Below are 54,328 nucleotides of genomic sequence, written 5' to 3'. Positions count from 1 at the left end.
GGCGGGTTGGTCGCCTCAGGCCCCACGATCCTCGGCCTCAGGCCGTACATCGTCGACGTGTCCGGCAGCTATGCCGACGCGCCGGATGTCTTTCCGTCGGCCGCCGCGCTCAGCGGCCCGGGATGGCAGGCCGGGTTGTCGTTCTACACGCCGCTCGGCAATGTGGTCAACGTGTCCTTCGGGCCCGGCACCTCGGTCGTCTCGCCCGTCCCCGAGCCGGCGACGATGCTGCTGCTGGGCGCCGGGCTTGCCGTGGTGGCGGGCGGCGTGCGTTGGCGAAGAGACGGCCGTCAGCCGCGCAGCCCCGAAGCGACTGGAACGCCGAGGCGCGCCAGGTCATCGAAGTGAGAGCGCAAGAGGCCGGCAAAGCGGCCTGCTCATGAGCGCACGACACCGGCAGGCAGGCCGGTCGGACGGGCTGACCCGACCGACCCCTCGCCGAGGACGGGCCGCCTCGCTCGCGAGGCAGCCCCTCGGCTCAGCCGGCGTACGGGCCGGTCGGAGCCCGGATCAACGGCGGCGGCGACGCGCCCCGAAGGCAGCAAGCCCCGCGCCCATCAGGGCCAGGGACCAGGTCGCGGGTTCCGGCACCGGCGCCGCAATGGGGCCGTCGGTGATGGTCGCCCATGCGTACGTCATCAGCGTGCCATGCTGCCCGTCGACCACGTCGATGATGAGGGAGAGCGTGCCACCCCGGCTGCCGTCGGCGAAGGTCGGCCCCAGGCGAAGTTCATCCAGTGCGTACTGGACGTCCTGGCCGTTCACGCTCAGGGTCGCTTGCGCGCTTCCCGATGTCGTACCGAACCCGGAACCGCCCACCCGGTAGTCGACTTCGAACGTGTGTCGCCCCGCGCCGGAGAAGATGAGGTGCTGCTGCATGAAGGCCTCTGCGCCAGTGCCGCCGGTGCCGTCCGGCCGGATGCCCGTGGCCTCGGCGAAGAGCCGGTCGGGGCCCGCCGTCGCGAACTGGTGTTCATCCCCGACGTCCCTCGTTGCCGTCACGGTCGCCGCCGGATCGAGCGTGTACTGCCTGCATCCGTCGACGTACGGCTCGGAGCAGACGTCCGCGCTGCGGTTCCACCACGTCGTGCTCCACCCGGCCACGATGCCGTCGGCGGGATCGGTGTCGAGCACGGTGTGTCGGAAGCTCGCGCGGTCGATCTCGGCAAACAGCGTCGGCGCGGCCCATGCTGGCGCGACGAAGGCCGCAGCGAGGGTCGCGGCGGCAATGGCTTTCTTGTAGATCATGTTTCTCCCTTGGTTGCATCGAGCGCGTAGATTCGCGCCCGCGGGAGTCTTGCACCCGGGCGATGAAACAGTGAGGGAAAACCGGAAGGGGCTCACGCGAACCCCATGAACGCGGGGGCCTCGGCCAGCGTTCCGGGCCGTTCTCAAGGGCAATGAGCCAGATTACGCCACTCGATTCGGTCGGTGGAGAGCCCTTCCGCTCGCCACGCCGTCGGTGAGCTCACGGCCCGAGGTGCGCTGGGAACCGTCGCGTGACGCCGGCTCGCTGTCGAGCCGAGCGCCGCAGGTCAGAGAAACCGCCCAAGCCAGATCGATGCGATGAACGCGCCCCCGAGCGTGAGCAGCCAGGCCTGCACGGGCGGCCGCTCGGTGCGCGGGCGGCTCTCCACGTGGCGGTGGCTCATGAAGAGGGCGATGGAAGCACCGCCGCAGAGCACGAAGACGAGCGACAGCACCATGCCGGCGATGGAGCCGTCGTGGTGGGCGGAAATGCCCATCACCATCTGTCCCATGAGCAGGCCGGCAGCGGAGCAGGACAGCGTGTCGTTGGACACCAGGGGCAGGATGGACTTGGCAGGCGACTTGTTCATGGGGGTCTCGCGTTGAAGCCATCAATTTAGCCCGGTGCGCCGCCGCGCAGTGCCCGGAAAACGTGCAGTTCCTGGCGTCATTTCCGGGTTTCGGCCCCGCTCGCCGGAATCGGCGGGCGCCTGCGGCGGCGAAAGCCCTGCCTGCCTGCGGGCACGCCGCGCTGGCTATCCTTGCCCGTGATGACGACGACGGACGATCTGGTGGTCGCGCGCCCCGAGGGCCTGTACTGCCCGCCGGGGGATTTCTACATCGACCCCTGGCGGCCCGTCTCCCACGCGCTGATCACGCACGCCCACGGGGACCACGCCCGCTCCGGCCATGAGCACTACCTGGCCGCGGCCGCCGGAGAACACGTGCTGCGCGCCCGCGTGGGCGACGTGCACCTCGACACCCTGCCCTACGGCGAGCGCCTCAGTCACCGTGGCGTGACGGTGTCATTCCACCCCGCCGGCCATGTGCTGGGCTCGGCGCAGATCCGGTTGGAACACGACGGCCGGGTGTGGGTCGTCTCCGGCGACTACAAGACCGGGCCGGACCTGACATGCCCGCCCTTCGAGCCGGTGCACTGCGACACCTTCATCACCGAGTCGACCTTCGGGCTGCCGGTGTTCCGCTGGGCACCCCAAACCGAGGTGTTCGCCGGCATCAACGACTGGTGGCGAGCCAATGCGGCGGCCGGCCGCGCCTCGGTGCTGTACGCCTATGCGTTCGGCAAGGCCCAGCGGATCCTGGCCGGGATCGACCCCGCCATCGGCCCCATCGTGACCCATGGTGCGATGACCTCGCTGAACGCGGCCTACCGCGCCAGCGGCGTCGCGCTGCCGCCCACGCAGCTGGTCTCGGAGACGGACCCGGCGGACCTGAAGCGCGCCCTCGTCATCGCCCCACCGTCCGCCCAGGGCAGCCCCTGGCTCAAGCGCTTCGGCGAGTTCAGCGACGCCTTCGCCTCCGGCTGGATGCAGCTGCGCGGCACCCGCCGGCGGCGCGGGCTCGACCGCGGGTTCGTGCTGTCCGATCACGCGGACTGGCCCGGCCTGCTGGAAGCGATTGCCTCCACCGGCGCGCCGCGCGTGATCGTGACGCATGGCTATGTGGACCCCCTCGTGCGCTACCTCGCCGAGCAAGGCTACGAGGCGGGCGCCTTCAAGACGGAGTACGGCGACGAGGCGGACGAGGCCCCCGGCAGCACGGAGGCCTCCGACGCACCGCCTGCGCCGGCGATGCCGGCCGTGCCGGAGGGCGACGCATGAAGGCCTTCGCGCGGCTCTTCGCTGAACTCGACGCCACCACGTCCACGCGCGCCAAGACCGAGGCACTGGTCGGCTACTTCAAGAGCGCGCCGGCGGCCGACGCGGCCTGGGCGCTGTACATGCTCGCGGGCGGCAAGCCCCGCCAGACCGTGCCCACGGCGCTGCTCCGTTCAACGGCCCGCGAGATGGCCGGCATTCCGGAGTGGCTGTTCGACGAGAGCTACAACATCGTGGGCGACCTGGCCGAAACCGTGGCCCTCGTGCTGCCGCCGCCCGGTGGGGCGGTGGAGGTGCCGCTGCACGTGTGGATGCAGGAGCGCCTGATCGCCCTGCGCGGCCAGACGCCCGAGGCCACCGCCCACGCCTTGCGCACGTACTGGAACGAGCTCGACACGGCCGGCCGCTTCATCCTGACCAAGCTCATCGGCGGCGGCTTCCGGGTCGGCGTGGCGCGCAACCTGGTGGTGCGGGCGCTCGCGCAGTCCGCGGGGCTCGACGCCAAGGTCCTGGCCCAGCGCATGATGGGCTACACCGACAAGCAGCACACCCCAAGCGCCGCCGCCTTCACCGCGCTGCTCGACCCTGACCATGTGGCCACGGCCAGCGGCCAGCCCTACCCCTTCTTCCTGGCGCATCCCCTCCAGGCGCCGGTCGAGTCGCTCGGAAACCGGGCCGACTGGCTGGTCGAGTGGAAGTGGGACGGCATCCGTGCGCAACTGATTCGCCGCGGCGGTGAGTCGTGGCTCTGGTCGCGCGGGGAGGACCTGTTGAACGGCCGGTTCCCCGAGTTGGATGCGGCCCACGGTCAGCTGCCCGACCACACCGTCATCGATGGCGAGATCGTCGTCTGGCGCGAAGGCCGGGTGATGCCCTTCGCCCAGTTGCAGCAGCGCATCGGGCGCAAGAACGTCACGAAGAAGATCCTCGGCGAGGCGCCCGTGGCCCTGCTCGCCTACGACCTGCTCGAGCACGAAGGCCAAGACCTGCGCGCGCGGCCGATGCACGAGCGGCGCGCCCTGCTGGAGCAGGTGATCGGGCGACGTGAAGGCTCGCCGCTGCGGGTGTCGCCGCTGGTCGACGCGCCCGACTGGGCGTCTCTTGCCGCGCTGCGCGACGAGTCACGCGCGCGCGGCGTGGAGGGCTTCATGCTCAAGCAGCGGGACGGCCACTACGGCACCGGCCGCACCAAGGACGTGGGCCTGTGGTGGAAGTGGAAGATCGACCCGTACACCATCGATGCGGTGCTGATCTACGCGCAAGGCGGCCACGGCCGCCGCGCCAATCTCTACACCGACTACACCTTCGCCGTATGGGACGGCGTGGCGGGCGACGCCGAGAACCCGCGCCGCCTCGTGCCCTTCGCCAAGGCCTACTCCGGCCTCACGGACGAAGAGATGCGCCAGGTGGACCAGCGCATCCGCCAGACCACCACCGAGAAGTTCGGCCCGGTGCGCAGCGTGACGCCGACCTTGGTGGTCGAACTCGGCTTCGAGGGCATCCAGGCGTCGCCCCGCCACAAATCGGGCATTGCGGTGCGCTTCCCCCGCATGCTGCGCCTGCGCTGGGACAAGCCGGTGGACGAGGCCGATACGCTGGAGACCCTGCGCGCGCTGATCGCGCCGGCGCCCGCCCCATGACGCCCCTGCAGGCGGTGCAGGCCTGGCTGGCCGAGCGCGGCTGGGAACCCTTCGCCTTTCAGCGCCGTGTCTGGCAACACCTGAAGGCCGGGCGCAGCGGCCTGCTGCATGCCACCACCGGGGCCGGCAAGACCTATGCGGTGTGGCTCGGGGCCCTGGCCGCGCTCGGCGGCCGGGCACCTGCCCGGGGCGCCCCGCCGCTCACCGTGCTGTGGCTCACGCCCATGCGCGCCCTGGCCTCGGACACGCTCGCCTCCTTGCAGGCCGCGGCCACCGACCTCGCGCCCCACTGGACGCTCGACATGCGCACGGGCGACACCGGCAGTGCCGCGCGGGCCCGGCAGGCGCGGCGCCTGCCCACCGCGCTCGTCACCACACCCGAAAGCCTGAGCCTGCTGCTGACCCAGGAGGACGCGCGCCAGCAGTTGGCAAGCGTCGCCCTGGTCGTGGTGGACGAATGGCATGAGCTGATCGGCAACAAGCGCGGCGTGCAGGTGCAGCTGGCGCTCGCCCGACTGAAGCGGTGGAACCCGGCGCTGCGGGTGTGGGGGCTGTCGGCCACGCTCGGCAACCTGGCCGAAGCGCGTGACGTGCTGACCGGCGAGGACGGCGTCATCGTGCAGGGCCAGGTGCCCAAGCCCCTGCTGATCGACACCCTGGTCCCCGCCGAGGTGCAGCGCTTTCCCTGGGCCGGCCACCTGGGCCTCAGCATGCTGCCGGCCGTCATTGCCGAGATCGAGTCCAGCCGCAGCCTGCTCGCCTTCACCAACACCCGCTCGCAGGCGGAACTCTGGTACCAGGCCATCATCGAGGCGCGTCCCGATTGGGCGGGCATCGTGGCGCTGCACCACGGCTCTCTCGACCGTGCGGTGCGCGAATGGGTCGAGGCCGGCCTCAAGGGCGGCACCTTGAAGGCCGTGGTGGCCACCTCCAGCCTCGACCTGGGCGTGGACTTCTCGCCGGTCGAGCGGGTGTTGCAGATTGGCTCGGCCAAAGGCGTGGCGCGGCTGATGCAGCGCGCCGGCCGCTCGGGCCACTCGCCGGGGCGGGCCTCGCGGGTGACGCTCGTACCGACGCACAGCATCGAGCTGCTGGAAGCGGCCGCGGCCCGCCGCGCCGTGCACGCAGGCCAGGTGGAGCCGCGCCACAGCCCCGACAAGCCGTTCGACGTGCTGGTGCAGCACGTGGTGACCGTCGCACTCGGCGGAGGCTTCGAGGCCGATGCGCTGTACGAGGAGGTGCGCAGCACCGCGGCGTACCGCACGCTCGGGGCCGAGGAATGGCAATGGGTGCTGGACTTCGCCGGCCGGGGCGGCCCCTCGCTCGCCGCCTACCCCGACTACCGGCGCATCGTGGCCGCGGACGACGGCCTGCACCGGGTGAGCGACCCCCAGCTGGCGCGGCGCCACCGGATGTCGATCGGCACCATCGTCAGCGACGCCAACCTGCGCGTGTCGTTCCTGCGCGGCCCGGTGCTGGGGACGATCGAGGAGGGCTTCATCGCGCGGCTGAAGGCGGGCGAGTGCTTTCTCTTCGGCGGCCGGCTGCTGGAACTGGTGCGGGTGCATGACATGACGGCCTGGGTGAAGGCCGCGCGGGGCCGCCGACCGGCGGTGCCACGCTGGAACGGCGGCAAGATGCCGATGTCGTCCGAACTGGCCGCCGCCATGCTGGCCGAGATGGCCGACGCCCGCCCCCTGCTGGAGCCCGGGCGCCGCCGCAGCGCCTCGCCGGAGATCACCGCGCTGTTGCCGCTGCTCTCGGTGCAGCAACGCGGGTCGGCATTGCCCCAGCCCGACACCGTGCTGGTCGAGCATTTGCGCTCGCGCGAAGGCCATCACCTCTACATCTATCCCTTCGCCGGACGGCAGGTGCACTTGGCGCTCGCCACCCTGTGGGCCTACCGATTCGCCCGCATCGCGCCACGCCAGTTCTCGGTGTCCTTCAACGACTACGGCATGGAGCTGCTGAGCGACGAACCGGTCGATGCCCACCTGCTGCCTTCGCTGCTCGGCACCGAGAACCTGTTGCCGGACGTGCTGGCGAGCATCAACGCCGCGGAGCTCTCGCTGCGCCGCTTCCGCGAGATCGCCCGCGTGTCGGGCCTGGTGTTTCCCGGCTTCCCCGGCGCGGGCAAGAGCGCGCGGCAGATCCAGGCCTCCAGCAGCCTCTTCTACGAGGTGTTCCGCAAATACGACCCCGAGAACCTGCTGCTCGGCCAGGCCGAGCGCGAGGTGCTGCGCCAGGAGTACGAGATCGACCGCCTTGCAACGACGCTCGAAGCGCTGCAGCAGCGCCGCTGGGACATCCACGAGGTCGAGCGCTTCAGCCCCTTTGCCGTGCCCCTGCTGGTGGAGCGCTTCCGCGAGCGCCTCGGCAGCCGTGAACTGCAGGAGCGGCTGCAACGCCTGCTCACCGAACTCAATGCCGCTGCCGAACGACCCTGATCACCGGCTGGCCCTGCCGCCGCTGCAGCTCGTGCTGATGCCCGAGCGGGCGGTGTTCGAGCCGGTGAGCCGCACCCTCTACGTGGCCGACCTGCACCTCGGCAAGGCCGCCGTGTTCCGCGCGCGCGGCCTGCCCGTGCCGCAGGGCACGAGTGCCGGCACGCTGCTGAGGTTGTCCCGCGCCATCGACCGCAGCGGCGCGCAACGCCTGGTGGTGCTGGGAGATTTCCTGCACGCCCGGGAAAGCCAGTCACAAGGCACCCTGGAGGCGCTCGGCGCCTGGCGGGCCGCCCATCCGGACCTGCCGTGCTTCGTCGTCGAAGGCAACCACGACCGCCATGCGGGACGGGTCGCGGCCCACTGGGGCTTCGAGCAACTCAACGGTGACTACGTCGACGGCGCCCTGCGCGGCGTGCATGACCCGGCCGGTGCATCCGTCGCGACCCACTGGACCCTCGCCGGCCACGTGCACCCGGTGGTGCGCCTCGGCAGCCGGCACGACACCCTGCGTTTGCCCTGCTTCTGGCTTCACAAGCGGGTGCTCACCCTGCCCTCGTTCGGCGAGTTCACTGGCGGCTACCTGATCCGGCCGGCGCCGGGGGACGCGCTTTTTGCGGTTGGCGAGCAGGTGTTGCCCTTGCCGGTGCGCTGAGCCCGAGGGGCCAGCCTCGTCGAGCGTCGGTGCGCCACCCCATGCAGGCCTGCCGATCCGCCCACCTGAGCCGCCCCCTCAGTCAGGGGGCGGGCCGGCAATTCCCGGGCACCGCTTGATCTATGTCGCGTGCGGGTCGTCGCAACGTCCGTACCCTCAACGGGTTTCTTTCTCCGTCCGACGCCATGCACACCCTGCGGGCCACAGTCGTGGTCTTTCTCTCCCTGATCTCTGCGAGCTGCTCCCGAGCCCCAGACGCGACCGCACCGAAGGGCGCCACGGCTCAACACGGGCCTGCACAGGTCTCGACGGACGCGCTTGCGCAGTTCGGGGCGCTCGAAGCGCAGGCCCTCGCCGGCGACGAGGCCGCGCAGCGCAAGGTAGCTCACTGGTTGAGCGGCGGCAACAGCGGTCGGCCTCCGACCAATGCGGTGGTGGGGTGCGCCTGGCGACTCGTCATCATCGACCGCGCGACCCCGGCGCCGACGCCCGAAGACCTCGCGCACAAGGAGCGCTACTGCGACCAACGCCTGGCCCCCGCCCAGCTCGAGGCAGCCGCTGCCCAGGCGAGGGCCCTGAGGCGAGGCATGCAGGGTGGTGAGACGGTCGCCCGACGGTAGCCGACCGATCGCGCTGAAGCACGCGTGAGACGTGCCCCGGTCGCGACTTGAAATGCACTACCGCGCCAGCGGCGAGCTTGCGGGCCAAGGCGCCGAGTCGGCCAGCCTGAGGACGAGGTCCCGCGTACCGGTTTGTCGGTATGCTCTCGGCCACAAGTCGAACACTCACAACCATCAGGGAGGGAATTCATGTCGCTCGTCCGCTTCGTTGCCGCACTCGGCATCGCATGGGCCGGTCTGCCGGCCGTCGCCGCCACACCTCAAGCCCGCGCATTCGTCGACCTCGCATCGTTCTCATACACCGTCGAGGACACGTCGCTCGACGACGGGTTCGACGCCGCTTTCTCGTTGGGCGAGCCCTACTTCTTCGCGACCGCCTGCATCGGCCCGGGCGAAGCGGCCATCTGCCAGCAGCCGGGTACGCCCGCCGTGGGCGAGTACGGCATCGTCGACCCCATCACGTTGACCCACACCGTCCCGGGGGCGGCCGGCACTGCCACCATCGCGCCCTCCGGTCTCTGGTCCGAGCTGTCGGCGACCGGCGGCACGGGACCGAAGGGGGTCAACGCCAGCTACAGCGGCGGCGGCACGGGCACCGGCTCGGGTCGCGTGACGTTCTCGGTGGACTACCGCGTGGAGGCCGGCGGCCTCGATGGCCTCAGCTGGCGCGAGACGCTCGCATGGACCGGCATCATCCTGTTCCCTGGCGTGAGCCAGCAGCAGGTCGAAGCGCTGGCCGTTGGCCCCGCCCTCGGCAGCGAGGTGAAGACAGGACGCCTGAGCATCTCCTACGATTTCACGGACGGCCAGTACCTCGGCGTCTTCATGCAGGCGCACACGCACCAGATCGGCTTGGCCGCCCCCGTGCCGGAGCCGGCCACCTGGGCCATGCTGCTCACCGGCGCCGTCGCCCTCGGCGCGCACACCCGACGCCGACGCGCATGACAGCGTGACAGCGTTCTGCCGCCGGGCGCCCAGTCCGGTGGCAGGGCTGAAGCGCAGTCCGAGTTGCGAGTTGAACGAACGAGCGCTCCCATGTGAGTGGCGATCGTCGAATCGCCATTCACAGGGGATCTGCCTTCGTCGGTACATCAAGGACTGGCGATCCGGCCGCTGCGGCCGCCGAACATCACGTCGCCTTCCCAACTGCGCTTCGAAAGAACGCGGGCCGGCAAACCTGCGACCTGACCCCGCGCCTTCCATTCACTTCGACAGCAGCGCGTCGTAGCGCCTCACCGCGTTCAAACCGGCATCGCTGTCGGTCATCAACTCGAGAATGCCCGTCTGCACCGAGCACTCCGGATCGAGGTTCTGGGCGGTGTCCCGTGCAGGGTCGTATGCAGATTCAGCCGCGAACTGCCGCCGGGCGTGCTCGTAATGGGGGGATCGGCGAAGCCGTGAGATCAACCCCGGATGACGAGCGGTGAACCGTGACAGCGCCCGCTCGTGCGCGGCCGCCGTTTCCGGAAAAGCATGCGGGCACCGGGACCGGGACCCGTCCACCAACGCGTAGAGGCTCGCGACCGCTTCGGCGGCCGTCTGCGCCCCACCGCGGCCATCGGCAGCATGCGCCGACGCCCCTGTCCACAGAAGGATGACGCCGATGACAAACGCCTGAACTGCAGTTCCAGTCGGGAACTTCGCGAACGGTCGCGCGTGGGACAAAATGATGGCAGGGGAGTGCATGGCCGATGGTAGCGCTGGCGGCTACCGCTGTGATGAGCTGCATCTTCCCGCAGGCGCATGCCCAACGCGCGGCCTGCCAGGGCAGGGTAGTTCCCGGTTCGCGGTGAACCTCCAGACGCGGCTACGCGTGATCGAGACAGCGTGCCACTCGAGGGGCACGCCGGTGATGAGGCTGCGCATGGACACGTCCGCTGCCAACGTCGGCTCAGTGATAGTCGGCCTCGTGTTGATGCCTCACTGCCAACACGACCACCAATGCCGGCGTTGCGATTTCGTACTTCACGACATATCCGGAGGTGCCGAAGGGGACGATCAACTCGCGACGCAACCCACTGCGCACGCCAGCAACCTTGCGAAAGAGAAAGGGCGTCGAAGCCAACGACGCCAGCGCCGCGTCAAGGGCCTGCAGCGCACGGTCTGCGACTTCAAGATCCTCGATGTACTCCGCGCGCTGAAGCAAGTGATCGTAGAGCCGCAGAAGATCCGCCTTCGCTTCGGGCTCGACGACGACCGTGAAGGTCATGCCGAAGCGGGTCGCTGCTTGCCGCGCAATTCGTGGCGCCGGGCTTCGAGCCGCGCGCGCATCTCAGCCACCACATCCTGGGCCGGCACGGCAGCGCCCGTCTGCTGGAATCGCGCCCAAGCCGCGTCCGCGCGCGCTTCGAATTCCATTTGCATCCGACGGTGCGCCACGGCCTGACGCACGGTGGCCTCCAGGAAATCGGACAGTGTCTCGCCTTCGCGCAACACGCCTTCGAGATCGGCGCGAAGCTGGGGCTCTACGCGGACTTGCGGAAGGATGGCGGACTTCATCGGGCGATTGTGTTGCAAACGTGTTGCACGGTCAAGCGCGTCGGCACGGCCCGGTCCAGTGACCTGCGAAGCTGGGGTCATGCGAAGCTGGGGTCAGGTCCCTCTTCTTGCATTGCTGAGTTCGAATTTGCAACGTGGCCGACCTCGTATCTTCCTCATGCCGATTCAGTAAGCTCGCAAGGCGAAGTTGAAGCGGAGCATGCGGGGTGGCGAGACGGTTGCTCGACGATAGGGGACCGATCGACCCGAGGCTCGGTGCAATTCGGCCCGATTCAGCTTGCCTGTGCACGGGGCGAACGTCTTCGAGTGGAAAGGACGGGCGCCAATCCCATGGCCTGACCGGCGAACCGTTCCATCAGCCGTCACGATGGAGAGGCAGGTTTCCAGCGTCCACGATCCTGTGCCCCATCAGGCGCCGAAACACTTTGTATCGAGGCGATGCCAACGACGGATGCATGCTCTGGGTCTGGCACCGCGCCGATGGCTGCTTGAAGATTCGAATAGGCATCGAGTGATAAACATGACACGCAAACGTTTGATGATGTTCACGCTGCTCAGTACGACCGTCGCGTCGCTAACGGCCTGCGGGGGCGGTACGGGTTCGTCGGAAGACGCCGGCGTGGCGCCCGCTCCACCCGCAGGGTTGCCGGGTTCGCCTGCGCCGTCACCTTCCACCACCACGGCCTGCGACACCGCGAGCGGCCGCGTGCTCCTGGTCGGGCCGGGCAAGCCGTATGCGGTCCCCAGCGCGGCGGCTGCGGTGGCGCAGTCGGGCGATGTGGTCAAGATCACCGCCGGTGACTATCACGGCGACGTCGCCACCTGGTCAGTGAGCAACCTCACCATCTGCGGCGTCGGCGGAAGGGCGCGCTTGTTTGCCGACGGGCGCAACGCTCAGGGCAAAGGCCTGTGGGTGATCGGAGGCGGCAACGTCACTGTCGACAGCGTCGAGTTCCACGGCACAAAGGTCGCCGACCAGAATGGTGCGGGCATCCGCGCCGAGAACACCGGCAGCCTGCTCATCCGCAACAGCGGGTTCTATGACAATGAAAACGGCATTCTCGGCCCCAACGGAAGCGGCACCCTCACCATCGATCGGTCGGAATTCGCGCGCAACGGATTCGGCACTGGCTACACGCACAACATCTACGTGGGCAACGCCGCCAAGCTGACGGTCACTTCGAGCTACTTTCACGAAGCCAAGGTGGGCCACAGCCTGAAGAGCCGTGCCCGGGAAAGCGTCATCGAGAACAGCTATTTCATGGACGGTCCGACGGGAACCAGCAGCTACCTCGCCGATTTTCCAAACGGCGGCAAGGTCTATCTGCGCGGCAACCTGTTCCACAAAGGGCCGAACGCCCGAAACTCCACTGCCATCTCGTTCGGAGCCGAGGGCCTCACTGCAAGCGTCAACACGCTGGAGATGGTGCACAACACCCTGGTATCCACCCGCTCGGGCGGCAACTTCCTCAGCGCGCCCGCCGGCACCCAATCACTGAAGCTCACGGCCAACATCCTGGCTGGCACGGGCGGCACAGGCCTGATCACGGGCGGCTTCGCCAGCGGCAACATCGCGCAGGCGGGCAACGTGAGCACGTCTGCGACCCACCTGCCCGGTGCGAGCAACATCAGCGCGCCGAACTTCTGGCCCAACGCCACGTTGCAGGCGCAGATCGGGTTGGCCACGGCGCCTGACCCGACGTATGCCAACGACGCGCCTGTGCCGTTTACGCTGCGCGCCATCGCAGGAAGCGGCCGAGTCAGTGGCGCCGTGCAGTCCGCGCCCTGAGGCTCATCCGAACGGGCGTTCGATCAGGCACCTGTCTGCAGTTGCGCGTGACCGGCAGTGCGACCTGGTCTCGCGCAGTTCCACCCGCCAGTCGCCGTCGCTGCTCGCCAACTTGCCGCCTTCGAGGCCGAACGTCAATGTCCTGCGCCGACGAAGTCTGAGACGCCCGCCAGGGTGACGCAGGCCCAGGGTGTCGCTGCGAAAGTCTGAGACTGCGACTCTGGGTACGCGTCCGGTCCGGGCCTTGACCGTCAGCTCCAGGCTGAGGCTGTGTGAAAACCCGCTCACGGCCCAAGCGGCAGGGTACTAGAGTCGAGACCCAGGTCAAGCCTGGGAGGCGACATGCCGCGATTCGTGGAAGGTCTGGATCGACATCAAGTCACGTTGCTGCCTGAATGCCTCGATGACTTTGTGGCCGAGGACAATCCGGTCCGGGTGATCGAGGCCTTCATCGATGAACTGGACTTGGCCGCACTCGGCTTCGACGGAACGCGGGCTGCCGCGACGGGGCGACCCGGCTATCACCCGTCGGTTCTGATGAAGATCTATCTCTACGGCTACATCAACCGCATTCAAAGCAGTCGCCGGTTGGAACGCGAGACCCAGCGGAACATCGAACTGATGTGGCTGACCGGCCGCCTGGCGCCGGACTTCAAGACCCTCGCGGACTTCCGACGCGACAACGGGCCCGGCATCCGCAACACCTGCCGCCGGTTCATCGAACTCTGCCGGCAGCTCAAGCTGTTTACGCAGGCGGTTGTCGCTGTCGACGGCAGCAAGTTCAAGGCGGTCAACTCGCGGGACCAGAACTTCACGGTCACGAAGATCCAAAGGCGGCGGGAGCAGCTTGAACAGCACATCGAGCGTTACCTCAGTGCGTTGGACACCGCCGATCGCGTCCAGGAGCCGGAGCTGGTGGCCAAGACGAAGCGCCTGAACGACAAGATCAAGTACCTGCGCCAGCAGATGCGTGAGCTCGACGCCATGGAGGTGCAAGTGAAGGCCCAGCCGGACGCGCAAATCTCAAAGACGGATCCCGATGCTCGCGCGATGAGCACCCACAGCAAAGTGACTGGCGTTGTCGGCTACAACGTGCAGGCCGCGGTCGATGCCGAGCATCACCTGATCGTCGCGCACGAGGTGACCAACGTTGGCAACGATCGAACGCAACTGCATCCGATGGCCAAAGCGGCCAAGCAGGCGATGGGGCTCGAAGCCGTCGAGGCCCTTGGTGATCGCGGCTACTTCAACAGCGTGCAGATCAAGGCGTGCGACGACGACGGAATCGCCGCCACGGTGCCCAAGCCGATGACGTCCAATGCGAAGGCCGAGGGGCGATTCCACAAGGGGGACTTCATCTACATCGCCAGTGACGACGAATACGTGTGCCCCGCTGGACAGCGTGCAACGTATCGCTTCACGCGGGACGAAGATGGCCTGAACATCCGCCGCTACTGGAGCAGCGCCTGCGCGGGCTGCCCGATCAAGGCGCAGTGCACGCCCAGCCCATACCGACGAATCAGTCGATGGGAACACGAACACGTGGTTGAAGCGGCGCAGCGCCGAATTGACCGGAACCCAATGGCGATGCGGGTGCGAAGGCAGACGGTCGAGCACGTCTTCGGCACGCTCAAGCACTGGATGGGCTCCACGCACTTCCTGACGCGCACGCTGCGCAACGTCGGCACCGAGATGAACCTGCACGTGCTGGCCTACAACTTCAAGCGAGTGCTCAGCATCCTCGGAATCTCGAAGCTGATGCAGGGGCTGCGCGAAGCCTCTGCATGAGGTTTTTAGAGGCTCTCTGCGCCTCCACCAGAGCTCACTGGTCCTCAGCGTTCACACGAGACCTTCAATCCGCGGGAGCGACATCACCGGCCATCGAAACGGCGCTCCGACAGTCCGCAAGCCATTGCCGAGGGGATCCGCGGAGTTTTCACACGGCCTCGGCTGAAACCAGACATTGCTTGCCGCGAAAGCCTCGACGTCAGACGGCTGGTCCACCCGGGGAGCGCCGTCGCGTATGCTCAAATACCGCGTCGATCGATATCAGCGCCTCGCGGCGTCCTTGCAGCAATGTTCTCGTACTTTAAGCGCAAGCTGAGGTCTGATGAATTGCCGAATCTGCTGTTCATGTTCAACATGCACGTAGGGCGCGGAACGAACACGGACATGCCAGCGAACCTAGCGGGGGCGTATGTTTGCGTCTACGCCGCAGGGCCGAACTATGAGGCGGCCTTGTCAGAGGCGGTCGCCCGGGCGGCCGCGCTCGGATACAGGTTCATCGACCTCACGGACGGAAAGGCTCATCAGCTTGATCCACACAGATGGACCTCATATTTGCAGGACGCCTGGCCAGAGTTCGAAGCACATTTTCCAACTCAGGATGAGCTACTTCAGGACCTGCCTTCGAGGCGCGTCTTCTTCGGCCCTTTTGTCGGCTACGAGGCTAACGGCGCATAGGTCCCGATAGGCGCCTGGTTGTGGCCCGCTTCAGGCTGAGGCTGTGTGAAAACCCGCTCACGGCCCAAGCGGCAGGGTACTAGAGTCGAGACCCAGGTCAAGCCTGGGAGGCGACATGCCGCGATTCGTGGAAGGTCTGGATCGACATCAAGTCACGTTGCTGCCTGAATGCCTCGATGACTTTGTGGCCGAGGACAATCCGGTCCGGGTGATCGAGGCCTTCATCGATGAACTGGACTTGGCCGCACTCGGCTTCGACGGAACGCGGGCTGCCGCGACGGGGCGACCCGGCTATCACCCGTCGGTTCTGCTGAAGATCTACCTCTACGGCTACATCAACCGCATTCAGAGCAGTCGCCGGTTGGAACGCGAGGCCCAGCGGAACATCGAACTGATGTGGCTGACCGGCCGCCTGGCGCCGGACTTCAAGACCATCGCGGACTTCCGACGCGACAACGGGCCCGGCATCCGCAACACCTGCCGCCGGTTCATCGAACTCTGCCGGCAGCTCAAGCTGTTTACGCAGGCGGTTGTCGCTGTCGACGGCAGCAAGTTCAAGGCGGTCAACTCGCGGGACCAGAACTTCACGGTCACGAAGATCCAAAGGCGGCGGGAGCAGCTTGAACAGCACATCGAGCGTTACCTCAGTGCGTTGGACACCGCCGATCGCGTCCAGGAGCCGGAGCTGGTGGCCAAGACGAAGCGCCTGAACGACAAGATCAAGTACCTGCGCCAGCAGATGCGTGAGCTCGACGCCATGGAGGTGCAAGTGAAGGCCCAGCCGGACGCGCAAATCTCAAAGACGGATCCCGATGCTCGCGCGATGAGCACCCACAGCAAAGTGACTGGCGTTGTCGGCTACAACGTGCAGGCCGCGGTCGATGCCGAGCATCACCTGATCGTCGCGCACGAGGTGACCAACGTTGGCAACGATCGAACGCAACTGCATCCGATGGCCAAAGCGGCCAAGCAGGCGATGGGGCTCGAAGCCGTCGAGGCCCTTGGTGATCGCGGCTACTTCAACAGCGTGCAGATCAAGGCGTGCGACGACGACGGAATCGCCGCCACGGTGCCCAAGCCGATGACGTCCAATGCGAAGGCCGAGGGGCGATTCCACAAGGGGGACTTCATCTACATCGCCAGTGACGACGAATACGTGTGCCCCGCTGGACAGCGTGCAACGTATCGCTTCACGCGGGACGAAGATGGCCTGAACATCCGCCGCTACTGGAGCAGCGCCTGCGCGGGCTGCCCGATCAAGGCGCAGTGCACGCCCAGCCCATACCGACGAATCAGTCGATGGGAACACGAACACGTGGTTGAAGCGGCGCAGCGCCGAATTGACCGGAACCCAATGGCGATGCGGGTGCGAAGGCAGACGGTCGAGCACGTCTTCGGCACGCTCAAGCACTGGATGGGCTCCACGCACTTCCTGACGCGCACGCTGCGCAACGTCGGCACCGAGATGAACCTGCACGTGCTGGCCTACAACTTCAAGCGAGTGCTCAGCATCCTCGGAATCTCGAAGCTGATGCAGGGGCTGCGCGAAGCCTCTGCATGAGGTTTTTAGAGGCTCTCTGCGCCTCCACCAGAGCTCACTGGTCCTCAGCGTTCACACGAGACCTTCAATCCGCGGGAGCGACATCACCGGCCATCGAAACGGCGCTCCGACAGTCCGCAAGCCATTGCCGAGGGGATCCGCGGAGTTTTCACACGGCCTCGGCTGCGAGCGGTCACGACGTTGGACGCATCGATAGGTCCTCCAGCGTCCTTCGCGTGTGCGCAATCAAGTCCGCCAGCTCAGCCGGGTTCACAGGCATCGACCTTACGCAGGGTTCGCCGTGCAGCTTCCACGTCAGATGCAGCTTTCCCGATGATGGTACGAGAAAGCACAGCACATCATCGGTTGTCGGTCCCCAATTCAGCCAGCGAAGCGCTTCTTGCAACTCGGGCGCCCCATCGCTGGCAAGGAGAGCAAACGCGCCCGGGATTGAATGCTCAGACAGTTCTCCTTCGTGCCGAAGGAATGTCGAGGGACGTCGAAGTTGCGTCTCGCTCGCCCGGAGCCCCGGGAGGAAGGCGGGCAGGTATGGGAGGGCGTCAACCGGGGTGAGACACTGACCGCCCGCCCATATCTCGACCGCAATCCACCCTTCAGGGTGGTGTTCGTCGATCACGAAGCCGACAGCCTCTTTCGAGCCCACGATCCTCATCGGTCCCCCTGTCTGTCGACATGCATGTTGAGCGGTCAAGTCCAATTCAGGCTGAGAGCGGTCGGCCGCAGAGCCCGGGCCGACTTACCGGAGGTCTGAGAAATCGGCTGCGGCGATCTCCAACGCACCGGACTCATGCCGCCATAAGAACACCTCCTGTCGAAAGGCTTCGCCTTCCCGGATGAGAACCAGCTGATCTCCTGCGCCGTTCCCGGCAATGGCCAAGGCGTCGACCGGAAACCGCGGCCAGGTGCGGAGCCGCGCCGTCTCTAGCAGCACATGGTTGGCGGTCCGCGCCAGCCGCTTGCGGTCCGATGTGTCCGCTATCGGGTACTGCTCCCAGTCGTCCCCACAGGCTTCCACTTCGCCGCCATTTTTACGAAGCATGGCGCCCCGATAGGACTCGGGGAGACGAGCTTCGATGGCAAGCTCAGCGGCCAGAAGAAAGCTCTCGTCAAGGTTGAAAGGCATGAGGTGAGCGTAGCGGATCTTCCACTATCGCTGCATCGCGACCGGCCGCTTCAGGCTGAAAGCGGGCGTTCCCCAAGCCGGTCAGCGCAGCCGACAAGATGATTTCTAATGCGCGGTGCAACACGTTCGGGATGGGAATTGCAGAACGTGTGATTGCCGTCCGGAACGACATGCAAAGCTGCGCGGGGCAGAACTTCGGTCAACCACTCCCCAACTGGTACCGGACTTATCTCATCGCAGCCGCCCCATAGCAGCAGCACAGGCATCGTCATCGAGCTCAACAACGGCGTCAGGTCCTCGTCGTACGCTGCGAACAAGTGCAGGGGGTCAGTCGGGTCGAGGCTGCTACGGTGCGGCCGCCAATCGCGTGCGCCATGCCGCTTCATATCCACACCCCCGGACAACGCCGCCAGCACCAAGTGGGTGACAAGGTGTCGCCTCCTCATTGCGGCAAGTATCGCTACGACGGCGCCCATCGACTGAGCAACCAACGCTGTAGGTTCTACGATCCGACCGCTGACTGCCGCAGCAAGTTCTGGCAACGACGAGACATCCGGATCAAATGGCGTCGGCCCGAACCCAGGCCAACCCACATGGGCCGTTCGCGTCCCCGCAATATTCAGCTGCGCTGCTACGGGCTTCCAAAACGCGGTGTTTCCCGAGGCACCAGGCAAGAATAGGATTTGCTGAAATGTTGCCATGTAGTAACCGTCCGCCAGACGCGCCTTAGGAGACCCCCGTTGTGCAGGGCGGTCGCTTCAGGCTGAAAGCGGCGGACTCTGAATGAAAATACCCCAGACATTGGCCGATAGCTCGCCGCATGCGAACAGCACTGCAGGGGCGCCCTCCAGGTGATAGACCCGCATGGTGTGACGCTGGCTGGGGTGGGCAGGATGAGCCAGAACAACTGGCAAGGCCTCGGTCGGGACCCACGTCGCCCCCCAGACATTGCGTCCGCCCACGTCCACGCGCGTGCCTTCCGCGACCACTGCCAGCACCTGCCAACCGGGAGTGATCTCATCCATCCAGTTCTTTCGAGAGGAGTTTCCTGCGAGCAAGTCTACTGTCCGCTTCCGCTGCACAACGGCGGCAGCTCAAGGCTGAAAGCGGAAGTTCAGTGTTCTGCGGAATGGCGTTTGGTGACGCCCGGCTCTGTTTCACTTAGGACGGACAGGCACCAGGCTTCGGTTCGAACGAACCACTCCCGAACTTGCGGATAGAACCCGGCACGCATGATGGGCGAATGACTATTCACATCATCGGCCCAGCCGCCCGAGAACACTTCAAACACGATTGATTGCGGCACCTTGGCTGCCGCCGCCGTGAGATGCGGGAGATCTCTCTCGTCCAGGACTCGGTACCCAACGACGTTCGTGAACTCGACTCTGAAGGACATCTTTGGATCGGCCAGACCAACTTCGACTGTCAACGCGGCTCCAGCAAAGGTGAGCGTGTGCACGTGTGCCCAGCGGCTCGCCGATGCTGGTCCCCAGGGAAGTAAGTCGATCATTCGTTGAGGCAAGTCGGTGGCGCGGATTCGGCAGGCTCAATCTGGTTGAGGCACGCAGCGGACACCAAGCCCTACGCGCGCCAGCGGCCAGTCGTCTCGTCCAAGATGTAGTGACGAAAGACGCCGACATGCAATCGATCCGGCGTTTGCTCATGAATGAACGCCTCGCCAATGACCATCTCGGCGCCACCGTCGAGGTAGACCATTACTGGAATCTTCTCGCCACCACGCAGCGCCTTGCTGATGTCAATGCCGACTTCGCCAAGGAAGTCAGGGTTTGAGGCGACCACCTTGTATGCGCTGATCATGACGTCGGACGCGGAGCAGAACTCCGGACCGTCTACGAGTCGCATGCGAGCAGGCACATCACGCATTGGCAATATCCCCTTTGTCTGCGACGAAGTCTCGCACATCGACTTTTCCGCTAGGCACTCCATGGATGGCCCCTTTCGCCGTGCACAGCGGACGCCGCTTCACGCTGACAGCGGGCGTTCGTCAGTTCAATGGGAACTCTGCGATGTGTACTCACGAATGACATCCTGCTGCGCGTCGAAGTGCCCGTAGTCGTACGCGATGGCTTGCTTGTCCAAGCAGGCGGCCAACTGGGTGCACCAATCCTCAACTGTGCCGAGAGGGATGCCGTAGCCGCTTGCGTCTACAGTAAACGGAGAATCCGGCGCAATGTTTCCCACGTATCGAAGATGGAAGTGAGCATACGGTTCAAACAGGGTCAGCTTCCACGGCCCCACAACGACCGGGATGCCTGCCGCGCTCAGAAGTTGAGCCAAGTCTTCCTTGGTGGCGCCGTAGAAGACATTCCCCTGAACGAACGAGTCGGACTCACTCACCTGCGCCCCCAAGTTGACAAGCTTCCGAATCATAGTGGTTCGACGGGCGACCGCTTCCGCTGCATAGCAGCCCCCCCGCCAACGTCCCGTTGCAGCCCCTCACACCCCGATATACCGCTCCCACAGCGCCGGGTCGGCGGCGAGCGTGGCGGAGTCGCCCTGCCACACCACGCGGCCGCGCTCGATGATCGTGTGTCGGTCAGCGAGGCCGACGAGTCGCTGCACGTACTTGTCGATCACGAGGATGGCCTGGCCCTCGGCGCGCAGCTGCGCGAGGCAGCGCCAGATCTCCTCGCGCACCAGCGGCGCCAGGCCCTCGGTGGCCTCGTCCAGCACCAGCAGGTGCGGGTTGGTCATCAGCGCGCGGCCGATGGCGAGCATCTGCTGCTCGCCGCCCGAAAGCTGGTCGCCGCGGTGGCTCGCCCGTTCCCGCAGCCGCGGGAACAGCGCCTGCACGCGTGCGAGGGTCCATGGGTCACGCCGGCCACTGCGGTTGGCCGCGAAGGCGACGAGGTTCTCGTGCACCGACAGATTGGGAAAGACATGCCGCCCTTCGGGGACGAGCGCGAGGCCGAGGCGGGCGATGCGGTCGGGTGCCAGGCCGTCGATGCGCTCGCCGCGGAAGCGGATGGTGCCGGCGCGCGGCGGCGTGAGCCCCATCAGCGAGCGCACCGTCGTCGTCTTGCCCATGCCGTTGCGCCCGAGCAGCGTGGCCACCTCGCCCGCCTGCACGCAGAGGTCGATGCCGAACAGCACCTGGCTCGGCCCGTAAGCGGTCTGCAGGCCGGCGATCTCCAGCAGCGCGCTCATGCCGGCACCTCGTCGCCGAGGTAGGCGCGGCGCACCTCGGGATGGGCGCGGATCTCGTCCGGCGTGCCGCTCGCGACGACCCGGCCGGACACCAGCGTGGAGATGCGATCCGCGAGGCGAAACACCACGTCCATGTCGTGCTCCACCAGCAGGATGGCGACCTCGCCGCGAAGCCCCTGCAGCACGGCCATCATGCGGGCCGTCTCGTCGGGGCCCATGCCGGCCATCGGTTCATCGAGCAACAGCAGGCGCGGCGCGGTGGCGAGCGCGAGGCCGACCTCCAGCTGGCGTTGCTCGCCGTGCGACAGCTCGCCGGCGATGCGATCAAGCTTGTCGGCGAGGCCGACCCGCGCCGCGACGGCGTCCGCCGCGGCGAATCGTTCGCCCTCGTCACGCGCCGCACGCCAGAAGCGCAAGCTGGTGCCGGTCCGCGCCTGCACGGCGAGTGCCAGGTTGTCGCGCACCGGCAAACGGTCGAACACGTTGGTGACCTGGTAGGAGCGGGCCAGGCCCGCACGCACGCGCCGCGGCATCGCCCAGCCGGTGATGTCGTGGCCTGCAAAGGCAATGTGGCCTTCGTCCGGCGCCAGTGCACCAGCGATCTGGTGGATGAGCGTCGTCTTGCCCGCGCCGTTCGGGCCGATCAGGGCGTGCACCTCGCCAGGCTGCACCGACAGGCTGGCGCCGTCGGTGGCGCGCAGGCCACCGAAACGCTTCACGAGGCCCTCGATGCGCAGCAGCGGCGCCGTCATGCCCGGGCCTTTCGCCACAGGCTCATCAGCCCGTTGGGGGCGAGCAGCACCACGCCCAGCAGCACGGCCCCGAGGATGAACTTCCAGTGGGTGGTGTACGGGGACAGCAGCTCTTCGAGCAACAGGAACACCGCGGCACCGACGAATCCGCCGTACAGGTGCCCGACGCCGCCGAGGATGACCATCATCATCAGCAGGCCTGACTGGTGCCACTCGAGCAGCGAGGGACTGACGAAGCCCCCCTGGTTGGCGAGCAGCGCCCCGGCCAGTCCCGCGAGCGCGCCGGCGAGTGTGAAGGCCACGAGCCGATGGCGGTAGACCCTGAACCCGATCGCGGCCATGCGCAGCTCGTTGTCCCGCATGGCCTGCAGCGCGTGGCCGAAGCGGGCATTGAGCAGCCGCTGCACGAGCACGAAGGCGGCGGCGAACAGCACCAGCGTGAGCAGGTAGAACACCGTGCCGTCGCCCAGGTCCACTGCCTCGGCCACCGTGGAGCGCATCATCAGCGACAGGCCGTCCTCGCCGCCATAGGCCTTCAGCGAGGTGACGAGGTAGTACAGCATCTGCGCGAAGGCGAGCGTGATCATGATGAAGTACACGCCGCGGGTGCGCAGGCTCACGGCGCCGACCAGCGCGGCCAGCGCCGCACTCACGGCCACCGCGGCGGGCCAGGCGATCCACGCCGACGACACGCCCTCCTGCATCAGCACCGCCACCGTGTAGGCCCCCGAGCCCACGAACGCGGCATGACCGAAGCTCACCAGGCCCCCGAAGCCGAGGATCAGGTTGAGGCTGGTCGCGGCCAGGCCGAAGATGAGGATGCGGGTGGCGAGGCCGAGGTAGAACTCCTGCCCGCTCGCCTGCAACACCCAGGGCAGTCCGGCGAGCAGCACCAGCAACGCCACCGCGGGGCCTGCGCGCAGCGGGTGGTCGAGCGGTGAGGCCGATGCGGCGGGTGGGCGGGCCGGTGCCTCGGGCGCCGTGGGGGCGATGTCAGCCATGCGCGGGAAACAGCCCTTGAGGCTTCCAGAAGAGCACCGAGGCCATCAGCAGGTAGATGAGGATGGAGGCCAGCGCCGGCGCCACGTCGGACGCCGCGGCCGGACCGGCCAGCTGTTGCAGCAGCGGCGGCAGCAAGGCCCGCGCGGCCGTGTCCACCACGCCGATCAGCAGCGCGCCGATGAAGGCGCCCCGCACCGAACCGATGCCCCCGATCACGATCACCACGAAGGCGAGGATGAGGATGTTCTCGCCCATGCCCACCTGCACGGCCAGCAACGGGCCCAGCATGCCGCCGGCCACGGCGCACAGCGCGGCACCGACGCCGAACACGGCGGTGAAGAGCCGACGCACGTCGACGCCCATGGCGAGCGCCATCTCGCGATCGGACGCACCGGCGCGCACCTGCATGCCCACGCGGGTGCGCGTCACGAGCGCCCACAGGGCCAGCGCCACCGCCAGGCCGACGCCGATCACCAGCAGGCGGAAGGCGGGATACGAAAACCCGGGAAGCAGCTCCACCGGGCCGGCCAATGCGGCAGGCGGATTGAGGGTGAGCGGCTGCGAGCCCCAGATCCAGCGCACCGCCTCGTTGCACATCAGCAGGATGGCGAAGGTGCCCAGTACCTGGGAGAGGTGATCACGCCGGTACAGGCGTCGCAGCACGGTGAGCTCCAGCAGCATGCCGAACACGGCGGTGCCCACGATGCCGGCCAGCAGGCCCAGCCAGAACGAGCCCGAGGCGCCGGTGGCCGCCGCGATCAGGTAGGCCCCGACCATGTACAGCGAGCCGTGCGCGAGATTGATCATGTCCATGATGCCGAAGACGAGCGTGAGCCCCGCGGCCAGCAGGAAGAGCATGAGCCCGAACTGCAGGCCGTTGAGCGATTGCTCCAGGACGAGGATGCCCGTCATCGGCAGCGGCCCCGCTCAGGACGGCATCTTGCAGCTGCCGACGTAGGCGTCGGCATGGGCCTTGAACACCGTCCCCATCGTGCGGTTGGTGATGCGGCCCTGGCTGTCACGGGTGATCACGCGCAGGTAGTAATCCTGCACCGGATGGTGGTTGGTGTTGAAGCGGAAGGGGCCGCGGACCGACTCGAAGCGGGCCGCTTCCAGCGCCCGGCGCAGCGCCTTCTTGTCGTCCAGGCGCCCCCGCGTGTCACGCACTGCGCCGTCGATCAACCGCGCGGCGTCGTAGCCCTGGGCGGCGTACAGGGTGGGCAGGCGGCCGAACTCCTTCTGGAAGTCGGCGACGAAGCGCTTGTTGGCCGCGTTGTCCAGGTCGTGCGCCCACTGCGAGGTGTTGAACATGCCGAGCATCGGCTCGCCGACCGCCCGGATGACGTCCTCGTCGCCCGAGAAGCCGGGACCGAAGAGCGTCATCTCCTTCGACAGGCCGGCGCCCACGAACTGCTTGATGAAGTTGATGCCCAGGCCGCCGGGCAGGAAGATGTAGGCCGCATCCGGCTTGGCCGCGCGGATCTTGGAGATCTCGCTGCCGTAGTCCAGCTGGTTGAGGGGCGTGAACGCCTCGGACACCACCTCGCCCTTGTAGAAGCGCTTGAAGCCGGCGAGCGCGTCCTTGCCGGCGGGGTAGTTCGGGGCCAGCAGCGCCACGCGCTTGAAGCCCTTGTCGGTGACGGTCTTGCCCATCGCCTCGTGCTGGTTGTCGTTCTGGTAGGCGACGTTGAAGTAGTACGGGTGGCACTGGGCGCCGGCGAGCTGCGAAGGCCCGGCGTTCGCGCTCACGTAGAAGGTGTTGGCCTGCAACACCGGCGGCGCCACGGCCAGCAGCAGGTTCGAGAAGACGATGCCGGTCATGAAGTCGACCTTGTCGCGCTTGAGCAGGCGCTCGGCCGACTGGCGCGCGACCTCCGAGTTCTGCTGGTCGTCGACGACGATCACCTCGGCCGGCAGGCCGCCGAGCTTGCCACCGGCATGCTTCACGGCCAGCTGGAAGCCATCGCGGATGTCGATGCCCAGGCCCGACCCGGGGCCGGACAAGGTGCTGAGCAGTCCGATCTTCACGCTGTCCGTGGCCATGGCGTTGAGGGTCGCGGCCGTCAGCAGGGTGCCCAGGACGAGACCCCGAACCAGGGGAGCGAACGACGCGCGCGCGGACAACTTCATGGCGGACCCTTTCAACAGGTGGTGGACAGGCACAACTGCGGCCGGCGCGCCGCGGTGGGCGATTGTCCCTGATGTCGAGAAGCGACCGCTTTTTCACGCAGACAGGCTTTGCGTGAAATTAGTCGCTGCGCCACCCGCATGCACGCCCGTGCGACACGACAAGCGGCACCCCCCGAACAGGGGGGTTTGTGGAAAGATCAGCGTTTACCCTCAGTGGTCCCACGCGCCCATCAGGTGCGGTCGGGACAGGTCCAGGAGACACCCCTTGAAGTACATGCTGTCCGGCCTGCTGGCCGCCCTCGCCATCGCGTCCACTCCGGCCTCGGCCGACATCATCATCGGCCAGACCTCCGGGTTCTCCGGCCCCGTGGCCGCTTCGGTCAAGGAACTGACCGAAGGCGCCCGCCTCTACTTCGATGCGGTGAATGCCCGCGGCGGCGTGAACGGGCAGCGCATCGAGCTCGTCAGCATGGATGACAAGTTCGACCCCAAGCTGGCCGCCGAGAACGCCCGCCAGCTGATCGTGGAAAAGGACGCGCTCGCCCTCTTCCTCAGCCGTGGCACGCCGCACACCGAGGCCATCGCCCCGCTGCTGACGCAGCACAAGCTCGCCCTGGTGGCCCCGAGCACCGGCGCGATGGTGCTGCACAAGCCCGTCAACCCGTACATCTTCAACGTGCGCGCGCCGTACCAGCGAGAAGCCGAGCGCGTCGTGCGCCACCTGAGCCTGATCGGCCAGGAGCGCATTGCCATCCTCCAGGTGGACGACTCCTTCGGCAACGACGTGGCAGCGGGCGCCGAGACCGGCTTCTCCGGCGTGGGCAAGAAGCCCATCGTGCACGCCAAGTTCGACCGCACCAAGCCCGACTTCAGCCAGATCGCCCCGCAGCTGGTGAAGGCCGAAGCGCAGTCGGTGCTCATCATCGGCACCGCCAACGCGGTGTCGGACGCGGCCAAGGCCATTCGTGCCCTGGGCTCGCGCGCCACCATCGTCACGGTGTCGAACAACGCGTCGGTCGGCTTCATCAAGCTGATGGGCCCGCTGGGCCACGGCACCATCGTCACGCAGGTGTTCCCGTACGAGCGCTCGATGGCCGCCCCGATCGTGAAGGAAGCGTCCGACCTGGCTCACGCCAAGGGCCTGGACGGTGTGTCGCCCTCGCACATGGAAGGCTTCGCGGCCGCCAAGGTGCTGGTCGAAGGCCTGAAGCGCGCCGGCCCCAAGCCGACCCGCCAAGCGCTGATCGCCGCCCTGAACGGCCTGCAGAAGATCGACATCGGCGGCATGGAGCTGAGCTACAGCCCGACCGACCACTCGGGCCTGGTCTACACCGACATGTCCATCATCAGCGAAGACGGCAAGTTCCGCCGCTGAGCACCCGGCGCGCGGCATGCCGCGCGCTTCGGGCGTCCTGCCTGGACGCTCGGTGATGTTTCCCGGACGCGGCGCCATGCGGCGCCGCGTGAGCCGCCGGACACTGGCCTGGGGCGCGACCTGCGCTCCGCCAGCAAGGCGCGACCGGCCGGCGCCGCTGGACCGTTCCCACGGCCGCGAGGAAACGCCATGCCAGTGCACTTCGCTCCGCCCCACGCCGCCCCGTCGCCCGGATCGGCCCGTCTTACGCTTCTGGAACCGGCCACTGCGGCCGCGCCGGCCGCCGCGCTGCTGGAGCGCATTGCCCGCGGCAGCGGCCAGGTGCCGAACATGTTCAGGGTCGCGGCGCACTCGCCGGCCGCACTGCAAAGCCTCTGGGGATCGTTTGCCGCATTGGCGGGCGGGGTGCTGCCGGTGGCGCTGCGCGAGCGCATTGCACTCGCCATCTCGGCGCGCAACGCCTGCGACTACTGCCTGGACGTGCACACCCGGCTCGCGCGCCAGGCCGGGCTGCCCGACGACGAGCTGGATGCCGCCCGGCGCGGCGAATCGGCCGACCCGCAGGCGGCCATGGCCGTTCGGTTCGCGCTCGAGCTGCTGACCAAACGCGGCGCCGTGTCCGCGGATGAGGTCGGCGCCATGCGGGCCGCGGGCTTCAGCGATGGCGCCCTGGTGGAGATCGTGGCCCACGTGGCGCTCAACGTGTTCGCCAACCATGTCAACATCGCGTTCGACGTGCCCCTGGACACCCCGCCCTCACGGCCCGACCTGCTGCCATGACCGACCACCCACTCTCGTGCCTGGCAGTGCGCCACCTCGCGTTCGAGGACCTGGGCGGCTTTGCACCGGTTCTCGTCGAGAAGGGCTACGACATCACCTACCGCGAGGCCGGCATCGACCGCCTGGACATCCCGGACTGGCTGGCCCCCGACCTGGTGGTGGTGCTGGGCGGGCCCATCGGCGCCTACGAAACCGACCGCTACCCCTGGCTGGCCCACGAGGTGGCAGGGCTGCAGGCGCGCCTCGCAGCGGGCCTTGCCACGTTGGGCGTCTGCCTGGGCGCGCAGCTCATGGCCTCCGCGCTCGGCGCGAAGGTCTTCCCGGGGCCGGCCAAGGAGATCGGCTGGGCGCCCCTGACGCTCTCGCCCGCCGGCCACGCTTCACCCCTTGGTGCGCTGGAGGATCAAGCCGTGCTGCACTGGCACGGTGACACCTTCGATCTGCCAGCGGACGCGGAGTGCCTGGCGTCCACGCCCTTGACGCCGCATCAGGCCTTCGCCGTCGGATCCACCGCGCTGGGCCTGCAGTTCCATGCCGAGGTCGATTCCGCCCGCATCGAGGCCTGGCTGGTGGGCCACACGGGTGAACTCGCACAGGCGGGTGTTTCGCTACCGGCCTTGCGCGAGGCGAGCGCGCTTCACGGCGCGGCCGCCCTGCGGGCCGGTCAGGCCTTGTTGGCGCGGTGGCTCGACGGGCTGCCGCGTCACCGCGGATGAGCGCGGGCGCCGCGGCACACCGCCCGGCCCTACCGTCCGCGCAGGCATCGGGAGGCCAGCGCGGCGGGCGGCAAGCGGTCGGTTAAGGTGGGTTCCCGATGTGATGGCCCACGGAGGTTGACGTGGCTTTCCGAACCCTGCTGTACCGCTACTTCTTCTTCGGCTGGCTGTTCCACGACGTGAACCGTGGCAACACCTTCGAGCGCTCCGCGGCCTGGCGCCACAACCGCACGCAAGCGCGCTGGCTGCCCACGTACATGCGGCGCTGGACCGTGCTGGGCGGGCTGCTCTACCTCGGCGGCATCGTGCTCGAGCACGCCTTCGCCGCGCCGGTGCTGTCGAGCTTCCTGTACATGCCCTGGGTGTTGACGATCAGCTTCAATGCCACCGCCTTCGTGGCCTGGGCCGGGCTCAAGTCCCTGCCCGGGCCGCTTCAGTAGCCGATCTCGACGCGGTAGCCCCGGAATTCGAGCACCGCCGACTTGAGCTTGATCTGCCGGAGCTTCAGGTCACGTCCGAGGGCATCGCCCTCATGGAAGACCTGGCCGTTGAACACCACCATGCGGTCCGCGGCCCGCTCCGAATACATGGCACCGCTCACCGCGAGCTTGGGAAAGTCGCGCCGCACGCCCTCGGGGAGTTCGTCGAGGCGATAGACGCGCTCGCCGGCGGCAACGGCCGGTGCCGGCGCCGGGTTCACGATCGCGATGCCGGGCGGCAAGGCCGGCTTGGCCGCCGCCGTCGCGGGTGCGGGCGGTGGCGGCGCAGCGGGTTTCACGGGCTCGGGAAGCGGCGGCGGAAAGACCGGCAATGCATCGACGCTGGGGGCCGGCGCCGTCGGCGGAGGAGAAGCAGGTGCGGGCACTTCGGGCACCGCGGGGGCCGGCGCTGTCGTGGCGACCGGAGCGACCGCCACGGCGGGCGTGACCGGGCCTGTGCTGCGCCACCAGGCAAAGGCGCCGGCTCCGACCAGCGCGATGCCGAGCCCGCACAGCACCCAGACCCAGGGGCGAGCGGCCAGCGGCGGCGCATCGTCGGCGTCGCGCTCGGTCTCGAGCAGCACGGCCGGTTCGGCCTGGGCGACCGGTGCGTCCACGCCGCGCCGTTCGGCGTCGGCCTTGCGAAGGGCATCGAGGATGTAGGACATGGCAAGCCTTTCAGGGCGTGGCGGTGTCGACGCCGAGCCGCGGCTCGTCGACACCGACTGCACGGTTGAGCTGCATCAGCGTGGTGGCGCCGACGATGCCGTCGGGCTTGAGGCCCTGCGCCAGCTGGAAGGCCGCGACCCGGGCCTGCATGCGCTTGTCGTAGGTGGCGGGCAGGGCCGGCTTCGGCTCACCGGCCGCGCTCGCCAGGCCCTTGGCGAGCCAGTCCACCATGGGGCCCCGGTCGCCCCGGTCCAGGCGGTTGTCGTGGCCGGGCGGCACGCGCCACAGCGTGGCGAACTCACCGCGCCAGATCTTCGACAGCGAGGTGAGCGAGATGCGCTGCGACACGTCACCCATGCGGAGCACGGCGTGACGTTCGCCCAGACCGGTCAGCAGCGCATAGGCCGGCTGGCCGGTCTCGTCATGCAGGGTGATGACACCCGGTCGGTCGAGCTGGCGGATCTGGGTGAGGTCGAGACTGCGGCGCAGGCACTGCAGGCCGGCGCCCTTGGCTTCGGCGCAGGCATCCCCCGGGCCGAGTTCGGCCTTCCAGGCCAGCGCCAGGGCTCGCCAGGCGTCGTCCTCGACGCGCGTCGGGGAACCGATGCCGGTGCGCACAGGCTCCGGCAAGGCGACGGGCGCCGAAGCTGCCACGTCGGCAGGGGCCACGGCGGAGACGGGCGTGAGGCTCCCGGTGGCGGGCGACGCCTCGGGGGCGACGGCGCCAGAGGCGGCCCGGGCCGCCGCGGCCACGGGCGGCCGAGCCACGCCTTGCGCCACGGCCGACTCCGGCGCACCGGAGCCGCTGAGCAGCCACGTCACCCCGCCGACCACCGCTGCGCCCGCCAGCACGCCGGCACCGATCCACAGTCCACGCCCGTGGGACGGCAGCGGGGGCGGCTCCGCTTCGGACTTGTAGAACACCTCCTTGGCGGCGCGTTCCAGGATGGCCGCGTCGACCTCCTTGCGGCCTTCGGCATAGGCTCCGAGCAGCGCCCGGTCGCACAGCAGGTTGATGCGGCGCGGCACACCGCGGGTGAGCTGGTGGATGCGCCGGCGCGCCTTGCGATCGAAGGGCTTCAGGCCGGCCTGGCCGGCCACGGCCAGGCGGTGGCGGATGTACTTCGAGGTGTCGGCCTCGGACAGGGCCGGCAGGTGAAAGCGCGCCGTGACCCGCTGGGCCAGTTGCTCGAGCTCCGGGCGGGCGAGCATCTCGCGCAGCTCCGGCTGTCCGATGAGGACGATCTGCAGCAGCTTGCGCTCGTTGGTCTCCAGGTTCGTCAGCAGGCGCAGCTGCTCCAGCACCTCGGCGGCGAGCATCTGCGCCTCGTCGATGATGAGGATGTTGCTCAGGCCGATGGCATGGGTGCGCAACAGGAACTCGTTGAGCGGATCGAGGAAGTCCTTGACGGTGGCATGCGCCGGATCGGCGTGCTCGACGGGCACGTGGAACTCGTCGCAGATGGTCTTGAGCAGCTCCATCACGGTGAGCTGCGGGTTGAACACGTAAGCGACGTTGCAGCGCTTGGGCAGGTGCTCCAGAAAGCAGCGGCACACCGTCGTCTTGCCGGCGCCGATCTCGCCCGTCAGGAGCACGAAGCCGCCGCCCGCGGTGGCGCCATAGCGCAAGTGGGCCAATGCTTCGCGGTGCCGCTCGCTCATGAAGAGGTAGCGCGGGTCGGGCGCGATGGAAAACGGCTGCTGCTTGAGGCCGAAGAATTTCGCGTACATGGGGGCACAGGATACTGCCCCGGCCTGCCTGCCGGCATGAAGCGACCCTCCGGACCAGAATGGCGCATGCAAGACTTGAACGACCTGACCCTGTTCGCCCGCGTCGTGGAGGCCGGTGGCTATTCGGCCGCCGAGCGCTTGACGGGCATTCCGAAGTCGCGCCTCAGTCGTCGCGTGCAGGCGCTGGAAGCCGAACTTGGCGTGCGCCTCATCCAGCGCACGGCCAATCGGTTCTTCGTCACCGAGGCCGGCGACCGGGTGCACCGGCATGCGCAGGCCATCGCCCGCGAGGCGGAGGCACTGGTGGCCTCGGTGGCCGAAACGATGGATGAACCGGCGGGCCTGGTGCGCCTGAGCGCGGCGCCGCTGGCGGGAGAGATGTGGCTGGCCGCCTGGCTTGCCGAATTTGCGTGCCGGTACCCGCGGGTGCAGATCGCTCTCTCGTTGTCCAACCGGCATGTGGACCTGCTGGCCGAGCGCTTCGACCTGGCGCTGCGCTTCTCCAGCACGCCGCTGGCCGATGCCGACGTGGTGGCCCGGCGCATCGGCCAGGGCCGCATGGTGCTGGTGGCGAGCCCCGGCGCGCTGGCCCGGCACGGCCCACCCGCCACCGTGGCCGACCTTCGCGAATGGCCGGCCGTGGTGCTGGGCAGCCTGGAACGGCCGCGGCCGTGGAGCTTCCTGGACGAGGCCGGCGAGCCTGTCGTGTCGACCCCGGCCCCTCGGATGGTGGTCAACAACGTCGTGGCGGCCCGTGAGGCGGTGAAGGCCGGAGCGGGTGTGGCGCAGTTGCCGCTGGCCGCGTGCCAGGAGGCGCTGGCCGATGGCTCGCTGTGCGCGCTCCTGCCCGAGCGGGCACCCGTGCCGACGCCGCTCTACGCCATGTACCCCAGCCGGCATGGCATGAGCACGGCGGTGAGGGTGCTCCTCGCCTTCCTGGAAGCGCGCTGCGAGGACCCGGGCTGAGGACGCGCCGCGTTCCAGGCATGGAACGGCGCGTCGCGGCGCAGGGGCTGTCGCTCGGCAACGCGGCTTCCTACGCTCGAGGCCTCTTCCACGCTTCGAGGTCAAGCCATGAAACTCCACTCCCCTGTTGCCGTCGTGACCGGCGGCTCCCGCGGCATCGGTGCCGCCATCGGACGCCGGCTGGCGGCCGACGGCGCACGCGTCGCCCTGCTGGCACGGCACATCGCGCCGGCGCGCGATGTCGCCGAGGCGATCGGACAAGCCGGCGGGCACGCCCAGGCGTTTGCCTGCGACGTCACCGACCCTGATGCCCTGCAGCGCACGATGAGCGAGATCGCCGGCCTGTTCGGCCCGATCGACGTCCTGGTGAACAACGCGGGCGTGGCGGACATGAAGTCGCTCGGCGAACTGTCCCGGGCCCACTACGAATCGCAGTTCCACGGCAACACCTGGAGCGTGATCGCGTCCACGGAGGCGGCCCTGCCTCACTTCAACGCCGAGGGTGGCAGCATCGTGAATGTCTCCAGCACACTGGCCCAACGGCCGGAGGCGGGCCTCTCGATCTACTCCGCCAGCAAGGCCGCCGTCGATGCCCTCACCCATGCCTTCGCCCGCGAACTCGGGCCGCGCCGCATCCGCGTGAATGCGGTGGCGCCGCACATCACCGCCACCGACATGACAGCCGGACTGCCGGCGGAACACCTGGCCGAAGAGACGCGGCAGACGCCACTGGGCCGGCTGGCCCGACCGGAGGACGTGGCGGATGCGGTGGCCTTCCTGGTGTCGGCGGACGCCCGCTGGGTGAACGGCCGGACGCTCGTCACGGACGGTGGCCGCATCTAGCCGAGTGCACGGCAGAGAGAAGGTGGTGCACCTTGCGAAAGCCGGGTCACCGGCTCGTTCGGCTCAGGCCTGCCCGCTGACCGGCCCTGCCGCTACAACGTGGTCGAGGCGGAGCCGGATGCCGGCCCCATGCCCGGCCAGGCCGGCACGGCAGCGGCCAGCGCGTCCAGAAGCAAGCGCGCACGGGCCGGACGGTACCGCTGCTGCGGGTAGAGCAGCCAGGCGGTGTGCGGGGTGGCGTGCCACGCCGGCAGCACCCTCACCAGCTCGCCGGCGTCGAGCAGGTCCTGCACCAGCCAGTCGGGCGCCACGCCGGGACCGGCACCCAGGCGCAGTCCTTCGCGGATCGACAAGGAACTGTTCACCCGGTACCGGCACGGCAGGCTCACCTCGGCGCGCTGCCCCCTCGGCCCGCTGAGCACGAGCGCCTCGGGCGGCGAAGCGCTCGCGAACTGCAGCAGGTGGTGCCCCAGCAGGTCCTCCGGCTGGCGGATGCGAGGCGCCCGCGCCAGGTAGGCCGGTGACGCGACGACACCCCGGCGCGACACGGCCAGGGGACGCGCCACCATGTGCCCGGGCGGCACGCCGCCCAGGCGCAGCGCGACGTCGACGCCCTCCTCTGCCAGGTCGATGAAGCGATCGTCGAGCAGCAACTCCGCCTGCAGGCCCGTGTGCTCCGACAGGAACTGGAGCAGCCAGGCATTGACGCGCAAGTGCCCGAGCGCCAACGGCGCGCTCACGCGCAGCAGCCCGGACGGCGCCTGCGACAGGCCCTGCACCGCTTCGAGCGCCTCGGCATGCTGTTCGAGCAGGCGCTTGGCGTGGGCATGGAAGCGGCGACCCTCCTCGGTGGGCGCCAGGTGCACGGTGCTGCGGTCGAGCAGCCGCACGCCGACCTGGCGTTCGAGCCAGGCCACCGTCTTGCTGATGGTCGGCTGGGTCGTGTGCAGCTCACGGGCCACGGCCGACAGGCTGCCCAGTTCGACGGCGCGGGAAAAGGTGGCCAGGGCCTTGAGGGTGTCCATGGAGTGCTCGGCGCGGGGGTGCGGTGAAAAAAGGGGCTCATGCCGTTCAGGCATGGGGTGCATTCCATCGGTCGCACTTCCATGCCGCTTGCGAAGAGCCTACCGTGGCGGCCCTGACATGCAAAGGAGCTTGGCGATGGTGTGGCGAATTCAGATGGCCAAGGCGACCTCGGTCATCGCCTTGTGGGCCGGTTCGGTCATGCTGGCCGCAACGGGGACGGCCCAGGCCTCGCCGCCGGAAGCGGCGGCGTGGGTGGGCAGTTGGCGTGCAAGCCCCCAGGCGCTGTGGTCGGGTGACTTCGTGCTGCCCACGAACGCGCCGTTCCAGTTCACCGACCAGACGGTGCGCCAGCCGATGCGCGTGAGCTTGGGCGGTGACCGGTGGCGCATCCTGCTGTCGAACGCGCACGGGACGCGCCCGCTGCGCATCGGCGCGGCGTCTTTCGGGCGATCCGCCGGCGGCGCAGCCCTCATGGGCGGCACCCTGCGCCCGGTGTTGTTCGGCGGCGCGCCGTCGGTGGAGATTCCCGCTGGCGGCGAGGTCCTCAGCGACCCTGTCGCGCTGGCCGTGCCAGCCCTGTCCCGGGTGGCGGTATCCCTGCACCTGCCGGGTCCCACGGCGGCCGCCACCTTCCACTGGGACGCACGGGACACCGGCCACGTGGTGGCGGGCAACCGGGTCGAGCAGGCGGAGCTCACGGGCGCCACCCCGTTGTCCGTTCGGGTCTTCGTGGCGGGCCTGCTCGTGCAGGCCGATCGGTCGGCGTCCAGCATCGTGACCCTCGGCGACTCCATCACCGATGGCAATGCGAGCACGGTCGGGGCCGACCGTCGCTGGCCCGACGCCCTGGCCGAGCGCCTGGCCCCCCATGGCGTGGGGGTGCTGAACGCCGGCATCTCGGGCGCACGGCTGCTCAAGGACGGCATGGGCGCCAACGCCTCGGCGCGTCTCGCCACGGAGGTGCTTGCACAGCCGAACGTGCGCGCCGTCATCGTGCTGCTGGGCACCAACGACATCGGCTGGCCCGGCTCGCCGCTTGCGCCTGCCGATGCGCCGGCCACCGCGGCACAGCTGATCGCTGCCTATCAGCAGCTCATCGCCCGCGGTCGCACCCACGGCGTGCGGGTGGTCGGCGCCACGCTGCTGCCCTTCGAGGGCGCAATGGAGGGCACGCCGGTCGAGGGCTACTTCTCGCCGGCCAAGGAGGTGGTGCGCCAGGCCGTGAACGCCTGGATCCGCGACAGCGGCGCCTTCGACGCGGTCGTCGACTTCGATGCCGCCATGCGCGATCCCGCTCGCCCGGGGCGGCTGCTCCCGCGATACGACTCGGGCGACCACCTGCATCCGGGCGATGAGGGTTACCGGGCCATGGCTGAGGCGGTGAAGCTGGACGTGCTGGGCATCGAGCCGGCTCGCCCGGTGCGGGCACGCTGAATGCCGCACCAGGGCTCCACCGTTGCCGGAGCCACCCATGCCTGACACCATCCACCTGCACGTCTACGACGGCTTTGCCGACTGGGAGCCGGCGTTCGCCATCGCCGGCCTGAACAGCCCTCAGTTCCAGCGCGAGCCCGGCCGCTGGCGCGTGCAGACGGTGGGAAAGCGCCGCGGCACCGTGGTGCGCTCGATGGGCGGCCTGGCCATCGTGCCCGACCTGGGGCTGGACGACATCAGCCCCACCGACAGCGTCATGCTCATCGTGCCGGGCGGGCCCGGCTGGGAAGACGAGTCGCAGCACGCCGCCATCACGGAGAAGGTGCTCGACTTCTTCGAGGCGGACGTGCCGGTGGCCGCGATCTGTGGTGCCACCGCCGGCCTGGCCCGCGCGGGACTGCTCGACGACCGCCCCCACACCAGCAACGCCGCGGCCTACCTGAATGGCACTGGCTATGCCGGTCGGGAGCAGTATCGAGACGAGCCGGCCGTTCGCGCCGAGGGCCTGATCACGGCCGGCGGCATGGCCGCGCTCGAGTTCGCGCGCGAGATCTTCCTCGAACTCGGCGTCTACGAAGACGACGTCCTGGAGGCGTGGTACCAGCTCAACAAGACCGGCCATTCGGCCTGGTTCGCCCGGCAGCAACGGGCCGCGGAGGCGCAGGAGACGGCGTGACCGGTCGGCGCAGCGGCGCCGGCCGACCGGCCGTTCCGCCGGGCGGGCCCGCCTCGACGGGATCAGCGAGGCCACCGCCGCCTCGCCTTGAGTCCGGCCACATCCCCGTGGCACGATGGATCCATGCCAGCCGCCAAGCCCGACACCACCCTGCGTGACCTTGCCCGCCTGCGCCGTGTGCGTGACCGCATCGACCGCGACTACGCCAGGCCGCTCGATGTGGAGGCGCTGGCGCAAGGGGTCCACATGTCGGCGGGCCACTTGAGCCGGCAGTTCCGGCTGGCCTATGGCGAGTCGGTCTATTCGTACCTGATGACGCGGCGCATCGAGCGGGCGATGGCCCTGCTGCGCCTGGGCTCGATGAGCGTGACCGAGGTGAGTCTGGAGGTGGGGTGCGCATCGCTGGGCACCTTCAGCACACGGTTCACCGAGCTGGTGGGCGTGCCGCCCAGCGTGTATCGGCGCGATGCCGCGCGCGCCCTCGACGGCATTCCGGCCTGCGTGGCCCGCCAGGTGAGCCGACCGGTCAGGAATCGAGAAGCGCGCTCGAAGGTGCCTGCCTAGACTGACGCCCAGAGGTTCGAACCCGCGTGGCGACGGCCGCGCACTCCTCTTCAATTCAACGGGTCACCCCATGGACATCACCATCCACTCCACCTTTCTGCCGCATGCCGACGCGGAGGTATCGCTGGCCTTCTACCGGGACGCGCTCGATTTCGAGGTCCGCAAGGATGTCGCCTTCGGCGGCCACCGGTGGATCACCATCGGGCCGAAGGGCAAGCCCGACACCTCCATCGTGCTCTTCCCGCCGAACGCCACGCCGGGCCTCACGGACGAAGAGAAGCGCACCATCGCCGAAATGATGGCCAAGGGCACGTACGCCATGCTGCTGCTCGGGGCGAAGGACCTCGACGCGACCTTCCAGCGGTTGCAGGCCCGGGACGCCGAGATCGTCCAGGAGCCCACGGACCAGCCCTACGGGGTGCGCGACTGCGGCGTTCGTGATCCGGCGGGAAACATGATCCGCATCCAGCAGCTGGCCTGACGGCCGCGCTCCGGCCTGTGGCTAGCCGAGCGGCTGGTAGATCTGGATCAGGTTGCCGCAGGTGTCCGCGAAGATGGCCACCTTGACCGGGCCCAGCGTGGTCGGGTCCATGGTGAAGCGCACGTCATGCTGGCGCAGGCGCTTCACCTCGGCGTCCAGGTCGTCGCACTGGAAGGCGGTGGCCGGAATGCCCTGGCTCATGAGCGCCTGCTGGTAGGTGCGGGCCGCGGGATTGGCATTGGGCTCGAGCGACAGCTCCGTGTCGCCGCCTTCGGGCGAGCGCACCGTGAGCCAGCGGTATTCCCCGGCCGGGAAGTCGCGACTCTTCATGAAGCCGAGGACGCCGGTGTAGAAGTCGAGCGCGCGGGCCTGGTCGTCGACGAAGATGCTGGTGAGGTTGATGCGCATGGTTCACTCCGGGAGGGACTCGAGCTCGCATCCTGCCGCGCCGCGACCGCTGCGACTTCGCCGAAATTTCGGTCGCCCGCGTGGGCGAGGTTCATCAACGCGATGCAGCTCGGCGGCGCGGCATCCGGCCGGCCGGCCTGCCGATAGTGGCGCGGGGGCACGCCGAAATGCCGGCTGAAGCGCCGCGAGAAGCTGCCGACGTTCTCGAACCCGAGCGACAGGGCGATCTGCGTGGCCGATTCGCTGCTGCCGACCAGCAGTTCGCGCGCCCGTTCAAGCCGGGCGCGGGTGCGGCACTGCAAGGGAGTCTCGCCGAACAGCGCCCCGAACTGGGTGATGAAGTGAGGGGTCGACAGGCCGGTGTCCCGGGCGATCGACGCCACGCTGGCGGAGGGCTCGAGTTGCACGCGCAGGCGCTCGCGGGCCGCGCACATGCGCTGGAGCAGGTCGGCACTGATCATCGGAAAGATCGCGGCGGCACGGCGAAGCAAGGTGTGACGCCACCGTATCACGGGGAACCCACCGTGCGCGTCATTCCTCCTTCAGGCGACCTGCCATCAGGGCCAGCAGCGCCATCAAGGTCACCAGCACGCCGAAGGACACGGGCAGGCCTGCGTACTCCGCGATCCAGCCGATCACCGGTGGCCCCAGCAGGAAGCCGCCGTAGCCGACGCTGGCCACGGTGGCGATGCCGTGCCCGGGCGACGTGCGACTGCGGCGCCCCGCCGCGGCGAAGACCACGGGCGCCACGATGGCCAGGCTGAGCCCGGTGCAGGCGAAGGCGGCCAAGGTGAGCGGCAGGGAACCCACCACCAGGGCGGCGGCAAGGGCCGCGGCGCTCACCGCATTGCCCCAGCGCAGCAGGGGCACGGCCCCGACCCGCTGGCTGATGCCGTCGCCGGCAAAGCGCATCACCACCATGGCCACGGAGAAGGCGGCGTAGCCCCAGGCCGCCACGGCTTCCGACGTGCCCAGGGCATCACGCAGCAGGACCGCGCTCCAGTCGGCCATGGCGCCTTCCACCAGGAAGGCGCACAGCGCCATCGCACCCAATGCGAGCAACGACGCATCGGGACGTCCGCGGGCCGGAGCGTCGGGGGTCGACCGCGCGGTGACCTCGGGCAAGGCCCGGCGGGCAACGAGCACCACGGTGGCCAGCACGACGGCCACGCCCGCCAGGTGCAGGCCGGGCCGCACGCCGAGGTGGGCGGCGAAACTGCCCACCGCGGCGCCGGCCAGGCCACCGGCGCTCCACATGCCGTGCAGCGAGGACATCACGCTGCGGCCCGCTCGGCGCTCGACTTCCACGCCCAAGGCGTTCATCGACACGTCCATGGCGCCGTTGGCCGTGCCAAAGACGAAGAGGGTGAGCGCCAGGGAAATCTGCGAGCCGACGACTGCGGGTTGCGGCAGCACGAAGAAGTAGAGCGCCGCGGCCAGGAGCAACTGGGTGCGGGTGCCGAGGATGTCGGCCCCCCAGGCCGACAAGCGGAAGGCCAGCAGCGCCCCGGCGGCGAGCGCGAAGAGGGCCGTGCCGAGCTCCCCTTCGCTGAGACCGATGCCGTCGCGCACCGCCGGTATACGGGACACCCAGCTCGCGAAGCCCGCGCCGTTGCAGAAGAACATGGCCGCCACCGCCTTGTGGGCAGCCGACGAGGGATGGGGGCCGGCGTGCGGCAGCGGAACTGAGGTCATGCTCGAATGCTATTGTTTTTGCTCGATTTGAACAAGGTCGAGCAAGGTTTGCTTTTACAATGCCGCCATGTCGACCCCCGCCCCGCCGCGCTTCACCCACGAGCGCCATGCCCGCATCCTGGAGTGGCTGAATGCCCACGGGCGCGTGGAGGTGCTCGAACTTGCGCGCCTGCTGGAAGTCTCGGAACACACCATCCGCCGCGACCTCGAGGCGCTGCAGGCGAACGGCGTCCTGCATCGCACGCATGGCGGCGCGGTCTCGCTGGACACCACCCGGCTCAGCTTCGGCGGACGCTCGGCCGTGCTTGCCGAGGTGAAGGATTCGCTTGGCCGGGCGGCCGCTGAAGTGATCCAGCCCGGGCAATCGGTGGTCCTCGACGCGGGCTCCACCACCCTGGCGCTGGCCCGCGCGCTGACCGTGCGGCCGCTCACCGTGATCACCAATTCGCTTGATGTGGCCGCGGTCTTCGACCGCGACCGCGGCGTGCAGCTGATCGTGCTGGGCGGCGTATGGCAACCGGTGGCCCGGGCGTTCTGGGGCCACGCGACCTGCCAGATGCTCGAACACCATCGGGCCGATTGGGCGGTACCCGGGGCGTGCGCCGTGGACCTGCAGGCCGGCGTGACTGCCGTTGAGGAGGCGGATGCCATGCTCAAGCGTGCCATGGTGCGTGCCGCCCGGCGCACGCTGGTGCTCGCCGACCACTCCAAGGTGGGCGGCGTGGCGCCGTATCACGTGGCCGAGTGGTCGGACGTCGACACGCTGGTGACCGACCAGCCCTGGCCGGCGCTCGCCGAACGCGGGGTGTCGGTTCAGGTCGCCGCGCTGCCGGCGCGCTGAGCGTCCACGCGGTCGGCTGCGCGTCGGGTACGTCGGCTCAGAGGCCGAGCAGCCCCAGCGCCCGCAATTGCTCCGAGGGGGCGGGGAACCGCGCGCTGATCAGTTCGGCCAACGCGGCCTCGCGTTGCGGGCCTGACAGCGCCGCGTTGCCAAGCACGGACTGGACCTCGACCCGCGCCGCTGCGATGCGCTGCCGCCAGGCGGCATCCTCGTCGTCGATGCGCTGCAGCGCCTGGGCGCGGTCCGGGCCGAAGGCCTCGACACGGCGCCGGTGCACGTCGGCCGGGTCGCTGCCGGCCGGTGGGTCCAGCAAAGCCACCATCGGATCGCTCGGCGGCGGGGTACCGGTCCGCGCACGTTCGATCTCGGCGGCGAGCCGGGTTTCCTCCTCGCCGTAGAACGCCTGCGCCCAGTGCACGCCGAGCAGCGTCTGGCGCACCTGACGGTGTTCCTGGAGTGCCGTCGTCATGCTGGGCAGATCGCCAGGCCGGGCCACGTGCTGGAATGGATGGTGCTGCAGGCGCAGGTAGCGCTCCCAGAGGTCGAGCACCTGGGCAGCGAGCGGTTCACCCAGGTCGCGCCGGGCGTGGGCCGCCACCAGCGCATCGAGGACCGGCCGGGACAGCTCGCCGGCGCCGAGCAGGTAGTGATCGAAGCGGTCGCGCAGCATGCGGTTCGGGACGAGGCTCTCGCCGCGGGCCACGCCCCATGCGGGGAAATCGGTGCCGCGCAGCGACCCTTCGCGGTAGACCGCTCGCTCGGCGCCTTGCCAGTCGGCGTCCTGCGCGGGCGCGGAGGTCTCGCGCTCCGGACGGTCGGCATGCGAACCGGCGGCCATCAGGCTGGGCATGTCGCCGCTCCGAGCCGGCGATGTGAGCGCCGGCGCGTCCGCCAGCCAGCCGCCCATGAACGCCACACCCGCCAGCGTCAGCATCGCGGCGGCGGAGGCCCAGGCCCGTGGACTCATGGGGCGCACCGGTAGGACGCGAGCAGTCGTTGGTAGGCCGCGCGCGCCCGCGCCGGGCCCTTGGGGTCTTGCACGCGATGGGCATCGCACAGGTAGCCCGCGAGGATGCCGAAGATCTCGAACACCATCTGCTCAGGCTCGGTGTCCGGCTGGAGGTGACCGCAGGCCACGGCCTGGGCAACGGTCCGCTGGAGCGACTGCCGCCACGCCATGATGCTGTCGATCAGGCGGGCATTCAACCGATGGCCGCTCGCTTCGACTTCCTCGGCCGGCAGGCTGGTGGCCGCGAGGTGCGAGAGCACGATCGCCCGCAGGTCGCCGCCGAAGACGATCCATCGCTCGACGATGGCGTTGAGCCGCGGCAATCCCCGCGGCTCGCGCAGCGCGGGTTCGAACATCGTCTCGTTGACCAGGTGCTGGTGCAGGTCGACGAGGCGGTTGTGCAGTTCCTCGATGGAGCCGACGCGCGCGAAGACGCCCGCCCGCGTGATGCCCACGGTCGTTGCCACCGCATTGAGCGTGACGTGCTGCAGGCCGCGGCGCGTGCCGATGTCCATGGCCGCGGCCACGATGGCCGACATGGTCTGCTCGGCCTTCGGAATTCGGCGGACGTAGGCCATGCGCGTGCGCCGGGGTTCAGAGTCCCGCGTTCTTCAACCGGTTGGCGTGCGTTCGGTAGAAGGCCACGGGATCTTCCGAGAAGAGGCCGCGCAGGCCGCCGACCTGATTGACTTCGTCGAGGTGGTTCCAGCGGTAGTCGTCCTTGAGCACGGTGCCCCAGTGCGATGAGCAGCGCCCCACCAGGCCGTCGTTCTGGGCTCCGAGGAAGAACACGCTCGTGGCGAGCATGAGGGCGTCGGACACGTCGAACACGTTGGTGGTCACCGAGGTACCGCCGACGGAATAGAAGGCGATGCCATTGGCCACGGCGGCACCGGAGCCGCACGACGACGTCGGCCGCCCGAGCGGGAACCGGTTGTTGAACGCCGCGGCACCGCGCGTACTCAGCGCCGTGCCGACGGCCTCGATGTCCTGCGGGCCGGCGCTGTTGCCGGCGAGGAACTGGATCAGCTTGGCCAGGGGCGAGCCCCACTTGTCGATGCCCAGGGCCATCATGGCGTCGGCAACGGGGCTTCCGCCGTGAGGCGTGCCGACGGTGCTGACGGACGCCACGAGCTCGGGCGCCACGCCGGCCACATAGCGCACCGTGGTGCCGCCCTGGCTGTGGCCGACGAGGTTGAACTTCGTGTGGCCGTGGAGCGCCTGGTACTGCCGCAACTGGCGCAACAGCTGTTCACCGCGCACTTCGTTCGAGTTGACCGCAGCCACCTCCGCCACGTAGACCCGCGCCCCGTTGCGCCGCAGGTCGCCCACGATGCCGTTGAAGTAGTCACCGATGATCGCGGCGCTGTCGAAGCCGAAGAGGCCGTGCACCAGCACGATGGGATGGCGGGTGCTGGCGGATTGGGCTTGCGCGGCCAGGGGCCAGGCGAGTGTTGCAGTGGCGACGAGCGCGAGTGCGCGGGCAATCCAGTTGGGCATGTCGGACTCTCCAGGGGTTCGATGAAGGACGAGCGCTGGCAGGTGCCCCGGCACCCCTGGCCGCTCGACGCCCTGCCTTGCATCGCTTCGCGGTCCGGGCCCTGGGCCAGATCAGGCGCCGATCTTCGGCCGCTCGAACCCTCCGAAGAATTCGTGTTTACCAGTGCGTTTTTTTTGACGTCCGTTCAAGGCACCGGCCCACGCCAGCCACGCCCCGCGCCTCGTCGCGAGCGGCGGCTTCACCGTCAGCAATGGGGTCGGGTCTCCCATTTCGCAGCGATGAGAGGTCTTTGCAATTTGGCGGACCTGACCCCATCGCCGATGGCCCCATGGCCGAGGGGTGCGGCGTGCTCAGTCGAAGGTGACCCACACGGGGGCGTGGTCGCTGGCGTGTTCCCAGCCGCGGACGTCGCGGTCGACGCCCGCGCCGGCGAGCACTTGGGCGAGGGGCTCGCTCAGAAGCAGGTGGTCGATGCGCAAGCCGGCGTTGCGCGGCCAGCGTTGGCGCAGGTAGTCCCAGAACGTGTAGAGCGGTTCATCGGGATGGAGGTGGCGGATGGCGTCGACCCAGCCTTGTGCGAGCAGCGCCTGCCAGGCGGCGCGCGGCTCAGGTTGCAGCAGCGCATCGTCGTGCCAGGAGCGGGTGGCGTAGATGTCGGCGACGTCGTCGGTGGGCACGACGTTCCAGTCGCCGGCCAGCACCACCGGCAGCCCGGTGTCCCACAGTGATTGCGCGTGCCGGTTCATGCGCTCGAACCAGCGCAGCTTGCGGTCGAACTTGGGGCCGGGTTGCGGGTTGCCGTTGGGCAGGTAGATGGACGCGACGATCATGCCCTCGACCGCGGCCTCCAGGTACCGAGCCTCCGTGTCGCTCGGGTCGCCGGGCAGTTCGCGGCGGATCTCGATGGGTTGGGCACCGCGGGCGAGGATGGCCACGCCATTCCAGGACGGCTGTCCGCGCCACAGCGCGCCATAGCCCGCGTCGGTCAAGGCCTCGTGGGGAAACTTGGCGTCGGGCGCCTTGAGCTCCTGCAGGCAGACCACGTCAGGCATGCTTTCCTCCAGCCAGCGCAGCAGCAGGGGCAGGCGGGCATTGATGCCATTGACGTTCCAGGTGGCGAGCTTCATGCGCTGTCCTTGGTGAGGTCCGAGGCGGGTGCCACGGCCGTCCCGCGGATGGCCACGGGCCACCACGCCGGGAGCAAGGCGCGTACCTCCCGGCGGGTGAAGCGGTCGTCGATCAGGTGCAGTACGCCGCGATCCGCCGGTGTGCGGATGACGCGGCCCGCCGCCTGCACGACCTTCTGCAGCCCGGGGTACAGGTACGCGTAGGCATAGCCCTCGCCGAAGGTCGCCTGCAGGCGCTCGCGCAGCATCTCGTTCACCGGGTTCACCTGCGGCAACCCCAACGTGGCGATGAAGGCGCCGATGAGGCGCTCGCCGGGCAGGTCGATGCCTTCGGCGAACGCGCCGCCCAGCACCGCGAACCCGATGCCGCGGCCCTCGGGCGCGAAACGCGCAAGGAACCCGGCGCGGGCGGCCTCGTCCATGGCCCGCGACTGGGCCCACACCGGCAGCGCGGGGTGTTCGGCCATCAGCTGCGACAGCACCTGCTCCAGGTACTCGAAGCTGCTGAAGAAGGCCAGGTAGTTGCCGGGACGATCACGGTACTGCGCGGCCATCAAGGCGACGATGGGCGCGACCGACGCCGGTCGGTGCGCATGGCGAGTGGAGATGTGCGGACTCACGTGAACGGTGAGCTGCTCCGGCGTGAAAGGCGAGTCGACGTCGATCCACAGGGTGTCATCGGGCAGCCCCAGGGTGTCGCGGTAGAAGGCTTGCGGACCGAAGGTCGCGGAGAACAGCGTGGCGGTGTGCGCGGCGGCCATCCGCGGGCGCAGGAAGGGCGCCGGCACCACGTTGCGCAGGCACAGCACCGAACGCGACCGGGGTCCGGCGTGATCCCGTGTCACGTCGAACTGGGAATGCGCGCCGAAGCGCTCGGCGACACGAGCGAAGTGCAGCAGGTCGAACCAGACGCGCAACAGTTCGGGGCTGCTGTCGCTCGGGTGATCGCCGAGGTGGTTTCCGATGGCGGTGGTGCAGGCGGTCAGGGCAGTCAGCCAGCGCTCGGGCAGCACGTCGAAGGCTTCGAAATCGGTGGCGCATTCGCCATTGAGCTGCACCCAGGCACGGTGCAGCCGCGCCAGCGGCCCGCGCAGCGGCTCGGGCGCCGTGCGCGCAAAGGCGTGCACCGCCTGCTGGTCGAGCGAGGCGGAGTACATCTTTCGCGCCCGATCGAGCAGGTTGTGCGCCTCGTCCACCAGCAGTCCCACCCGCCACTGGTTGGCCAGGGTGAGACCGTGCAGCATCGCGGTGAAGTCGAAGAAGTAGTTGTAGTCGCCCACCACGACGTCGGCCCAGCGAACCATCTCCTGGCCGAGGTAGTAGGGGCACACCCCATGGTCCGCAGCCACGGCGCGCAGCCGCGCGCGATCCAGGACACCGCCCTCCACCGCCGCCTGCCGGGCCGCCGGCAGGCGGTCGTAGAACCCCCGCGCCAGCGGACACGCGTCACCGTGGCACGCCCGGCCCGGGTACTCACAGGCCTTGTCGCGCGCCACCAGTTCCAGCACCCGCAGCGGCACACCCGTCCTCGACACCGTGGCCAGTGCTTCGAGGGCCAGGCCGCGCCCGGGACTCTTTGCTGCGAGGAAGAAGACCTTGTCCAGCCGCTGCGAGGGGCAGGCCTTCAACAAGGGAAAGAGCGTGCCGAGCGTCTTGCCGATGCCCGTGGGCGCCTGCGCCGCGAGGCAGCGTCCGGCCGACGCCGCCTTGTAGACCGCCTCGGCCAGCTGCCGCTGCCCGGGCCGGAAGCTGCCGTGCGGAAACGCCAGCGTCAGCAAGCCGGCGTCGCGCGCGTGTCGGTGCGCCATCTCCTGCTGCGCCCAGGCCACGAAGCGCTCGCACAGCGCGACAAAGAAGGCGTCCAGCGCCTGCGCGGTGTGCTTCTCGGAGAGCGTGGTATCGGCCTGTGTGCCGATGTCGTGATAGACCAGCGCGACAGTGATGGCGTCGAGCCCGCGCATGCGGCAGAGCAAGGCGCCGTAGACCTTGACCTGTGCCCAGTGCAGGGCACGGTGATTGGCCGGCATGGCGGCCAGGTCGCCGCGGTAGGTCTTGACCTCTTCGAGGCGCCGTCTGTCCGGATCGTAGCCATCGGCACGGCCTCGCACCCGCAGCGGACCGTGTTGTCCGGACAAGGAGACTTCGTTCTCGGCATTGGGGCCGCGGCGCATGGCGACGGCCGCGTGACCGGCCATGCCTTCGGCAGCGGAAGGGGACGGCGTGAACCGGTGGTCGAGGTCGCCCTGCTTGGCCGCGAACTCGCACAGCGTGCGCACGGCCACGACGTAGCTTGCCTCGTCGGGCGACACGGAGTTTTCCACCGGCGAAGTTTACTGGATGGATGAACAGGGAGAGGCGGTCCGCACCGCCGATACTGCGCCACTTTGCCCGGGCGCACGGTCGGCATGCCGCCCGATCAGGGCAGGCGCACGGCACGCTCACCGCTTGCTTGCGGCCGACTGCTGGCGCGTGACGGTCCGTTAGCCCCTGCCACGGCGCGGCATAAAGCGTCGCGACATGGTCGACTGCGCCGTGATGTGGCAGGCTTGTGTCCATGGAGGCCGGTCCACGGCCACTGGCGAGCCGCCCCGGCGGGCAGCACGCCATGGCACGCGATCTGCGGCAGGGGACGCGAGCCCCTTCGCTGCCCAAGCGCCCCGTCCACGACAACCCGCCGGAGCCCCGACATGCTCGAGTCCATCAAACGCCTCTTCGAATCGCTGCAACCGCGCGCGGCGCCGGACGCCGCCTTCGAGCACACCCTGCAGATGGCCACCGCGGTCCTGCTGGTCGAGGTGATGCGTTCGGACGCTCGCATCTCGCCTGAAGAACGTGGCACGGTACTGGCCACCCTGCGCCGCCACTTCTCGCTCTCCGAAGCCGAGCTCCGCACCCTCATGGAGGTGGCCGAGGAGCAGGCCCGCAACGCCCACGACCTGCACACCTTCACCGCCCGGGTCAACGAACACCTGGAACCGAACGAGCGGGCCCGCATCATCGAATACCTCTGGCAGGTCGCCTATGCCGACGGCCACCTGGACGCCCACGAGCACCACGTGATGCGCAAGATCGCCGACCTGCTGTACATCCCGCACGGCGACTACGTCGCCGCCAAGATGCGCGCGCGTGATCAACTGGCGTGAAGACGCGCCGCTCATCCGGCCGGTGGGGCCGGGGCCCACGGCCGTCGCTCCTCAGCCGGCGGACTGCGGCCCGGGTGCAACCCGGTGGGCGTCGCCTCCGCACTGCTTGGCGCCGTACATCGCCGCATCGGCACGCCGAAGGAGGTCATCCCAATCGGCGCCGATCTCGGGCGAGTGCGCGATGCCGATGCTCGGCGTCACGGCCACCGAGGTGCCCGCCAGATCGCACGGCCGGCCCAGCGCCAGGCGGATCTTCTCGGCAACGGCCAACGCGTCATCGGACGCATGAAGGCCCGTGAGCAGCACCACGAACTCATCGCCACCGAGGCGGCCGACGATGTCGGCCTCGCGCACACAAGCCCGGAGGCGCCGGGCGACTTCCTGCAGCAAGGCGTCGCCGGCTGCATGCCCCAGGACGTCGTTGACCTGCTTGAAGCGGTCCAGGTCCACGAACAGCAGCGAGACGCGCGAACCATCGCGTCGCGCCCGGGCTGCAGCCTTCACGAGGTGCTCATGCAGCAAGCTGCGGTTGGGCAGGTCGGTCAGCGCATCGTGACCGGCCACGTGCTCCAGCCAGGCGTCCCGCTGCTTGCGCTCCATCGCCGCCGCCAGCTGCAAGGCGACAAAGCGCAGCAGCTCCAGCTCATCGAGCGCCACATCGCTGGCGCCCTGCATCCCGCGCACGACCATGAACCCGATGACCCCGCGCGCGGTGGACAACGGCAGCCCGGTCCAACCGGAGCCGGCCGGCCCTGTCAGCCCGGCATGCGACCAGCACGCCGGCCCGGTGCCGGCCATCACGTCGGCGCTGGCCGATCCGGAAGACAGCGGACCTGGCGCGGGCATGGGCGCGTGCGGGTCTGACCAGTGGCTGAAGGCGATGCTGTCGCTCGCCTTGTCGTGCAGTGCAACGCCGAACCCGCTGGCGTCCAGCAGTTCACGCAGCACCCCCTGCGTGCGGTCGAACAGTGAAGCGAGGTTGTCGGCCGACTGGGCCGCATCGGACATGGCGTACAGCGCCGCACGCATGGCCTCGGATCGCCGACGCTCGGTCACGTCGCGCGCCACCGCCACCCGAACCCCTTCCTCTGCCGACCACCGCGCCGACCACATGATGTGGACCACCGACCCGTTCTTGCGCACATAGCGGTTCTCGAAGTGCGGCTGCGGGTGGCCCGCCACGATCGCGTCCACGGCGGCCAGGGTGCGCGGGCGGTCGGCCGGGTGCACGAAGTCGATCATCGGGCGCCCCAGCATCTCCCCGACCGGGTAGCCGAAGATCCGCTCGCCCGCACCGCTGATGCCGAGGAAGCGACCGTCCACATCGACGATGCAGATGGCATCGAGCAGCAGGTCGAGGACCTTGGCAAGGCGCTCGGGGCCGAAGGAATCCATGGAGAACCGGGCTGGGATGGAGGACACGGCCATTGTCACCCCTGGCGCCCGACGCGTGGGTAGACTTCTCCGTGGGCATCGCCTCGGCAGTCCGGCCGCCGAGTGCCACCTCAGCCCGACCTGCTTCCCCGCGCGATCCACCCGACGACGACACCATCGCCATGCCCAGCGCCCGCCTGACCGACCCGCAAGCCAATCGTCTCCTGGCAGACCTGTGCCTGGTCGCCCCCATCCTGCACGACACGGTACAGGCGGTGCGAACGCTGGTGATGCGCCTGGCACCGGGGGCCACGGAAACCGTCAAGTACGGTGGCCTCCTCTTTCAAGCGCCAGGGCCCTTTTGCGGCGTGTTCGCCTACCGCCAGCACGTGTCGCTCGAGTTCAGCCAGGGCCACGCCTTGCGGGATGTCGATGGCGTCCTGCAGGGCACGGGCCGGCTGAGGCGACACATCAAGCTGGCGACGCCTGCCGACGTCGATGCGCCGCATGTCGCCGACTTCATCCGGCAGGCAGCGGCGCTGGCGCGGACGTGATGCGGAGGAAGGTCGCGTCCCACCGAACGTCCGGCATCCACGTCAGCAACCTTCAGCGCAGCCCCGCCTTGTCCAGGCCGAAGGCGGCATCGAGCGAGCCCGGCACGGTGCGGAACGCATTGCCCGCCCGATTCCATGCATTGATGGCCATGATGACGAAGGTGAGGTCGGCCAGCGCCTTCTCGGGCAACTCGGCGCGTACCCGCTCATAGAGATCGTCCGGGACACCGTGGGCCGGGATGTGGGTGAGCGCCTCGGTCCACTCAAGGGCGGCCCGCTCGCGAGACGAGAACAGCGGCGACTCGCGCCAGATGGCCAGGTGGTGCAGGCGCAAGGGCCGCTCGCCGTGGATCGTCGCCTGCTTGATGTGCATGTCCACGCACAAGGCGCATCCGTTCATCTGCGAGGCGCGGATTTCCACCAAGTGGCGCAGGGTGGCGTCGATGCTGCTGCTGCCGAGCGCGGCGCTGAAGGCCGAGAATTTCTGGAACAGTTCGGGCGATTGCTGGGCGTAGTTGATGCGTTGCGTCATGGTCAGTTCGCTTTCATTCAAGGTGAGGGACACACCCTGAAGACGTGCGAGACCGCGCGCTTGTGACAAGCCGCTCAGGATTTCCTGAGTGCGACGGCCAGCCGCGCCAGCTTGTCGGGGTTGCGCTGCACATGGATGCGCACGATGCGCTCGCCGTCCGTCTCGACGGATTGGGCGGATTCGATCTCGCCGCCGATGAAGCGCAGCAGCCCCCACTCGCCGTTGATCACCGCCAGCCGCACCGTCAGGTCGCGGCCGAAGCGACGAACCGAGGCGAAGTAGAGCTGCGCGATGCGCTGGCCGCCCACCAGGACCTTGCCGAAGCTTGGCACCTTGCCGCCACCGTCCCCGATCAGCGCCGCGTCGTCGGCCAGCAGGGACTTGAGCGAGGCGACGCTGCCGTCGGCCACCGCGGCCGCGAACCGCTGCATCAGGCGCCAATGCACCTGCGGCGGCACGGCTTGACGAGGGCCGGGCTCGCGCAGCTGCGCTCGCGCACGGCTCACCAGTTGCCGGCAGGCCGCCTCGCTCTTGCCGAGCGTGGCGGCCACTTCCGCGTAGTCCGCATCCAGCACCTCCCGCATCAGGAAGGCCGCGCGCGCCTCGGGCGTGAGGCGCTCGAGCAAGGTGAGGAACGCCACCGAGAGTTCTCCGGCCCGCTCCAGGATCTGCTCGGGCGAAGCCGGTGCCTCGCCGAGCTGCGGTTCAGGCAGCCAGAAGCCCACGTACTTCTCGCGCTCCACCTTGGCTGCGCGCAGCCGGTCGATCGCAATGCGGGTCGTCACGCTGACGAGCCAGGCCTCGGGGTTCTCGATGGACGGCCGGTCGGCCTCGTGCCAGCGCAGCCAGGCATCCTGCACCACCTCCTCCGCCTCGGCCGCGGTGCCGAGCATGCGGTAGGCGATGCCCTGCAGGCGAGGACGGAGGGTGTCGAAAGCGATGATGGCGGCGTTCATGGCAGGCAGGAGGCTAACGGATGCTCAGGGGCGATGCACGGGCGATGACCGATGGGGCCATGGGAGGCTCATCACCGGCTCCTCGTCCGGCTTCGGCCTCGACACCGCCAGACAATTGCTGGCGCATCGTCGCCACCATGCTCCAGCCCTCGATCGGGCTGCTACCCCATCGAAAGGCTTACGGCTCCTGCCGCTCGACGTGCGCGATTACGGAGCATCCGCGACTGCACCGGTGCGGCCGGGCCGGTCGATGTCGTTGTGAACACCTAATGACCATCACCTCAAGCGTCACGCTGTTGCCCCTGCCTTGCGCTCTGCGCACACGGCGAGCAAGGCGGCCTTGAGTGCCCGACGGCAGCGCCTTCGGACTGATGCACCGCAGAAGCAGAACGGCCCGCGGCAGGAACTGACGCGGACGCTCAGGCATTGAAGTGGTCGACGGATCAGTCAAGTTGCGTCGACCTCGAGAAAGTGAATTCCGCTCATTTCTTTAACGACGGAACCCTGTTTACCTGTTGATGATTGCGACTCCGTAAACAACCGGGGGTGAGCGTTCAGACCTGTTAGGTCGTCTAGCTGAAGCGGGCTTACGTCGATTCCGCCCTCACTGCGATAGGCTTTAGTCCTCAACAGTTCAACACTGCATATGCGTAAGCGTGGAAAGCAACAACCAAGGCCATCGGCCGACACGGAACTTTCACCCACAGTTGAAGCAACTGTTCCCTCCTCGGACAAGTCTTACGAAAGAAGTTCGGATGGTGTTAAGACGGAGGACTTTATTCTCAAGTTGCTCTCGGGGGTTCTAGTTCCGGTGATCGTATCGGCAGTAACACTTCTGGCCGCAGCGTGGCAATTCAACGTAGCGAATGAGCGTACTGAACGCGCGCGATTCCTCGACGGCGCGTTGGTGACTGCGCAAGAAACTAGCGTCCTGCTCGGTGAGGGCTATAACGCATTGGAAAAGCTGCTCAACGCGACGGATTCTCAAGGATGGAAGGCCTTCTCGGAGGGAGCGTTCAGGGACTATATGAAGTTTCACAGGGACTGGCGTCAGCAGGCCATATCACAGCACTTCAAGCTGGCTCGCTATTTCGGAAGAGATCTTGCGGACCAAATCATACATATAGATGAGGTCGATTTGCGTCCCGTTGACAACCTTGGCTCGCCAAATCCATGTTCGCCCCCCGGAACCAAGGCCGACTTCGACATTGAAAAGATGAGCTTTCAAACGTGGTGCACGATCACCCGGATTCCGCTTTTGCAGGACGCGATTGACGACCGGCGAACGGCTCAGGCCGGCATGGAATTTTTTGAACTGATTCAGGCAAAGCGGGAACGAGAAGACTTCGCGAGGGAGCTCCTCACCCATTACGACAAGGTAATGGTCGGTTATCTACGCGAACTCAATAAGAGACTCACTCAACTGGGGCAGCCCCAAGTCGCGGTTTTATATCATCCCACAGGTGCCGGCGCTGGACGTCCTTGATCATCGCGCGCGCAATATTCTCTAGAGCACAGCATTACGCACCCATGCGGGTAGCCGCAGACCAAAGTCCTAGAGCCGGAACGTTCGAACCATTCCTTCAATCTTGCTCAGTATTTCATCCGGCTCACTGGGTGACGTACTGGGCGTTGGAGTTGCTACGATTCTTACAGGGCAGCGTACCGCGCTGCGACCACTTCAAACTCCGGAACGAGATCAAGAAGAAAAAGCCCGCGTTCCTAGGGAAACGCGGGCTTCAATGAACAAGGCAGAGAGGATTTCTGACTTAGAACGGAATGTCGTCGTCCATGTCGTCGAAGCCGGTGGACGACTTCGGGGACGGTGCGGGTGCCTGGCGCTGTGCGGCCGGGCGGGCGGCCGGGGCGCTGCGCTCGGGGGCGGCACTGCGCTCGCGGGGCGCGTAGCCGCCGCCACCTTCGTCGCCGCCGCCACCACCGCCTTCACGGCCGCCGAGGAGCTGCATGTTGTCGGCGATGATTTCGGTGGTGTACTTCTCGACGCCGTCTTTGTCCTGCCACTTGCGGGTCTTGAGGCGGCCCTCGACGTAGACCGAGCGGCCCTTCTTCAGATACTCGCCGGCGATCTCGGCCAGGCGGTCGTAGAAGACGACGCGGTGCCACTCGGTTTCTTCCATCTTCTCGCCGGAGGTCTTGTCCTTCCAGTTGCGCGAGGTGGCGACGGTGATGTTGCAGATGGCCGCGCCGTTGGCGGTGTAGCGCACTTCGGGGTCGCGGCCCAGGTTGCCGATGAGGATGACTTTGTTGATCGAGGCCATGGGCGTGTTCCTGGGCGTGAGGCAATCGGGAGAAGTGAGGACTGACCGGCGGGCGCCGGTGCTGCGGCTGCGCGGCACCGGGAAACCGGTGGGCAGGGCCTCCATTATGCCCAAGGGCGCGCCATCGACCCCGCCGAGTGGGCGCGTTTCCGCCCATGCGTCACGGGCACGTCCGGCACGCTGACTTACGCACCCACTTGTCCCGCCCCGGGACCACCCGGGAAGGTACGATGCGGCTCGGCCCTGCCCGCTCCACCCGATCGCCCCATGTCCGCTGTGCCCACCGCCTCTTCCCCCGCTGCCCTGCCGGCCGACCCCCAAGCCATCCTGCAGCAGGTGTTCGGCTACGCCGCGTTCCGCAGCCAGCAGCAGGACATCGTGGCCCATGTCACGGCCGGTGGCGACGCCCTCGTGCTGATGCCCACGGGCGGCGGCAAGAGCCTGTGCTACCAGGTGCCCGCCATCGCCCGCCACCGCGGCGGCCATGGCGTGGCGCTGGTGGTCAGCCCGCTGATCGCCCTCATGCACGACCAGGTCGGCGCGCTCGAGGAAGCCGGGGTGCACGCGGCCTTCCTCAACTCCTCGCTCACCTCGGAAGACGCCCAACGCATCGAGCGCGAGATGATGAGCGGGCGGCTGGTGATGCTCTATGCCGCGCCGGAGCGCATTGCCACCCCGCGCTTCCTCGGGCAGCTCGACTCGCTGTACGAGCGCGGGCTGCTGAGCCTGTTCGCCATCGACGAGGCGCACTGCGTGAGCCAGTGGGGGCACGACTTCCGCGAAGACTACCTTTCACTGAACGTGCTGCACGAGCGCTATCCGCACGTGCCGCGCATCGCCCTCACCGCCACGGCCGACGACCTGACCCGTGCCGACATGATCGAGCGGCTGCAGCTCGACGAGGCCCGCGTCTTCATCAGCAGCTTCGACCGCCCCAATATCCGCTACAGCATCGTCGAGAAGGACAACGCGCGCGCGCAGCTGCTGCGCTTCATCGGCGACGAGCACGAGGGCGACGCCGGCATCGTGTACTGCCAGTCTCGCAAGAAGGTCGACGAGACCGCCGCCTGGCTCGTGGGCGAGGGACTCAACGCACTGCCGTACCACGCCGGCCTCGATGCCGCGGTGCGCAAGCAGAACCAGGACCGCTTCCTGCGCGAGGACGGCATCGTGATGGTGGCCACCGTGGCCTTCGGCATGGGCATCGACAAGCCCGACGTGCGCTTCGTGGCCCACCTCGATCTGCCGAAGAACATCGAGGGCTACTACCAGGAGACGGGCCGCGCCGGCCGCGATGGCGCCCCGGCCGACGCCTGGATGGCCTACGGCTTGGCCGACGTCGTGAACCAGCGGCGCATGATCGACGAGAGTCCGGCCGGCGAGGAATTCAAGCGCGGCCAGCGCGGCAAGCTCGACGCGCTGCTGGCGTTGGCCGAGGCCCACGGCTGCCGGCGGGTGCGCCTGCTCGACTACTTCGGCGAATCGAGCCAGCCTTGCGGCAACTGCGACAACTGCCTGAACCCGCCCGCCACGTGGGACGCCACCGAGGCGGCACGCAAGGCCCTCAGCTGCATCTACCGCTTCCACCAGAACGGCGGCCAGCGCTTCGGCGCCGGCCACCTGATCGACGTGCTGCGCGGCAAGGTGACCGACAAGGTCACCCAGTACCGGCACGAGACCCTGTCGACCTTCGGCATCGGCGCCGACATCGCCGAGACGCAATGGCGCGCCGTGCTGCGACAGTTGATCGCCCTCGGCCATGTGCGCAGCGAGGGCGAGTACAACACCCTCGAGCTCACCGGCAGCGCCCGCGAGGTGCTGCGCGGCGAAGTCCAGCTGCTGCTGCGGCGGCCGAGCGAGGTGCAGCGGCGTGGCAAATCCGGTCGGGGCAGCGGCGCCGGCGGCGGGCGCGAGCGGCCGCCACCCATCGCGCTCGACGACGCGGCCCTCGGCCGCTTCACCGCGCTCAAGGCCTGGCGCGCCGAAGTTGCCCGCGAGCACAACCTGCCGGCGTATGTCGTGTTCCACGACGCAACGCTGGCCGAGATGGCGCGCGAGTTGCCCGGGACACTGGACGCGCTCGGCGAAATCAGCGGCGTGGGCGCGAAGAAGCTCGACGCCTACGGCCGCGACATTCTGCGGGTGCTCGGCGGCTGAGCCCGGGCGTCGCGGTCAACGCGGTCCAGCGCAGACCCCGAACGGCCGCATGGAGGCCCGAACGTGCTCCAGGCATGGCG

At 68.5% G+C, this 54,328-nt stretch carries 56 protein-coding genes (1 of these 56 only partly in view); 25 read left to right on the top strand and 31 right to left on the bottom strand.

Going from position 1 to position 54,328, the window contains the following annotated elements:
* A protein-coding gene (locus tag ACSQ2F_RS21775; protein ID WP_436026328.1) for a PEP-CTERM sorting domain-containing protein crosses the window boundary here: on the top strand, positions 1–348 show its end. Its footprint begins 384 nt before the window's first position; the window shows 348 of its 732 coding nt (coding positions 385–732); its start codon lies beyond the left edge, outside the window; it ends in the stop codon at positions 346–348.
* 162 nt (positions 349–510) lie between these two features.
* Here ACSQ2F_RS21775 and ACSQ2F_RS21770 read toward each other — a convergent pair whose 3' ends face one another.
* A complete protein-coding gene (locus tag ACSQ2F_RS21770; protein ID WP_436026327.1) occupies positions 511–1,248 on the bottom strand; it encodes a PEP-CTERM sorting domain-containing protein in 738 nt (245 codons plus the stop codon).
* Positions 1,249–1,535: 287 nt separating this feature from the next.
* Positions 1,536–1,838 (bottom strand): hypothetical protein, encoded by a 303-nt coding sequence (locus ACSQ2F_RS21765; protein WP_436026326.1) that lies wholly within the window; start codon positions 1,836–1,838, stop codon positions 1,536–1,538.
* Positions 1,839–2,018: 180 nt separating this feature from the next.
* On the opposite strand from ACSQ2F_RS21765, the gene ACSQ2F_RS21760 reads away from it, so the two are divergent.
* The 6 genes from ACSQ2F_RS21760 (at position 2,019) to ACSQ2F_RS21735 (ending at position 9,390) form a co-directional block, all read left to right on the top strand.
* Positions 2,019–3,089: a ligase-associated DNA damage response exonuclease gene (locus tag ACSQ2F_RS21760; RefSeq protein WP_436026325.1), complete on the top strand. Its 1,071-nt coding sequence runs from the start codon at positions 2,019–2,021 to the stop codon at positions 3,087–3,089.
* On the top strand, positions 3,086–4,726 hold the full coding sequence (locus ACSQ2F_RS21755) for an ATP-dependent DNA ligase (RefSeq protein WP_436026324.1): 1,641 nt from the start codon (positions 3,086–3,088) through the stop codon (positions 4,724–4,726). Before ACSQ2F_RS21760 ends, ACSQ2F_RS21755 begins: the two co-directional genes overlap by 4 nt.
* Positions 4,723–7,173 (top strand): ligase-associated DNA damage response DEXH box helicase, encoded by a 2,451-nt coding sequence (locus ACSQ2F_RS21750; RefSeq protein ID WP_436026323.1) that lies wholly within the window; start codon positions 4,723–4,725, stop codon positions 7,171–7,173. The genes ACSQ2F_RS21755 and ACSQ2F_RS21750 overlap by 4 nt, the downstream gene beginning before the upstream one ends.
* Positions 7,151–7,825, top strand: coding sequence for a ligase-associated DNA damage response endonuclease PdeM (gene pdeM, locus ACSQ2F_RS21745; RefSeq protein WP_436026322.1), 675 nt, complete (start codon positions 7,151–7,153; stop codon positions 7,823–7,825). The genes ACSQ2F_RS21750 and pdeM overlap by 23 nt, the downstream gene beginning before the upstream one ends.
* Positions 7,826–8,010: 185 nt before the next feature.
* Positions 8,011–8,445, top strand: a complete 435-nt coding sequence (locus ACSQ2F_RS21740; protein ID WP_436026321.1) for a hypothetical protein — start codon at positions 8,011–8,013, stop codon at positions 8,443–8,445.
* Between the two features lie 189 nt (positions 8,446–8,634).
* Entirely contained in the window at positions 8,635–9,390 is a 756-nt protein-coding gene (locus ACSQ2F_RS21735) for a PEP-CTERM sorting domain-containing protein (protein ID WP_436026320.1), read from the top strand.
* 258 nt (positions 9,391–9,648) lie between these two features.
* Here the strand turns inward: ACSQ2F_RS21735 and ACSQ2F_RS21730 are convergent, their stop codons facing one another.
* From ACSQ2F_RS21730 to ACSQ2F_RS21720, 3 genes are all read right to left on the bottom strand, one after another.
* Entirely contained in the window at positions 9,649–10,131 is a 483-nt protein-coding gene (locus tag ACSQ2F_RS21730) for a hypothetical protein (RefSeq protein ID WP_436026319.1), read from the bottom strand.
* A 205-nt stretch (positions 10,132–10,336) separates the two neighbouring features.
* A complete protein-coding gene (locus ACSQ2F_RS21725) occupies positions 10,337–10,654 on the bottom strand; it encodes a type II toxin-antitoxin system RelE/ParE family toxin (RefSeq protein ID WP_436026318.1) in 318 nt (105 codons plus the stop codon).
* Positions 10,651–10,944, bottom strand: a complete 294-nt coding sequence (locus tag ACSQ2F_RS21720; RefSeq protein ID WP_436026317.1) for a YlcI/YnfO family protein — start codon at positions 10,942–10,944, stop codon at positions 10,651–10,653. Before ACSQ2F_RS21720 ends, ACSQ2F_RS21725 begins: the two co-directional genes overlap by 4 nt.
* Positions 10,945–11,482: 538 nt before the next feature.
* On the opposite strand from ACSQ2F_RS21720, the gene ACSQ2F_RS21715 reads away from it, so the two are divergent.
* The 3 genes from ACSQ2F_RS21715 (at position 11,483) to ACSQ2F_RS21705 (ending at position 16,757) form a co-directional block, all read left to right on the top strand.
* Positions 11,483–12,733, top strand: a complete 1,251-nt coding sequence (locus tag ACSQ2F_RS21715; RefSeq protein WP_436026316.1) for a right-handed parallel beta-helix repeat-containing protein — start codon at positions 11,483–11,485, stop codon at positions 12,731–12,733.
* 342 nt (positions 12,734–13,075) lie between these two features.
* On the top strand, positions 13,076–14,521 hold the full coding sequence (locus ACSQ2F_RS21710) for an IS1182 family transposase (protein ID WP_436026315.1): 1,446 nt from the start codon (positions 13,076–13,078) through the stop codon (positions 14,519–14,521).
* Between the two features lie 790 nt (positions 14,522–15,311).
* Positions 15,312–16,757 carry an IS1182 family transposase gene (locus tag ACSQ2F_RS21705; protein WP_436019861.1) on the top strand — a complete coding sequence of 482 codons (1,446 nt, stop codon included), beginning with the start codon at positions 15,312–15,314 and terminating at the stop codon, positions 16,755–16,757.
* Positions 16,758–17,493: 736 nt separating this feature from the next.
* Here ACSQ2F_RS21705 and ACSQ2F_RS21700 read toward each other — a convergent pair.
* The 11 genes from ACSQ2F_RS21700 to ACSQ2F_RS21650 form a co-directional block, all read right to left on the bottom strand.
* Complete coding sequence (locus tag ACSQ2F_RS21700; protein WP_436026314.1) at positions 17,494–17,880, bottom strand: SMI1/KNR4 family protein; 387 nt, start codon at positions 17,878–17,880, stop codon at positions 17,494–17,496.
* Positions 17,881–17,930: 50 nt separating this feature from the next.
* Positions 17,931–18,581 carry an alpha/beta fold hydrolase gene (locus tag ACSQ2F_RS21695; protein WP_436026313.1) on the bottom strand — a complete coding sequence of 217 codons (651 nt, stop codon included), beginning with the start codon at positions 18,579–18,581 and terminating at the stop codon, positions 17,931–17,933.
* 57 nt (positions 18,582–18,638) lie between these two features.
* Positions 18,639–18,905, bottom strand: a complete 267-nt coding sequence (locus tag ACSQ2F_RS21690; protein ID WP_436026312.1) for a hypothetical protein — start codon at positions 18,903–18,905, stop codon at positions 18,639–18,641.
* 89 nt (positions 18,906–18,994) lie between these two features.
* Entirely contained in the window at positions 18,995–19,390 is a 396-nt protein-coding gene (locus tag ACSQ2F_RS21685; protein ID WP_436026311.1) for a hypothetical protein, read from the bottom strand.
* A 71-nt stretch (positions 19,391–19,461) separates the two neighbouring features.
* Positions 19,462–19,698 carry a hypothetical protein gene (locus tag ACSQ2F_RS21680; protein WP_436026310.1) on the bottom strand — a complete coding sequence of 79 codons (237 nt, stop codon included), beginning with the start codon at positions 19,696–19,698 and terminating at the stop codon, positions 19,462–19,464.
* A 192-nt stretch (positions 19,699–19,890) separates the two neighbouring features.
* Positions 19,891–20,238 (bottom strand): hypothetical protein, encoded by a 348-nt coding sequence (locus ACSQ2F_RS21675; RefSeq protein ID WP_436026309.1) that lies wholly within the window; start codon positions 20,236–20,238, stop codon positions 19,891–19,893.
* A gap of 99 nt (positions 20,239–20,337) precedes the next feature.
* Positions 20,338–21,048 (bottom strand): ABC transporter ATP-binding protein, encoded by a 711-nt coding sequence (locus ACSQ2F_RS21670; RefSeq protein WP_436026308.1) that lies wholly within the window; start codon positions 21,046–21,048, stop codon positions 20,338–20,340.
* Positions 21,045–21,800, bottom strand: coding sequence for an ABC transporter ATP-binding protein (locus ACSQ2F_RS21665; protein ID WP_436026307.1), 756 nt, complete (start codon positions 21,798–21,800; stop codon positions 21,045–21,047). Before ACSQ2F_RS21665 ends, ACSQ2F_RS21670 begins: the two co-directional genes overlap by 4 nt.
* Entirely contained in the window at positions 21,797–22,801 is a 1,005-nt protein-coding gene (locus ACSQ2F_RS21660; protein WP_436026306.1) for a branched-chain amino acid ABC transporter permease, read from the bottom strand. The genes ACSQ2F_RS21665 and ACSQ2F_RS21660 overlap by 4 nt, the downstream gene beginning before the upstream one ends.
* Entirely contained in the window at positions 22,794–23,714 is a 921-nt protein-coding gene (locus ACSQ2F_RS21655) for a branched-chain amino acid ABC transporter permease (RefSeq protein WP_436026305.1), read from the bottom strand. Before ACSQ2F_RS21655 ends, ACSQ2F_RS21660 begins: the two co-directional genes overlap by 8 nt.
* Before the next feature lie 15 nt (positions 23,715–23,729).
* Positions 23,730–24,932 carry an ABC transporter substrate-binding protein gene (locus ACSQ2F_RS21650; protein ID WP_436026304.1) on the bottom strand — a complete coding sequence of 401 codons (1,203 nt, stop codon included), beginning with the start codon at positions 24,930–24,932 and terminating at the stop codon, positions 23,730–23,732.
* A 274-nt stretch (positions 24,933–25,206) separates the two neighbouring features.
* Between ACSQ2F_RS21650 and ACSQ2F_RS21645 the strand changes: the two genes are divergently transcribed.
* The 4 genes from ACSQ2F_RS21645 to ACSQ2F_RS21630 all read left to right on the top strand — a co-directional run bounded on the left by ACSQ2F_RS21645 (position 25,207) and on the right by ACSQ2F_RS21630 (position 28,243).
* Positions 25,207–26,307 (top strand): ABC transporter substrate-binding protein, encoded by a 1,101-nt coding sequence (locus ACSQ2F_RS21645; protein ID WP_436026911.1) that lies wholly within the window; start codon positions 25,207–25,209, stop codon positions 26,305–26,307.
* A 189-nt stretch (positions 26,308–26,496) separates the two neighbouring features.
* Positions 26,497–27,087, top strand: coding sequence for a carboxymuconolactone decarboxylase family protein (locus ACSQ2F_RS21640; protein ID WP_436026303.1), 591 nt, complete (start codon positions 26,497–26,499; stop codon positions 27,085–27,087).
* Entirely contained in the window at positions 27,084–27,803 is a 720-nt protein-coding gene (locus ACSQ2F_RS21635) for a glutamine amidotransferase (protein WP_436026302.1), read from the top strand. Before ACSQ2F_RS21640 ends, ACSQ2F_RS21635 begins: the two co-directional genes overlap by 4 nt.
* A gap of 122 nt (positions 27,804–27,925) precedes the next feature.
* Positions 27,926–28,243, top strand: a complete 318-nt coding sequence (locus ACSQ2F_RS21630; protein ID WP_436026301.1) for a hypothetical protein — start codon at positions 27,926–27,928, stop codon at positions 28,241–28,243.
* Here ACSQ2F_RS21630 and ACSQ2F_RS21625 read toward each other — a convergent pair.
* Both ACSQ2F_RS21625 and ACSQ2F_RS21620 read right to left on the bottom strand, forming a co-directional pair.
* Positions 28,237–28,950: a general secretion pathway protein GspB gene (locus ACSQ2F_RS21625; protein WP_436026300.1), complete on the bottom strand. Its 714-nt coding sequence runs from the start codon at positions 28,948–28,950 to the stop codon at positions 28,237–28,239. The two genes, ACSQ2F_RS21630 and ACSQ2F_RS21625, sit on opposite strands and share 7 nt — an antisense overlap.
* 10 nt (positions 28,951–28,960) lie before the next feature.
* Entirely contained in the window at positions 28,961–30,682 is a 1,722-nt protein-coding gene (locus ACSQ2F_RS21620; RefSeq protein WP_436026299.1) for an AAA family ATPase, read from the bottom strand.
* A 66-nt stretch (positions 30,683–30,748) separates the two neighbouring features.
* Here ACSQ2F_RS21620 and ACSQ2F_RS21615 point away from each other — a divergent pair, with 66 nt between their 5' ends.
* Together ACSQ2F_RS21615 and ACSQ2F_RS21610 are read left to right on the top strand one after the other, a co-directional pair.
* Positions 30,749–31,648: a LysR family transcriptional regulator gene (locus ACSQ2F_RS21615; RefSeq protein ID WP_436026298.1), complete on the top strand. Its 900-nt coding sequence runs from the start codon at positions 30,749–30,751 to the stop codon at positions 31,646–31,648.
* A gap of 108 nt (positions 31,649–31,756) precedes the next feature.
* Positions 31,757–32,491, top strand: coding sequence for an SDR family NAD(P)-dependent oxidoreductase (locus ACSQ2F_RS21610; protein ID WP_436026297.1), 735 nt, complete (start codon positions 31,757–31,759; stop codon positions 32,489–32,491).
* Between the two features lie 92 nt (positions 32,492–32,583).
* On the opposite strand, the gene ACSQ2F_RS21605 is transcribed toward ACSQ2F_RS21610, so the two are convergent.
* Positions 32,584–33,516: a LysR family transcriptional regulator gene (locus tag ACSQ2F_RS21605; protein WP_436026296.1), complete on the bottom strand. Its 933-nt coding sequence runs from the start codon at positions 33,514–33,516 to the stop codon at positions 32,584–32,586.
* A 136-nt stretch (positions 33,517–33,652) separates the two neighbouring features.
* Here ACSQ2F_RS21605 and ACSQ2F_RS21600 point away from each other — a divergent pair, with 136 nt between their 5' ends.
* The 4 genes from ACSQ2F_RS21600 (at position 33,653) to ACSQ2F_RS21585 (ending at position 36,672) form a co-directional block, all read left to right on the top strand.
* Positions 33,653–34,951, top strand: a complete 1,299-nt coding sequence (locus ACSQ2F_RS21600) for an SGNH/GDSL hydrolase family protein (RefSeq protein WP_436026295.1) — start codon at positions 33,653–33,655, stop codon at positions 34,949–34,951.
* A gap of 37 nt (positions 34,952–34,988) precedes the next feature.
* The gene (locus ACSQ2F_RS21595; RefSeq protein ID WP_436026294.1) at positions 34,989–35,627 is read left to right on the top strand and encodes a DJ-1/PfpI family protein; all 639 of its coding nucleotides are present in this window, start codon (positions 34,989–34,991) and stop codon (positions 35,625–35,627) included.
* 123 nt (positions 35,628–35,750) lie between these two features.
* The gene (locus ACSQ2F_RS21590) at positions 35,751–36,191 is read left to right on the top strand and encodes a helix-turn-helix transcriptional regulator (protein WP_436026293.1); all 441 of its coding nucleotides are present in this window, start codon (positions 35,751–35,753) and stop codon (positions 36,189–36,191) included.
* Positions 36,192–36,261: 70 nt separating this feature from the next.
* The gene (locus ACSQ2F_RS21585; RefSeq protein ID WP_436026292.1) at positions 36,262–36,672 is read left to right on the top strand and encodes a VOC family protein; all 411 of its coding nucleotides are present in this window, start codon (positions 36,262–36,264) and stop codon (positions 36,670–36,672) included.
* Between the two features lie 21 nt (positions 36,673–36,693).
* Here ACSQ2F_RS21585 and ACSQ2F_RS21580 read toward each other — a convergent pair whose 3' ends face one another.
* From ACSQ2F_RS21580 to ACSQ2F_RS21570, 3 genes are all read right to left on the bottom strand, one after another.
* Entirely contained in the window at positions 36,694–37,080 is a 387-nt protein-coding gene (locus tag ACSQ2F_RS21580; protein WP_436026291.1) for a VOC family protein, read from the bottom strand.
* Positions 36,999–37,541, bottom strand: a complete 543-nt coding sequence (locus ACSQ2F_RS21575) for a helix-turn-helix domain-containing protein (RefSeq protein ID WP_436026290.1) — start codon at positions 37,539–37,541, stop codon at positions 36,999–37,001. The genes ACSQ2F_RS21580 and ACSQ2F_RS21575 overlap by 82 nt, the downstream gene beginning before the upstream one ends.
* Before the next feature lie 70 nt (positions 37,542–37,611).
* Positions 37,612–38,775 (bottom strand): MFS transporter, encoded by a 1,164-nt coding sequence (locus ACSQ2F_RS21570; RefSeq protein ID WP_436026289.1) that lies wholly within the window; start codon positions 38,773–38,775, stop codon positions 37,612–37,614.
* 67 nt (positions 38,776–38,842) lie between these two features.
* Between ACSQ2F_RS21570 and ACSQ2F_RS21565 the strand changes: the two genes are divergently transcribed.
* Positions 38,843–39,616 (top strand): DeoR/GlpR family DNA-binding transcription regulator, encoded by a 774-nt coding sequence (locus ACSQ2F_RS21565; RefSeq protein ID WP_436026288.1) that lies wholly within the window; start codon positions 38,843–38,845, stop codon positions 39,614–39,616.
* A gap of 37 nt (positions 39,617–39,653) precedes the next feature.
* On the opposite strand, the gene ACSQ2F_RS21560 is transcribed toward ACSQ2F_RS21565, so the two are convergent.
* The 5 genes from ACSQ2F_RS21560 to ACSQ2F_RS21540 form a co-directional block, all read right to left on the bottom strand.
* Positions 39,654–40,583, bottom strand: a complete 930-nt coding sequence (locus tag ACSQ2F_RS21560) for a lipase secretion chaperone (protein WP_436026287.1) — start codon at positions 40,581–40,583, stop codon at positions 39,654–39,656.
* Complete coding sequence (locus ACSQ2F_RS21555; protein ID WP_436026286.1) at positions 40,580–41,203, bottom strand: TetR/AcrR family transcriptional regulator; 624 nt, start codon at positions 41,201–41,203, stop codon at positions 40,580–40,582. The genes ACSQ2F_RS21560 and ACSQ2F_RS21555 overlap by 4 nt, the downstream gene beginning before the upstream one ends.
* Before the next feature lie 16 nt (positions 41,204–41,219).
* Positions 41,220–42,125, bottom strand: a complete 906-nt coding sequence (locus ACSQ2F_RS21550) for an esterase/lipase family protein (protein WP_436026285.1) — start codon at positions 42,123–42,125, stop codon at positions 41,220–41,222.
* Between the two features lie 351 nt (positions 42,126–42,476).
* On the bottom strand, positions 42,477–43,253 hold the full coding sequence (locus ACSQ2F_RS21545) for an exodeoxyribonuclease III (protein WP_436026284.1): 777 nt from the start codon (positions 43,251–43,253) through the stop codon (positions 42,477–42,479).
* Positions 43,250–45,574, bottom strand: coding sequence for an ATP-dependent DNA helicase (locus ACSQ2F_RS21540; protein WP_436026283.1), 2,325 nt, complete (start codon positions 45,572–45,574; stop codon positions 43,250–43,252). Before ACSQ2F_RS21540 ends, ACSQ2F_RS21545 begins: the two co-directional genes overlap by 4 nt.
* Before the next feature lie 366 nt (positions 45,575–45,940).
* Here ACSQ2F_RS21540 and ACSQ2F_RS21535 point away from each other — a divergent pair, with 366 nt between their 5' ends.
* The gene (locus tag ACSQ2F_RS21535) at positions 45,941–46,396 is read left to right on the top strand and encodes a TerB family tellurite resistance protein (RefSeq protein WP_436026282.1); all 456 of its coding nucleotides are present in this window, start codon (positions 45,941–45,943) and stop codon (positions 46,394–46,396) included.
* A gap of 51 nt (positions 46,397–46,447) precedes the next feature.
* On the opposite strand, the gene ACSQ2F_RS21530 is transcribed toward ACSQ2F_RS21535, so the two are convergent.
* Positions 46,448–47,818 carry a diguanylate cyclase domain-containing protein gene (locus ACSQ2F_RS21530; RefSeq protein WP_436026281.1) on the bottom strand — a complete coding sequence of 457 codons (1,371 nt, stop codon included), beginning with the start codon at positions 47,816–47,818 and terminating at the stop codon, positions 46,448–46,450.
* Positions 47,819–47,952: 134 nt separating this feature from the next.
* On the opposite strand from ACSQ2F_RS21530, the gene ACSQ2F_RS21525 reads away from it, so the two are divergent.
* Positions 47,953–48,324, top strand: a complete 372-nt coding sequence (locus ACSQ2F_RS21525; protein WP_436026280.1) for a DUF1801 domain-containing protein — start codon at positions 47,953–47,955, stop codon at positions 48,322–48,324.
* A gap of 52 nt (positions 48,325–48,376) precedes the next feature.
* Here the strand turns inward: ACSQ2F_RS21525 and ACSQ2F_RS21520 are convergent, their stop codons facing one another.
* A complete protein-coding gene (locus tag ACSQ2F_RS21520; RefSeq protein ID WP_436026279.1) occupies positions 48,377–48,856 on the bottom strand; it encodes a carboxymuconolactone decarboxylase family protein in 480 nt (159 codons plus the stop codon).
* 74 nt (positions 48,857–48,930) lie between these two features.
* Positions 48,931–49,812 carry an RNA polymerase sigma-70 factor gene (locus ACSQ2F_RS21515; protein ID WP_436026278.1) on the bottom strand — a complete coding sequence of 294 codons (882 nt, stop codon included), beginning with the start codon at positions 49,810–49,812 and terminating at the stop codon, positions 48,931–48,933.
* Between the two features lie 646 nt (positions 49,813–50,458).
* On the opposite strand from ACSQ2F_RS21515, the gene ACSQ2F_RS21510 reads away from it, so the two are divergent.
* Positions 50,459–51,298 (top strand): hypothetical protein, encoded by an 840-nt coding sequence (locus tag ACSQ2F_RS21510; RefSeq protein WP_436026277.1) that lies wholly within the window; start codon positions 50,459–50,461, stop codon positions 51,296–51,298.
* Between the two features lie 283 nt (positions 51,299–51,581).
* Here the strand turns inward: ACSQ2F_RS21510 and ssb are convergent, their stop codons facing one another.
* Entirely contained in the window at positions 51,582–52,091 is a 510-nt protein-coding gene (ssb, locus tag ACSQ2F_RS21505; RefSeq protein WP_436026276.1) for a single-stranded DNA-binding protein, read from the bottom strand.
* 267 nt (positions 52,092–52,358) lie between these two features.
* On the opposite strand from ssb, the gene recQ reads away from it, so the two are divergent.
* Positions 52,359–54,248, top strand: a complete 1,890-nt coding sequence (gene recQ / locus ACSQ2F_RS21500; RefSeq protein ID WP_436026275.1) for a DNA helicase RecQ — start codon at positions 52,359–52,361, stop codon at positions 54,246–54,248.
* The last annotated feature ends 80 nt before the right edge of the window (positions 54,249–54,328 follow it).

This window comes from Rhizobacter sp. LjRoot28, assembly GCF_964253025.1.
Lineage (GTDB): Bacteria > Pseudomonadota > Gammaproteobacteria > Burkholderiales > Burkholderiaceae_C > Rhizobacter.
This window is presented reverse-complemented; position numbering and strand designations above follow the sequence as displayed.

Bases quoted from the DNA above. Each gene is read 5' to 3' on its own strand.
- ACSQ2F_RS21640 (WP_436026303.1), top strand. From the start codon at position 26,497: ATGCCAGTGCACTTCGCTCCGCCCCACGCCGCCCCGTCGCCCGGATCG.
- ACSQ2F_RS21725 (WP_436026318.1), bottom strand. From the start codon at position 10,654: ATGACCTTCACGGTCGTCGTCGAGCCCGAAGCGAAGGCGGATCTTCTG.
- ACSQ2F_RS21695 (WP_436026313.1), bottom strand. From the start codon at position 18,581: ATGGCAACATTTCAGCAAATCCTATTCTTGCCTGGTGCCTCGGGAAAC.
- ACSQ2F_RS21555 (WP_436026286.1), bottom strand. From the start codon at position 41,203: ATGGCCTACGTCCGCCGAATTCCGAAGGCCGAGCAGACCATGTCGGCC.
- ACSQ2F_RS21625 (WP_436026300.1), bottom strand. From the start codon at position 28,950: ATGTCCTACATCCTCGATGCCCTTCGCAAGGCCGACGCCGAACGGCGC.
- ACSQ2F_RS21710 (WP_436026315.1), top strand. From the start codon at position 13,076: ATGCCGCGATTCGTGGAAGGTCTGGATCGACATCAAGTCACGTTGCTG.
- ACSQ2F_RS21560 (WP_436026287.1), bottom strand. From the start codon at position 40,583: ATGAGTCCACGGGCCTGGGCCTCCGCCGCCGCGATGCTGACGCTGGCG.
- ACSQ2F_RS21520 (WP_436026279.1), bottom strand. From the start codon at position 48,856: ATGACGCAACGCATCAACTACGCCCAGCAATCGCCCGAACTGTTCCAG.
- ACSQ2F_RS21600 (WP_436026295.1), top strand. From the start codon at position 33,653: ATGGTGTGGCGAATTCAGATGGCCAAGGCGACCTCGGTCATCGCCTTG.
- ACSQ2F_RS21525 (WP_436026280.1), top strand. From the start codon at position 47,953: ATGCCCAGCGCCCGCCTGACCGACCCGCAAGCCAATCGTCTCCTGGCA.
- ACSQ2F_RS21730 (WP_436026319.1), bottom strand. From the start codon at position 10,131: ATGCACTCCCCTGCCATCATTTTGTCCCACGCGCGACCGTTCGCGAAG.
- ACSQ2F_RS21535 (WP_436026282.1), top strand. From the start codon at position 45,941: ATGCTCGAGTCCATCAAACGCCTCTTCGAATCGCTGCAACCGCGCGCG.
- ACSQ2F_RS21760 (WP_436026325.1), top strand. From the start codon at position 2,019: ATGACGACGACGGACGATCTGGTGGTCGCGCGCCCCGAGGGCCTGTAC.
- ACSQ2F_RS21690 (WP_436026312.1), bottom strand. From the start codon at position 18,905: ATGGATGAGATCACTCCCGGTTGGCAGGTGCTGGCAGTGGTCGCGGAA.
- ACSQ2F_RS21750 (WP_436026323.1), top strand. From the start codon at position 4,723: ATGACGCCCCTGCAGGCGGTGCAGGCCTGGCTGGCCGAGCGCGGCTGG.
- ACSQ2F_RS21770 (WP_436026327.1), bottom strand. From the start codon at position 1,248: ATGATCTACAAGAAAGCCATTGCCGCCGCGACCCTCGCTGCGGCCTTC.
- ssb (WP_436026276.1), bottom strand. From the start codon at position 52,091: ATGGCCTCGATCAACAAAGTCATCCTCATCGGCAACCTGGGCCGCGAC.
- ACSQ2F_RS21615 (WP_436026298.1), top strand. From the start codon at position 30,749: ATGCAAGACTTGAACGACCTGACCCTGTTCGCCCGCGTCGTGGAGGCC.
- ACSQ2F_RS21605 (WP_436026296.1), bottom strand. From the start codon at position 33,516: ATGGACACCCTCAAGGCCCTGGCCACCTTTTCCCGCGCCGTCGAACTG.
- ACSQ2F_RS21660 (WP_436026306.1), bottom strand. From the start codon at position 22,801: ATGGCTGACATCGCCCCCACGGCGCCCGAGGCACCGGCCCGCCCACCC.
- ACSQ2F_RS21565 (WP_436026288.1), top strand. From the start codon at position 38,843: ATGTCGACCCCCGCCCCGCCGCGCTTCACCCACGAGCGCCATGCCCGC.
- ACSQ2F_RS21685 (WP_436026311.1), bottom strand. From the start codon at position 19,390: ATGATCGACTTACTTCCCTGGGGACCAGCATCGGCGAGCCGCTGGGCA.
- ACSQ2F_RS21680 (WP_436026310.1), bottom strand. From the start codon at position 19,698: ATGATCAGCGCATACAAGGTGGTCGCCTCAAACCCTGACTTCCTTGGC.
- ACSQ2F_RS21765 (WP_436026326.1), bottom strand. From the start codon at position 1,838: ATGAACAAGTCGCCTGCCAAGTCCATCCTGCCCCTGGTGTCCAACGAC.
- ACSQ2F_RS21635 (WP_436026302.1), top strand. From the start codon at position 27,084: ATGACCGACCACCCACTCTCGTGCCTGGCAGTGCGCCACCTCGCGTTC.
- ACSQ2F_RS21610 (WP_436026297.1), top strand. From the start codon at position 31,757: ATGAAACTCCACTCCCCTGTTGCCGTCGTGACCGGCGGCTCCCGCGGC.
- ACSQ2F_RS21650 (WP_436026304.1), bottom strand. From the start codon at position 24,932: ATGAAGTTGTCCGCGCGCGCGTCGTTCGCTCCCCTGGTTCGGGGTCTC.
- ACSQ2F_RS21515 (WP_436026278.1), bottom strand. From the start codon at position 49,812: ATGAACGCCGCCATCATCGCTTTCGACACCCTCCGTCCTCGCCTGCAG.
- ACSQ2F_RS21545 (WP_436026284.1), bottom strand. From the start codon at position 43,253: ATGAAGCTCGCCACCTGGAACGTCAATGGCATCAATGCCCGCCTGCCC.
- ACSQ2F_RS21740 (WP_436026321.1), top strand. From the start codon at position 8,011: ATGCACACCCTGCGGGCCACAGTCGTGGTCTTTCTCTCCCTGATCTCT.
- ACSQ2F_RS21715 (WP_436026316.1), top strand. From the start codon at position 11,483: ATGATGTTCACGCTGCTCAGTACGACCGTCGCGTCGCTAACGGCCTGC.
- ACSQ2F_RS21665 (WP_436026307.1), bottom strand. From the start codon at position 21,800: ATGACGGCGCCGCTGCTGCGCATCGAGGGCCTCGTGAAGCGTTTCGGT.
- ACSQ2F_RS21700 (WP_436026314.1), bottom strand. From the start codon at position 17,880: ATGCCTTTCAACCTTGACGAGAGCTTTCTTCTGGCCGCTGAGCTTGCC.
- ACSQ2F_RS21575 (WP_436026290.1), bottom strand. From the start codon at position 37,541: ATGATCAGTGCCGACCTGCTCCAGCGCATGTGCGCGGCCCGCGAGCGC.
- ACSQ2F_RS21645 (WP_436026911.1), top strand. From the start codon at position 25,207: ATGCTGTCCGGCCTGCTGGCCGCCCTCGCCATCGCGTCCACTCCGGCC.
- ACSQ2F_RS21550 (WP_436026285.1), bottom strand. From the start codon at position 42,125: ATGCCCAACTGGATTGCCCGCGCACTCGCGCTCGTCGCCACTGCAACA.
- pdeM (WP_436026322.1), top strand. From the start codon at position 7,151: ATGCCGCTGCCGAACGACCCTGATCACCGGCTGGCCCTGCCGCCGCTG.
- ACSQ2F_RS21755 (WP_436026324.1), top strand. From the start codon at position 3,086: ATGAAGGCCTTCGCGCGGCTCTTCGCTGAACTCGACGCCACCACGTCC.
- ACSQ2F_RS21670 (WP_436026308.1), bottom strand. From the start codon at position 21,048: ATGAGCGCGCTGCTGGAGATCGCCGGCCTGCAGACCGCTTACGGGCCG.
- ACSQ2F_RS21595 (WP_436026294.1), top strand. From the start codon at position 34,989: ATGCCTGACACCATCCACCTGCACGTCTACGACGGCTTTGCCGACTGG.
- ACSQ2F_RS21655 (WP_436026305.1), bottom strand. From the start codon at position 23,714: ATGACGGGCATCCTCGTCCTGGAGCAATCGCTCAACGGCCTGCAGTTC.
- ACSQ2F_RS21580 (WP_436026291.1), bottom strand. From the start codon at position 37,080: ATGCGCATCAACCTCACCAGCATCTTCGTCGACGACCAGGCCCGCGCG.
- ACSQ2F_RS21590 (WP_436026293.1), top strand. From the start codon at position 35,751: ATGCCAGCCGCCAAGCCCGACACCACCCTGCGTGACCTTGCCCGCCTG.
- ACSQ2F_RS21570 (WP_436026289.1), bottom strand. From the start codon at position 38,775: ATGACCTCAGTTCCGCTGCCGCACGCCGGCCCCCATCCCTCGTCGGCT.
- ACSQ2F_RS21720 (WP_436026317.1), bottom strand. From the start codon at position 10,944: ATGAAGTCCGCCATCCTTCCGCAAGTCCGCGTAGAGCCCCAGCTTCGC.
- ACSQ2F_RS21620 (WP_436026299.1), bottom strand. From the start codon at position 30,682: ATGTACGCGAAATTCTTCGGCCTCAAGCAGCAGCCGTTTTCCATCGCG.
- recQ (WP_436026275.1), top strand. From the start codon at position 52,359: ATGTCCGCTGTGCCCACCGCCTCTTCCCCCGCTGCCCTGCCGGCCGAC.
- ACSQ2F_RS21510 (WP_436026277.1), top strand. From the start codon at position 50,459: ATGCGTAAGCGTGGAAAGCAACAACCAAGGCCATCGGCCGACACGGAA.
- ACSQ2F_RS21705 (WP_436019861.1), top strand. From the start codon at position 15,312: ATGCCGCGATTCGTGGAAGGTCTGGATCGACATCAAGTCACGTTGCTG.
- ACSQ2F_RS21735 (WP_436026320.1), top strand. From the start codon at position 8,635: ATGTCGCTCGTCCGCTTCGTTGCCGCACTCGGCATCGCATGGGCCGGT.
- ACSQ2F_RS21585 (WP_436026292.1), top strand. From the start codon at position 36,262: ATGGACATCACCATCCACTCCACCTTTCTGCCGCATGCCGACGCGGAG.